This is a genomic window from Geodermatophilus sp. SYSU D01186, from assembly GCF_054050215.1.
The window spans coordinates 55,216-112,399 of the sequence record NZ_JBJGYW010000015.1; the positions used below are offsets into that span (position 1 = coordinate 55,216).

The 57,184-nt window shown below is 74.5% G+C and carries 55 protein-coding genes and 1 tRNA gene (2 of these 56 running past the window's edge); 41 read left to right on the top strand and 15 right to left on the bottom strand.

Features of this window, described 5'->3' with window-relative positions; genetic code table 11:
* The 7 genes from ssd to ACI784_RS12865 all read left to right on the top strand — a co-directional run.
* Positions 1 to 416, top strand: partial view of a septum site-determining protein Ssd gene (gene ssd, locus ACI784_RS12835; protein ID WP_456921464.1) — the end only. 682 nt of this gene lie to the left of the window's left edge; only the last 416 of its 1,098 coding nucleotides appear in the window; its start codon lies beyond the left edge, outside the window; it ends in the stop codon at positions 414 to 416.
* Positions 413 to 1,564: a TadA family conjugal transfer-associated ATPase gene (locus ACI784_RS12840; RefSeq protein WP_457013743.1), complete on the top strand. Its 1,152-nt coding sequence runs from the start codon at positions 413 to 415 to the stop codon at positions 1,562 to 1,564. The genes ssd and ACI784_RS12840 overlap by 4 nt, the downstream gene beginning before the upstream one ends.
* The gene (locus ACI784_RS12845) at positions 1,561 to 2,355 is read left to right on the top strand and encodes a type II secretion system F family protein (RefSeq protein WP_457013744.1); all 795 of its coding nucleotides are present in this window, start codon (positions 1,561 to 1,563) and stop codon (positions 2,353 to 2,355) included. The genes ACI784_RS12840 and ACI784_RS12845 overlap by 4 nt, the downstream gene beginning before the upstream one ends.
* Positions 2,352 to 3,068 carry a type II secretion system F family protein gene (locus tag ACI784_RS12850; RefSeq protein ID WP_457013745.1) on the top strand — a complete coding sequence of 239 codons (717 nt, stop codon included), beginning with the start codon at positions 2,352 to 2,354 and terminating at the stop codon, positions 3,066 to 3,068. Before ACI784_RS12845 ends, ACI784_RS12850 begins: the two co-directional genes overlap by 4 nt.
* 131 nt (positions 3,069 to 3,199) lie before the next feature.
* Positions 3,200 to 3,475 carry a DUF4244 domain-containing protein gene (locus ACI784_RS12855; protein WP_457013746.1) on the top strand — a complete coding sequence of 92 codons (276 nt, stop codon included), beginning with the start codon at positions 3,200 to 3,202 and terminating at the stop codon, positions 3,473 to 3,475.
* Between the two features lie 14 nt (positions 3,476 to 3,489).
* Entirely contained in the window at positions 3,490 to 3,906 is a 417-nt protein-coding gene (locus ACI784_RS12860; RefSeq protein ID WP_457013747.1) for a TadE family type IV pilus minor pilin, read from the top strand.
* Positions 3,903 to 4,286 (top strand): Rv3654c family TadE-like protein, encoded by a 384-nt coding sequence (locus ACI784_RS12865; RefSeq protein ID WP_457013748.1) that lies wholly within the window; start codon positions 3,903 to 3,905, stop codon positions 4,284 to 4,286. The genes ACI784_RS12860 and ACI784_RS12865 overlap by 4 nt, the downstream gene beginning before the upstream one ends.
* A 59-nt stretch (positions 4,287 to 4,345) precedes the next feature.
* On the opposite strand, the gene ACI784_RS12870 is transcribed toward ACI784_RS12865, so the two are convergent.
* Positions 4,346 to 6,901: a DEAD/DEAH box helicase gene (locus ACI784_RS12870; RefSeq protein WP_457013749.1), complete on the bottom strand. Its 2,556-nt coding sequence runs from the start codon at positions 6,899 to 6,901 to the stop codon at positions 4,346 to 4,348.
* 427 nt (positions 6,902 to 7,328) lie between these two features.
* Here ACI784_RS12870 and ACI784_RS12875 point away from each other — a divergent pair, with 427 nt between their 5' ends.
* The 5 genes from ACI784_RS12875 to ACI784_RS12895 all read left to right on the top strand — a co-directional run bounded on the left by ACI784_RS12875 (position 7,329) and on the right by ACI784_RS12895 (position 15,448).
* A complete protein-coding gene (locus tag ACI784_RS12875) occupies positions 7,329 to 9,590 on the top strand; it encodes a sodium-translocating pyrophosphatase (protein WP_456921472.1) in 2,262 nt (753 codons plus the stop codon).
* A 167-nt stretch (positions 9,591 to 9,757) separates the two neighbouring features.
* On the top strand, positions 9,758 to 10,075 hold the full coding sequence (locus ACI784_RS12880; RefSeq protein ID WP_457013750.1) for a hypothetical protein: 318 nt from the start codon (positions 9,758 to 9,760) through the stop codon (positions 10,073 to 10,075).
* The gene (locus tag ACI784_RS12885) at positions 10,072 to 11,583 is read left to right on the top strand and encodes an alpha/beta hydrolase (protein ID WP_456921475.1); all 1,512 of its coding nucleotides are present in this window, start codon (positions 10,072 to 10,074) and stop codon (positions 11,581 to 11,583) included. The genes ACI784_RS12880 and ACI784_RS12885 overlap by 4 nt, the downstream gene beginning before the upstream one ends.
* A gap of 194 nt (positions 11,584 to 11,777) precedes the next feature.
* Complete coding sequence (topA, locus tag ACI784_RS12890) at positions 11,778 to 14,675, top strand: type I DNA topoisomerase (protein ID WP_456921476.1); 2,898 nt, start codon at positions 11,778 to 11,780, stop codon at positions 14,673 to 14,675.
* 8 nt (positions 14,676 to 14,683) lie between these two features.
* A complete protein-coding gene (locus ACI784_RS12895; RefSeq protein WP_456921477.1) occupies positions 14,684 to 15,448 on the top strand; it encodes a class I SAM-dependent methyltransferase in 765 nt (254 codons plus the stop codon).
* On the opposite strand, the gene ACI784_RS12900 is transcribed toward ACI784_RS12895, so the two are convergent.
* The 3 genes from ACI784_RS12900 to ACI784_RS12910 form a co-directional block, all read right to left on the bottom strand.
* Positions 15,427 to 15,795: a winged helix-turn-helix domain-containing protein gene (locus tag ACI784_RS12900; protein WP_457013751.1), complete on the bottom strand. Its 369-nt coding sequence runs from the start codon at positions 15,793 to 15,795 to the stop codon at positions 15,427 to 15,429. The two genes, ACI784_RS12895 and ACI784_RS12900, sit on opposite strands and share 22 nt — an antisense overlap.
* Positions 15,792 to 16,220: a hypothetical protein gene (locus ACI784_RS12905; RefSeq protein ID WP_457013752.1), complete on the bottom strand. Its 429-nt coding sequence runs from the start codon at positions 16,218 to 16,220 to the stop codon at positions 15,792 to 15,794. Before ACI784_RS12905 ends, ACI784_RS12900 begins: the two co-directional genes overlap by 4 nt.
* Before the next feature lie 81 nt (positions 16,221 to 16,301).
* Positions 16,302 to 17,093, bottom strand: a complete 792-nt coding sequence (locus ACI784_RS12910) for a trans-aconitate 2-methyltransferase (protein ID WP_457013753.1) — start codon at positions 17,091 to 17,093, stop codon at positions 16,302 to 16,304.
* Positions 17,094 to 17,196: 103 nt separating this feature from the next.
* Here ACI784_RS12910 and tmk point away from each other — a divergent pair, with 103 nt between their 5' ends.
* The 3 genes from tmk (at position 17,197) to ACI784_RS12925 (ending at position 19,168) form a co-directional block, all read left to right on the top strand.
* Positions 17,197 to 17,877: a dTMP kinase gene (gene tmk, locus ACI784_RS12915; protein WP_456921481.1), complete on the top strand. Its 681-nt coding sequence runs from the start codon at positions 17,197 to 17,199 to the stop codon at positions 17,875 to 17,877.
* The gene (locus ACI784_RS12920; protein WP_456921482.1) at positions 17,874 to 19,034 is read left to right on the top strand and encodes a DNA polymerase III subunit delta'; all 1,161 of its coding nucleotides are present in this window, start codon (positions 17,874 to 17,876) and stop codon (positions 19,032 to 19,034) included. Before tmk ends, ACI784_RS12920 begins: the two co-directional genes overlap by 4 nt.
* Before the next feature lie 58 nt (positions 19,035 to 19,092).
* Positions 19,093 to 19,168, top strand: a tRNA-Thr gene (locus ACI784_RS12925).
* Positions 19,169 to 19,234: 66 nt separating this feature from the next.
* On the opposite strand, the gene ACI784_RS12930 is transcribed toward ACI784_RS12925, so the two are convergent.
* The 8 genes from ACI784_RS12930 to ACI784_RS12965 all read right to left on the bottom strand — a co-directional run bounded on the left by ACI784_RS12930 (position 19,235) and on the right by ACI784_RS12965 (position 28,412).
* On the bottom strand, positions 19,235 to 19,927 hold the full coding sequence (locus ACI784_RS12930; RefSeq protein WP_457013754.1) for a S1 family peptidase: 693 nt from the start codon (positions 19,925 to 19,927) through the stop codon (positions 19,235 to 19,237).
* On the bottom strand, positions 19,917 to 20,942 hold the full coding sequence (locus tag ACI784_RS12935) for an ATP-binding cassette domain-containing protein (protein ID WP_457013755.1): 1,026 nt from the start codon (positions 20,940 to 20,942) through the stop codon (positions 19,917 to 19,919). Before ACI784_RS12935 ends, ACI784_RS12930 begins: the two co-directional genes overlap by 11 nt.
* Before the next feature lie 16 nt (positions 20,943 to 20,958).
* The gene (locus ACI784_RS12940; protein WP_457013756.1) at positions 20,959 to 21,999 is read right to left on the bottom strand and encodes a hypothetical protein; all 1,041 of its coding nucleotides are present in this window, start codon (positions 21,997 to 21,999) and stop codon (positions 20,959 to 20,961) included.
* Entirely contained in the window at positions 21,989 to 23,023 is a 1,035-nt protein-coding gene (locus ACI784_RS12945) for an MvdC/MvdD family ATP grasp protein (RefSeq protein ID WP_457013757.1), read from the bottom strand. The genes ACI784_RS12940 and ACI784_RS12945 overlap by 11 nt, the downstream gene beginning before the upstream one ends.
* Positions 23,024 to 23,241: 218 nt before the next feature.
* A complete protein-coding gene (locus ACI784_RS12950) occupies positions 23,242 to 23,418 on the bottom strand; it encodes a hypothetical protein (RefSeq protein ID WP_457013758.1) in 177 nt (58 codons plus the stop codon).
* Positions 23,419 to 23,514: 96 nt separating this feature from the next.
* A complete protein-coding gene (locus ACI784_RS12955; RefSeq protein ID WP_457013759.1) occupies positions 23,515 to 23,691 on the bottom strand; it encodes a hypothetical protein in 177 nt (58 codons plus the stop codon).
* Between the two features lie 348 nt (positions 23,692 to 24,039).
* The gene (locus ACI784_RS12960; RefSeq protein ID WP_457013760.1) at positions 24,040 to 27,033 is read right to left on the bottom strand and encodes a tetratricopeptide repeat protein; all 2,994 of its coding nucleotides are present in this window, start codon (positions 27,031 to 27,033) and stop codon (positions 24,040 to 24,042) included.
* 887 nt (positions 27,034 to 27,920) lie between these two features.
* A complete protein-coding gene (locus ACI784_RS12965; protein WP_456921483.1) occupies positions 27,921 to 28,412 on the bottom strand; it encodes an inorganic diphosphatase in 492 nt (163 codons plus the stop codon).
* Positions 28,413 to 28,467: 55 nt separating this feature from the next.
* Here ACI784_RS12965 and dacB point away from each other — a divergent pair, with 55 nt between their 5' ends.
* From dacB to ACI784_RS13015, 10 genes are all read left to right on the top strand, one after another.
* Positions 28,468 to 29,892, top strand: coding sequence for a D-alanyl-D-alanine carboxypeptidase/D-alanyl-D-alanine endopeptidase (dacB, locus tag ACI784_RS12970; RefSeq protein ID WP_457013761.1), 1,425 nt, complete (start codon positions 28,468 to 28,470; stop codon positions 29,890 to 29,892).
* A 107-nt stretch (positions 29,893 to 29,999) separates the two neighbouring features.
* A complete protein-coding gene (locus ACI784_RS12975) occupies positions 30,000 to 31,094 on the top strand; it encodes a zinc-dependent metalloprotease (protein ID WP_457013762.1) in 1,095 nt (364 codons plus the stop codon).
* Positions 31,095 to 31,113: 19 nt separating this feature from the next.
* The gene (gene tilS / locus ACI784_RS12980; protein WP_457013763.1) at positions 31,114 to 32,100 is read left to right on the top strand and encodes a tRNA lysidine(34) synthetase TilS; all 987 of its coding nucleotides are present in this window, start codon (positions 31,114 to 31,116) and stop codon (positions 32,098 to 32,100) included.
* 26 nt (positions 32,101 to 32,126) lie between these two features.
* The gene (hpt, locus tag ACI784_RS12985; RefSeq protein WP_457013764.1) at positions 32,127 to 32,711 is read left to right on the top strand and encodes a hypoxanthine phosphoribosyltransferase; all 585 of its coding nucleotides are present in this window, start codon (positions 32,127 to 32,129) and stop codon (positions 32,709 to 32,711) included.
* A 392-nt stretch (positions 32,712 to 33,103) separates the two neighbouring features.
* Positions 33,104 to 35,095, top strand: coding sequence for an ATP-dependent zinc metalloprotease FtsH (gene ftsH, locus ACI784_RS12990; protein ID WP_456921488.1), 1,992 nt, complete (start codon positions 33,104 to 33,106; stop codon positions 35,093 to 35,095).
* Positions 35,096 to 35,147: 52 nt separating this feature from the next.
* A complete protein-coding gene (folE, locus tag ACI784_RS12995; RefSeq protein WP_456921489.1) occupies positions 35,148 to 35,771 on the top strand; it encodes a GTP cyclohydrolase I FolE in 624 nt (207 codons plus the stop codon).
* Entirely contained in the window at positions 35,768 to 36,631 is an 864-nt protein-coding gene (gene folP, locus ACI784_RS13000; protein ID WP_456921490.1) for a dihydropteroate synthase, read from the top strand. Before folE ends, folP begins: the two co-directional genes overlap by 4 nt.
* Complete coding sequence (gene folB / locus ACI784_RS13005; RefSeq protein ID WP_456921491.1) at positions 36,621 to 37,010, top strand: dihydroneopterin aldolase; 390 nt, start codon at positions 36,621 to 36,623, stop codon at positions 37,008 to 37,010. Before folP ends, folB begins: the two co-directional genes overlap by 11 nt.
* Complete coding sequence (gene folK, locus ACI784_RS13010) at positions 37,007 to 37,513, top strand: 2-amino-4-hydroxy-6-hydroxymethyldihydropteridine diphosphokinase (RefSeq protein WP_457013765.1); 507 nt, start codon at positions 37,007 to 37,009, stop codon at positions 37,511 to 37,513. Before folB ends, folK begins: the two co-directional genes overlap by 4 nt.
* A 5-nt stretch (positions 37,514 to 37,518) precedes the next feature.
* Positions 37,519 to 38,019 (top strand): DUF3180 domain-containing protein, encoded by a 501-nt coding sequence (locus tag ACI784_RS13015; RefSeq protein WP_456921493.1) that lies wholly within the window; start codon positions 37,519 to 37,521, stop codon positions 38,017 to 38,019.
* Positions 38,020 to 38,029: 10 nt separating this feature from the next.
* Here the strand turns inward: ACI784_RS13015 and ACI784_RS13020 are convergent, their stop codons facing one another.
* Positions 38,030 to 39,208, bottom strand: a complete 1,179-nt coding sequence (locus ACI784_RS13020) for an ABC transporter ATP-binding protein (protein WP_457013766.1) — start codon at positions 39,206 to 39,208, stop codon at positions 38,030 to 38,032.
* A gap of 3 nt (positions 39,209 to 39,211) precedes the next feature.
* Here ACI784_RS13020 and ACI784_RS13025 point away from each other — a divergent pair, with 3 nt between their 5' ends.
* The 4 genes from ACI784_RS13025 to ACI784_RS13040 all read left to right on the top strand — a co-directional run bounded on the left by ACI784_RS13025 (position 39,212) and on the right by ACI784_RS13040 (position 43,188).
* Positions 39,212 to 39,943 carry an ABC transporter permease gene (locus tag ACI784_RS13025; protein WP_457013767.1) on the top strand — a complete coding sequence of 244 codons (732 nt, stop codon included), beginning with the start codon at positions 39,212 to 39,214 and terminating at the stop codon, positions 39,941 to 39,943.
* Positions 39,940 to 40,671 (top strand): ABC transporter permease, encoded by a 732-nt coding sequence (locus tag ACI784_RS13030; RefSeq protein WP_456921496.1) that lies wholly within the window; start codon positions 39,940 to 39,942, stop codon positions 40,669 to 40,671. The genes ACI784_RS13025 and ACI784_RS13030 overlap by 4 nt, the downstream gene beginning before the upstream one ends.
* Before the next feature lie 156 nt (positions 40,672 to 40,827).
* Positions 40,828 to 41,841 (top strand): glycine betaine ABC transporter substrate-binding protein, encoded by a 1,014-nt coding sequence (locus tag ACI784_RS13035; protein ID WP_457013768.1) that lies wholly within the window; start codon positions 40,828 to 40,830, stop codon positions 41,839 to 41,841.
* 114 nt (positions 41,842 to 41,955) lie between these two features.
* The gene (locus ACI784_RS13040) at positions 41,956 to 43,188 is read left to right on the top strand and encodes a DUF6779 domain-containing protein (RefSeq protein WP_457013769.1); all 1,233 of its coding nucleotides are present in this window, start codon (positions 41,956 to 41,958) and stop codon (positions 43,186 to 43,188) included.
* Positions 43,189 to 43,276: 88 nt separating this feature from the next.
* Here the strand turns inward: ACI784_RS13040 and ACI784_RS13045 are convergent, their stop codons facing one another.
* A complete protein-coding gene (locus tag ACI784_RS13045; RefSeq protein WP_456921499.1) occupies positions 43,277 to 44,029 on the bottom strand; it encodes an SDR family oxidoreductase in 753 nt (250 codons plus the stop codon).
* A gap of 247 nt (positions 44,030 to 44,276) precedes the next feature.
* On the opposite strand from ACI784_RS13045, the gene ACI784_RS13050 reads away from it, so the two are divergent.
* From ACI784_RS13050 to ACI784_RS13100, 11 genes are all read left to right on the top strand, one after another.
* A complete protein-coding gene (locus ACI784_RS13050; protein WP_456921500.1) occupies positions 44,277 to 45,221 on the top strand; it encodes a Rossmann-like and DUF2520 domain-containing protein in 945 nt (314 codons plus the stop codon).
* A complete protein-coding gene (gene panC, locus ACI784_RS13055; RefSeq protein WP_457013770.1) occupies positions 45,218 to 46,063 on the top strand; it encodes a pantoate--beta-alanine ligase in 846 nt (281 codons plus the stop codon). The genes ACI784_RS13050 and panC overlap by 4 nt, the downstream gene beginning before the upstream one ends.
* An 8-nt stretch (positions 46,064 to 46,071) precedes the next feature.
* Complete coding sequence (gene panD / locus ACI784_RS13060; RefSeq protein ID WP_457013771.1) at positions 46,072 to 46,485, top strand: aspartate 1-decarboxylase; 414 nt, start codon at positions 46,072 to 46,074, stop codon at positions 46,483 to 46,485.
* Positions 46,482 to 48,155: an L-aspartate oxidase gene (locus tag ACI784_RS13065; RefSeq protein WP_457013772.1), complete on the top strand. Its 1,674-nt coding sequence runs from the start codon at positions 46,482 to 46,484 to the stop codon at positions 48,153 to 48,155. Before panD ends, ACI784_RS13065 begins: the two co-directional genes overlap by 4 nt.
* A complete protein-coding gene (gene nadC / locus ACI784_RS13070) occupies positions 48,152 to 49,054 on the top strand; it encodes a carboxylating nicotinate-nucleotide diphosphorylase (protein WP_457013773.1) in 903 nt (300 codons plus the stop codon). The genes ACI784_RS13065 and nadC overlap by 4 nt, the downstream gene beginning before the upstream one ends.
* A 3-nt stretch (positions 49,055 to 49,057) precedes the next feature.
* Positions 49,058 to 49,864, top strand: a complete 807-nt coding sequence (locus tag ACI784_RS13075; RefSeq protein ID WP_456921506.1) for a type III pantothenate kinase — start codon at positions 49,058 to 49,060, stop codon at positions 49,862 to 49,864.
* An 11-nt stretch (positions 49,865 to 49,875) separates the two neighbouring features.
* On the top strand, positions 49,876 to 51,384 hold the full coding sequence (gene lysS, locus ACI784_RS13080; protein WP_457013774.1) for a lysine--tRNA ligase: 1,509 nt from the start codon (positions 49,876 to 49,878) through the stop codon (positions 51,382 to 51,384).
* Between the two features lie 147 nt (positions 51,385 to 51,531).
* A complete protein-coding gene (locus ACI784_RS13085) occupies positions 51,532 to 51,885 on the top strand; it encodes a histone-like nucleoid-structuring protein Lsr2 (RefSeq protein WP_456921509.1) in 354 nt (117 codons plus the stop codon).
* A gap of 197 nt (positions 51,886 to 52,082) precedes the next feature.
* The gene (locus tag ACI784_RS13090) at positions 52,083 to 52,409 is read left to right on the top strand and encodes a hypothetical protein (RefSeq protein WP_457013775.1); all 327 of its coding nucleotides are present in this window, start codon (positions 52,083 to 52,085) and stop codon (positions 52,407 to 52,409) included.
* A 251-nt stretch (positions 52,410 to 52,660) separates the two neighbouring features.
* Positions 52,661 to 55,189 (top strand): ATP-dependent Clp protease ATP-binding subunit, encoded by a 2,529-nt coding sequence (locus tag ACI784_RS13095; RefSeq protein WP_456921511.1) that lies wholly within the window; start codon positions 52,661 to 52,663, stop codon positions 55,187 to 55,189.
* A 134-nt stretch (positions 55,190 to 55,323) separates the two neighbouring features.
* Positions 55,324 to 55,479 carry a hypothetical protein gene (locus ACI784_RS13100; RefSeq protein WP_457013776.1) on the top strand — a complete coding sequence of 52 codons (156 nt, stop codon included), beginning with the start codon at positions 55,324 to 55,326 and terminating at the stop codon, positions 55,477 to 55,479.
* 144 nt (positions 55,480 to 55,623) lie between these two features.
* Here the strand turns inward: ACI784_RS13100 and ACI784_RS13105 are convergent, their stop codons facing one another.
* On the bottom strand, positions 55,624 to 56,523 hold the full coding sequence (locus ACI784_RS13105; protein WP_457013777.1) for an A/G-specific adenine glycosylase: 900 nt from the start codon (positions 56,521 to 56,523) through the stop codon (positions 55,624 to 55,626).
* A gap of 77 nt (positions 56,524 to 56,600) precedes the next feature.
* Here ACI784_RS13105 and ACI784_RS13110 point away from each other — a divergent pair, with 77 nt between their 5' ends.
* Positions 56,601 to 57,184: the 5' portion of a MucR family transcriptional regulator gene (locus ACI784_RS13110; protein ID WP_457013778.1), read on the top strand. It continues 121 nt past the right edge of the window; the window shows 584 of its 705 coding nt (coding positions 1-584); its start codon is at positions 56,601 to 56,603; its stop codon lies beyond the right edge, outside the window.

The following is a 57,184-nucleotide window of genomic DNA, read 5'->3' on the forward strand; positions in this document are numbered from 1 at the left end:
TCGTCGAGGGCGTCCGCGCCGGCGGGTGGCCGGTGGTGGTCGACCTCGCGCGGGGGGTGCGGCCGGAGACGGCCGAGACGGTGCTCGCCGAGGCCGATCTGGCGGTGCTGCTGGTGCCGGCCCGGCTGCGGGCGGCCTCGGCGGCGCGCCTGCTGGTCGAGCACGGTCCCGGCGGACGGCCGTCCCCCTGGTCGGCGGTACGCCTGGTGGTGCGCCGGGTGACCGGCGGCCTGTCGGCCGGCGAGGTCGCAGACGTCGTGGGGCGGCCCGTCCTGGCCGAGCTCGCCGCCGACCGCGGCGCCGTTCCGCGCGGGGAGCGGGGCGAGCCGCCCCTGGTGACGGCGCGCTCACCGCTGGGTGCTCTCGCCCGCCGGGTGCTGGCCGAGCTGCCGCGGCAGGCGGGGGTGGCGGCGTGAGCGGGGGAGCGCTGGTCGACCGCGTCCGGGCCCGGCTGGCGCTGGAACCGGGGGCCCCCACGCGCGCGACGGTCGCGGCTCTGGTGCGGGAGGAGTCCGGCGGCCTGCTCGGTGACGACGACGTGCTGCGCGCGGTCCGCGAGGCGGTGGACGAGCTCGCCGGCGCGGGGCCGCTCGAGCCGCTGCTGCGGGCGCCCGGGGTCACCGACGTGCTGGTCAACGGCCCCGGCGAGGTGTGGGTGGACCGTGGCGGCGGGCTCGAGCGGTCCGACGTGCGGTTCCCCGACGAGGACGCCGTCCGCCGGCTGGCCGTCCGGCTCGCCGCCGCCGCGGGCCGCCGGCTGGACGACGCCGCCCCCTGGGTGGACGTCGGCCTGCCCGACGGCACCCGGCTGCACGCGGTCCTGCCGCCGGTGTCCGGCAGCGGGACCTGCCTGTCGCTGCGGGTCCTGCGGCGGGCGTCGCTGACCTTCACCGACCTCGCCGCCCGCGGGACGTTCCCCGGGCGGTCCGCCGGCCTGCTGCGCGCGCTGGTCGCCGGGCGGCTGGCCTTCCTGGTCACCGGCGGCACCGGGTCGGGGAAGACCACCCTGCTGTCGGGGCTGCTCGGCCTCGTCCCGACGGCCGAGCGCCTCGTGCTCTGCGAGGACGCTCCTGAGCTCCGGCCGGCCCACCCGCACGTCGTCCGGCTGGCCACGCGGCCGCCCAACGTCGAGGCGGTCGGAGAGGTCACGCTGCGCGACCTCGTCCGGCAGGCGCTGCGGATGCGCCCGGACCGGCTGGTCGTCGGCGAGGTGCGCGGCGCCGAGGTCACCGACCTGCTGGCCGCGCTCAACACCGGTCACGAGGGCAGTTCCGGGACCCTGCACGCCAACCGCCCGGCCGAGGTGCCGGCCCGGCTGGAGGCGCTCGGCGTCGCCGCGGGCCTGGACCGGCTGGCGGTGCACAGCCAGACCGCCGCTGCGCTCGCCGCCGTGGTCCACCTGCGCCGCACGTCGTCGGGCCGGCACGTGGCGGAGATCGGCGTGGTCCGCCGGGCCGGCGACCTCGTCGTCGTCGAGGCCGGCTGGCGTGCCGACGGCGGGCCGTGCCCGGGCGCCGAGCGGCTGGAGGAGCTCCTGGGGCGGGCGGGCGGGCTCCCGCGGTGACCGGCTCGGTGCTCCTGCTCGGGGCCGCACTGCTCCTGTGGCCGGGGAGCGCCGCGGTGCGGCGGGCGAGGCGGGTCGCCGCCACCGGTCCGCGGGCGCGCCTCCCGACCACGGGGGCGTCGCTGCCCCGGCCGGCGCTGTGGGGTGCCACGGCCGCCGCCGGGGCGGCCCTGCTGAGCACCCCGCTGGTGGCCGTCCTGGCCGGGGCGGTTGCGACGCTGGGTGCCCGGGCCGTCGACCGCCGCCGCGCGGGCGTCCAGGAGGAGCTGCGGCTGACCGCGCTCGCCGAGGCGCTGGCCGCCCTGGCGGCCGAGCTGCGCAGCGGGCGGTCCCTGACGGAGGCCACGACGGCGGCCGTGGCCGCCTGCGCGGACGAGGAGAGCGGGCAGGCGCTGGCGCGGGCGGTCGTGGGGGCGGATGCTGCCGGTCGGCAGGAGCCGGCCGGCACGGAGGTCGGGCACGCGCTGCACCGCGTGTCGGCGGCTGCCGCCCTGAGCCGGCGTACGGGGTGCTCGCTGGCGGCGGTGCTCGGCGCGGTCGAGGACGACCTGCGCGCCCGCTCCCGCCAGCGGCGGGACCTCCGTTCGGCCACCGCCGGGCCCCGGGCCAGCGCCGCCCTCCTGGCCGGGCTGCCCCTGCTCGCCCTGGCCATGGGCAGCGGCATCGGCGCCGACCCCTGGCGGGTGCTGACGACCACTCCCACCGGGCAGCTGCTGCTCGTCCTCGGGGTGGTCCTCGAGGGGGCCGGTCTGGCGTGGTCGGCCCGCCTGGTGCGGCGGGCGGTCCGGTGAGCGCGCTCGTCGCGGCCCTGCTCGCGGCTGCGCTGCTGGTCGGGTCGCCCCGACGGCCCGGTGCGGCGGCCCGGGTGCGGGCGCTGTCCACCGACCGGGCCCGGCCGTCACGCCGCGGCGGTGCCGGTGCCCGGCGCTCCTGGCTGCTGGCCGGCGGAGCGGGAACGGCGGCCGGCCTGCTCGTGGGCGGCCTGCCCGGCGTCGCCGTGGCCGTGGCCGTCGCGGTGCTGGCCGAGCATCTCCTGCGCCGCGCTGCCGGGCGGTTCGAACGGGCGGGACCGGCCCTCGCCGGCGATCTCCCGGTCGCCTGCGACCTCCTCGCCGTCTGCCTGGCGGCCGGACTGCCCCTGGCCGGTGCCCTCGCGGCGGTGGCCTCGACGCTGCCTGCGCCGCTCGGGCCCGCGCTGCACGAGGTGGCCGCGCTGCACCGGCTGGGCGCGTCACCACAGCGGGCCTGGGCCGACGCCCCCGCAGAGCTGGCGGCCCTGGGCCGGGTGCTGGTCAGGGCGGGGGAGTCGGGCTCGGCGGTGGTGCCCGCCCTGCGAACGCTCGCCTCCGACACCCGCGCGGAGGCACGCAGCCGCGCCGACACGGCCGTGCGCCAGGCCGGGGTGTGGGTGCTCGCGCCGCTGGGCGCCTGCTTCCTGCCGGCCTTCGTCTGCCTCGGAGTGACGCCCCTCGTGCTCGGCATCGCCGCGGACGTCTTCGGGTGAGCCGGGTCCGCCGTCGTCCACAGCCGGCACCGCGGTCCACAGATCGCCGCCGTCGCTGGGAGGGGCCCGCGTGCGCTGCGAGCGTCGACGCAGCGGTCCGGACGGCGGACCGCACGACGGAGGAGGTCCTCGTGAGCGAGAGTCCGGCAGCACGTCCCGTCCCGGCGGAGCAGGGTGGGGAGGAGGCGGAGCGCCCCGCCGAGGGCACGCCCCTCAGGCGTGGGTTGAGGGCGCGCTGGAGCCGCGTCCGCGCGACCGGGGACGCCGGCATGAGCACCGCCGAGTACGCCGTCGGCACCGTCGCGGCCTGCGCCTTCGCCGCCGTTCTGTACCGGGTGGTGACCGGCGGCTCGGTCGTCGACGCGCTCGGGGAGCTGGTCTCCTCGGCGCTGGCCACGCTGTCCTGACCGTGCCCGCCCCGGTGAGTTACCGGCGCCGCGCGGCCAGGCTGCGCTCGGTGGGGCGCCGCGAGGCGGGCATGGTCACCGCCGAGACCGCCGTCGTCCTGCCCGTGCTGCTGTTCGTCCTCGCCGGGGCGGTGGCGGCTGTGACGGTCGTGGGAGCCCAGCTGCGGTGCGTCGACGCCGCCCGCGAGGGAGCCCGTGCCGCGGCCCGGGGCGAGGACGCCGCGGTGGTGGTCGCCCTGGCCGCCCGCGCTGCTCCCACCGGCGCCCGGACCACCATCGCCTCCGACGGGCCCGCGGTGGCGGTCACCGTGGCGGCGGAAGTGGCACCGCTCGGGCCCGTTCCGTTCCGGGTGCGGGTCTCGGCCACGGCCGTGGCCCAGCGCGAGCCGGACGGCGAGGGAACGACGGCGGCCTCCGGCGGGAGCGGGTGAGCGCCGGCACCCGGCCGGCCGGGGAACGCGGCTCGGCGACCGTGTGGGTGGTCGCGCTCGCGGGGGTCCTCGCCGCCGTCGGGGTCGCGGCCGTCCTGGTGGGCACGGCCGTGGTGGGCCGGCACCGCGCGACGGGGGCGGCGGACCTGGCCGCTCTGGCCGCGGCCGAGCAGGCCGTCCGTGGCCGGTCCGACGCCTGCGCGGTGGCCGCCCGGGTGGCGGAGGCCAACGCGGCGCGGCTGACCGGTTGTGCGGTGGACGGCGCCGCCGTGGTCGACGTCTCCGTCACCGCCCCGGTGCGCCTGGGCCCGATCGGGGTCCGGGAGGCCACCGCCCGCGCGCGGGCCGGGCCGGTCTCGTCCGTCCCAGCGCCGCCGTGAGGAGGGTCGCAGGCAGGGGCGCCGCGCTCCCAGGCTGCCGCCGGAGGACGGCCGTCGGGTCAGAAGACCAGGTCGTCCCCACCGGCGGCCGGGGGCGCCTCATGCGTCGCGTGCGGCGTGGCAGCGGCCGGTTCCGGGGCGTCCGGTTCGGCCGGAGCCGAGGGCGACGGGAGTCCCCGCTCCTCCTCGGCCAGCGGTCTCGCGGCGTGCGTCTGGACCTCGGCGGCCACGGGGTGCTCACCCCTGTCCTCGGCGGCGGCCAGCTCGTCGAGGACGACGTCGAGCACGCGCACCGCGCCGTCCTTGTCCAGCGGGTCGTTGCCGTTGCCGCACTTGGGCGACTGGACGCAGGAGGGGCAACCGCTCTCGCACTCGCAGCTGGCGACGGTGGCGCGGGTGGCCTGCAGCCACCGCCGCAGCGTGGCGAAGCCGCGCTCGGCGAAGCCGGCACCGCCGGGGTGGCCGTCGTAGACGACGATCGTGGCCGCGCCGGTGTCGGGGTGCAGCGCGGTGGAGACGCCGCCGAGGTCCCAGCGGTCGCAGGTGGCGAGGAGCGGGAGGATCCCGATCGCGGCGTGCTCCGCGGCGTGCAGGGACCCGGGCAGGCCGACCTCGTCCACCTCGGCGCGCGCCACGGCCTGCTCGTCGAGGGTCAGCCACACCGCCCGCGTGCGCAGCTGGCGGGCGGGCAGGTCGAGGGGGAACTCCGCCAGCACCTCGCCGGTCCCGAGCCGGCGGCGCTGGTAGGCCACCACCTGGTTGGTCACGTCCACGACCCCGGTGTGCGCGGTCACCGCCCCCAGGTGCCACGAGCGGTCGGTGGACACCACCGCCAGGTCGGTGACGTCGCGGGCGACGGTGGTCCACTCGGGGCTCTCGGCGTGCACCACCGCGGTGGCGTCCTCGACGGAGAACTCGTCCACGACGTAGGTCTCGCCCCGGTGCACGTACAGGGCGCCGGCGTGCACCGTCGCGTGCGCCGCGTCCCCGTCGACGGTGCCGAGCAACCGGCCGGTCGCGCCCTCGATGATCGTGACGGGTTCCAGGCCGCTGCCCCTGATGTCGACGTCGGGCCGGCCGCGGCCGGCCCAGTACCAGCCGGTCGGGCGCCGCCGGAGCAGGCCCTCGGCGACCAGCTCCTCGACTCGTGCCTCGGCGGCCGGCCCGCCGAAGTCCGCGAGGTCGGCGGGGACGAGCGGCAGCTCCGCGGCGGCGCAGCACAGCTGGGGTCCGAGCACGTAGGGGTTGGTCGGGTCGGTGACCGTGGCCTCCACCGGCCGGCCGAACACCGCCCGCGGGTGGTGGGCCAGGTAGTGGTCCAGCGGGTCGTCGCGGGCGACGAAGACCACCAGAGACTCCCGCTGCGCCCGCCCCGCGCGGCCGGCCTGCTGCCACAGCGAGGCCAGGGTGCCCGGGTAACCGGCCAGGACGACGGCGTCGAGCCCGGCGATGTCGATGCCCAGCTCCAGGGCATTGGTCGTGGCCACGCCCAGCAGTTCCCCGCTGGACAGCGCGCGCTCCAGCTCCCGCCGCTCTTCCGGCAGGTAGCCGCCCCGGTAGGAGTCGACGCGGCGGGCGAGGTCGCCGCGACCGCGGTCCCGCAGGATGTGGCGGGCCTGGTCGGCGACGGACTCGGCGCTGCGGCGGGACCGCACGAAGGCCAGGGTGCGCGCATCCCGCGCCACCAGGTCGGCCAGCAGGGTCGCGGCGTCGGCCGCCGCCGATCGGCGCAGCGGGGCGCCGTGCTCGCCGGTGCGCTCGGTCAGCGGGGGTTCCCACAGCGCGAAGGTGGCGCCCGGCCGGGGCGAGCCGTCCTCGGTCACCGCGGTCACCGGGGCGCCGACCAGCCGGCCGGCGGCAGCGGCCGGCTCCGCGACGGTCGCCGAGGCCAGCACGAACACCGGCTCCGCGCCGTAGCGCCGGCAGATCCTCCGCAGGCGCCGGAGGACGTGACCGACGTGCGAGCCGAAGACCCCGCGGTAGGAGTGGCACTCGTCGACGACCACGTAGGCCAGCCGGCGCAGGGTGCTCGACCACTTCTGGTGGGCCGGCAGCACGCCGCGGTGGAGCATGTCCGGGTTGGTGACGATCCAGCGCGAGTGCCGCCGGACCCACTCCCGCTCCTCCATGGGGGTGTCCCCGTCGTAGGCGGCCGGCCGCACGGAGGGGTCGGCCAGCGCGGCGACGGAGGAGAGCTGGTCACGGGCCAGCGCCTTGGTGGGCGCGAGGTACAGGACGCAGGCGCGGGGGTCCTCGGCCAGCCGGGTCAGCGCCGCCAGCTGGTAGGCCAGCGACTTCCCGGAGGCGGTGCCGGTGGCCACCACCACGTGCCGGCCGTCGTGGGCGAGCTGCGCGGCCTCCACCTGGTGCCGGTAGGGAGCGCTCACCCCCTGCGCCTCCAGGCGCTCCCGGAGCTGCGACCCCACCCACTCCGGCCACGGCCGGGTGTCGCTCTCCCGCACCGGCATCCGGTGGACGTGGGTGACCGGCTGTTCCTCCTCCGGCGTCCCGGCGAGGAGCGCGGCCAGCAGGTCCGCGCCGGGCAGGACCCCACCCCCTGGACCGGGGTCCGTGCCGGGAGGGGGAGCCGACCGGACCGGGTGGAGCGTGGTCACGCGTTCTCCTCGCTGGCGCTCGTCGTCCGCGCGCCCAACGGTGCTCTGCCTCTGGGCGACCTCGCGAGCTCGGTCACCGGTTCTCCTCGCTGGCGCTCGTCGTCCGCGCGCCCAACGGTGCTCTGCCTCTGGGTGACCTCGCGAGCTCGGTCACCGGTTCTCCTCGCTGGCGCTCGTCGTCCGCGCGCCCAACGGTGCTGTTCCTCTGGGTGACCTCGCGAGCTCGGTCACCCCTCCACTGTCACACCTGCGGGCAACCCCGTCCCGTCCGCGGCAGCGGATCGTCGAGCCACCGATACGGCTTGTGATCTCCCTTACACTCACGCGGCGCCCAGGACGTGCGGAGCCCCCGCCCGTACTGGACGGGACCTCCGCCGACCGGAGCGCAGGTGAGCCCCGGGGGCAGCCGACCGCTTGGAGGAAACACATGCCGGACAGCGCACTCTCCGGCGGGGACGTCGTCCTGGTGACGATCGTCCTCGCCATCTCGATCGCCGCCCTCGCCTTCGCCGCCTACCTCGTCCGCGCCGTCATGGCGGCCGACCAGGGCACGGTGACGATGCGCGACATCGCGAAGGCGGTGCAGGAGGGTGCGGCGGCGTACCTGCGCAGACAGTTCCGCACCCTCGCGGTCTTCGCCGTCATCGTCTTCCTGGTCCTTCTCGTGCTGCCCGTCCACGAGGGCGGGTGGGGCACCCGGCTCGGGCGCGCACTGTTCTTCCTCGTCGGTGCCCTGTTCTCCGCCATGGTCGGGTTCATCGGCATGACCCTGGCCACCCGCGGGAACGTCCGCGTCGCGGCGGCCGCGCGCACGGGCGGCTACCGGCCGGCCTTCCGCATCGCGTACCGGACCGGGGGCGTCTGCGGGATGATCACCGTCGGTCTCGGCCTCTTCGGCGCGGCCCTCGCGCTGTTGCTGTTCGACGAGACCGCCCCGGTGGTCCTCGAGGGCTTCGGCTTCGGCGGCGCGCTGCTGGCGATGTTCATGCGTGTCGGTGGCGGCATCTTCACCAAGGCCGCTGACGTGGGCGCCGACCTCGTGGGCAAGGTCGAGGCCGGCATCCCCGAGGACGACCCCCGCAACGCCGCGACCATCGCCGACAACGTGGGCGACAACGTCGGCGACTGCGCCGGCATGGCCGCCGACCTCTTCGAGTCCTACGCGGTCACCCTGGTCGCGGCGCTGATCCTCGGTCAGGTCTTCTTCGGCGCCGTCGGCATGGTCTTCCCGCTGACCGTCGCCGCCATCGGGGTCATCGCCTCGGTCGTCGGCATCCTGGCCAGCAACCCCGGCAAGGGCGACGCGAACGGCCTGGCCCCGATCAACCGCGGCTTCTTCACCTCCGCCGTCGTCTCGCTCGTGCTGGTCGCCGCCGCCTCCTTCACCGTGCTGCCCAGCGTCGCGGACGTGCCCGACAGCGTGATCAGCCCGCAGGTCCTGGGCTTCGTGTCGGTGCTGATCGGCATCGTCCTCGCCGGCGCCATCCAGCTGCTGACCGGCTACTTCACCGAGACCAGCCGCAAGCCGGTCAAGGACGTCGGGCGCAGCTCGTTGACCGGCCCGGCGACGGTCATCCTCTCCGGCATCTCCCTGGGCCTGGAGTCGGCCGTCTACGCCGCGCTGCTGATCGGCGGCGCCGTCTACGGCGCGTTCCTCGTCGGTGGCGGCGCTGCCCTCTACGCCGTCGCGCTGGCCGGCTGCGGGCTGCTGACCACGGCCGGCGTGATCGTCTCGATGGACACCTTCGGCCCGGTCAGCGACAACGCGCAGGGCATCGCCGAGATGTCCGGCGACATCGACGAGGAGGGGGCCCGGGTGCTCACCGACCTCGACGCGGTCGGGAACACCACCAAGGCCATCACCAAGGGCATCGCGATCGCCACCGCGGTACTCGCCGCCACGGCGCTGTTCGGCTCCTACAACGCGCAGATCGGCGTGGCGCTGGAGGAGGCCGGCGACACCCTCGGGAGCGCCTTCAGCCTGGTGAACCCGAACAACATCGTCGGCGCCCTCCTCGGTGCGGCAGTCGTCTTCTTCTTCTCCGGGCTGGCGATCAGTGCCGTGTCCCGTGCCGCTGGGCGCGTGGTGTTCGAGGTGCGCGAGCAGTTCCGCACCCGCCCCGGGATCATGGACTTCACCGAGCGGCCCGACTACAGCCGCGTCGTCGACATCTGCACCAAGGACAGCCTCCGCGAGCTGGCGACCCCCGGGCTGCTCGCCGTGCTGGCGCCCGTGGCGGTGGGCTTCGGGCTCGGGTTCGGGCCGCTGGCGGCCTACCTGGTGGGCGCGATCGCCGCGGGCACGCTGATGGCGGTGTTCCTCGCCAACTCCGGCGGCGCCTGGGACAACGCGAAGAAGATGGTGGAGGACGGCGCCTACGGCGGGAAGGGCAGCGAGGCCCACGCCGCGACGGTCATCGGCGACACCGTCGGCGACCCGTTCAAGGACACCGCCGGGCCGGCGATCAACCCGCTGATCAAGGTCATGAACCTGGTGGCGCTGCTCATCGCCCCGGCCGTCGTCGGCATGTCGGTGGGGGAGGACCAGAACACGACGCTCCGGCTGGTCATCGCCCTCGTCGCCGCGGCGATCATCGTCGGCGCGGTCGTGGTGTCCAAGCGCCGGTCGGTCGTCGTCGGCGGGGCGGCCAACGCCTCCGCCAACTCGCTCACCGTCTCCGCTCCCTGACCGCACGCCGGGATCCTCCGGTCCGGCGCCTGCCGGCCGGAGGGTCCCGGAGCGGTCTGTGGACACCGGCGGTCGTTGTGGACGGGGCGCCCCGGTCAGCCGGATGTCGGGCCTAGCGTCGGCCGCGCCGATCCCACCGCGGGACGGCTCGACCGCCCGGAGGCCCCGTGTCCGTGACCATCGCCGCCCAGTTCGACGCCATCGACGCCCTGGCCGCGGAGCTGACTGCGCTCGCCGCCGAGCTCGGGGACGACGCCCGGCTGTGCCGCTCGACCGCCGTCTCCCTGAGAGCCGCGGTCAGCGGTGAGACGGCGGCGCGAGCGGAGGCCGCGGGCTCGGGCTGGGCGGGTCTGCTCGAGCTGCTCGCGGAGCAGACCGGGGCGCTGGCCACCACGCTGTCCGCGGCGGTGGACTCCTATCGGCTGACCGACACGGTCCTCGCCGACCGGGTGCTCGTGCTCCGCCCGGGCGCGGCCTCGCGGTGAGCACGCCCGCACTGACCGAGGTCGCCGGCTGGGACGTGCCGCTGCTGCGGGGTGCCGTCTGGACGTTCGACTCGGTGGCCGAGCGGCTCCCGGCCTGGCGGGCCCGGATGGAGGCCGTCGGGCGGTCGCTCACCGGGACCGGGTGCTGGTACGGGCCGGCGGCGCACGCAGCCGGTGCCGCCCTCATCGAGGTGTCCACGGTCGCGACCGCGACCGCCGCGGCGCTCACCGAGTCGCTCGGACACGCCCAGCGGCTGCTCGCCGACGCTGCGACCGCCCAGGAGCTGGCCGAGGAGGCGCTGGCTGCGGCCTCGGCCGTTCCGGTGGTCTTGGACGGCGCCGGGCGGCTGGCCGGCCCGCTGCCGGTGGACGCCCTTCCCGGCGGGGACACCGGACAGACGGCCGCGGCGCTGCGGGCCGAGGCACTGGGGGTCGACGCCGTGGAGGCGGCGCGACGGGCGGATCTCGCCGCAGCGGAGGCCGCGGAGGCACTCGGCCGGCTGGGCGTCGGTGGCCCCCTGGCGCCGGGGACCTTCGACGACCTTGCGTGGCTGGTCGCCGCCGGCACGTCATCCGCACCGGTCCCGCTGCCGCCGCGCGCCGCCGCCCCCGCGGCGGTCGCCGGCTGGTGGGCGGCCCTCTCCGTGGCGGCGCGGACCAGCGCGATCCACGGTCACCCCGAGCGGATCGGGAACCTGGAGGGGCTGCCGGCCTGGGCCCGCGACCGCGCCAACCGGCTCGTCCTCGGCCGGGTCGCGGCCGACCCGTCGGCACCGGGCCACGCCGTCGCCGCATCGGTGGGCCTGGAGCTCTCCGCCAGGGAAGCGGCGGGCGAGACCGTGCAGCTCCTGCAGTTCCTCCCGCAGGAGGAGCTGGTGGCCCTAGCCGCGGGCGACGTGGACACCGCCGACTCCGTCGTCGTCACCATCCCCGGGATGCGCAACAGCGTGGAGCACGACCTCGACGAGCTGACCGCCGGTGCCGACGCGCTCGCCGGCGCAGCCCTCGCCGCCGCACCGGGACTCGCGGTCGCATCGGTGGCCTGGTTCGGCTACCGGCCGCCGATGGCCACCGGGGCCCTCGGCACCGCGGCCGGCCGGGAGGGCGGTCGCTCCCTCGACAGGTTCCTCGACGGCGTCGCGGCGTCACGGGGCGCCGACCCGGCGCGGGTGGTCATCAGTGCGCACAGCTACGGGACGACGGTGGTGGACGCCGCCGCCGAGGAACCGGGCGCCCTGGCCGCAGACGCGGTCGTGCTGAACGGGAGCCCCGGCATGGACAACGACGCCGAGGGGCTGGAGGTCGACGAGGTGTACGAGGCCTCGTCGCCCGCCGACCCGATCACCTGGCGTGACTGGCACGGGTCGCACCAGACCTGGCGGGACGCCTTCGGGGCCGTCGAGCTGCCGACCGGCCCGGTGATGATGCACACCGAGTACTACTCCGAGCACTTCCCGACCCTGGCCGCGATCGGCGAGGTCGTCGCGGCGGTGCCGGAGCCGCGATGACCCGCTGGGCGGCGGGAACACGTGGCGACCATCGGCCCTTGGAGCGGGTGACGGCACGCCCACGGCGGGCTGCCCGGCACCCTCTCGTCGGGGTCGTGGCCTACCGTGGCGTCGCCGAGGGCGTACGCGCAGCAACCGCGTGGCCCGGCGCCGGACGGACGGCGCCTGCACCGAGCAGCACCGACAGGAGCACCGTGGCCCCCACGAAGACCGCGAACAACGGCACCGAGACCGCCGGCCGGACCGCCGGTGGCACCAGCACCCCTGCCCGCCGCCGCACCGCGGCCGCCGGCGGTGGGCGGCCGTTGGTCATCGTGGAGTCCCCGACCAAGGCCGGGAAGATCGCCGGCTACCTGGGCAACGGCTACGTCGTCGAGGCGAGCGTCGGGCACATCCGGGACCTGCCCCGCAACGCCGCCGACGTGCCCGCCGAGCACAAGGGCGCCTCGTGGGCCCGGCTCGGGGTGGACGTCGACAACGGGTTCGAGCCCCTCTACGTGGTCAGCCCGGACCGCAAGCAGCAGGTCGGCCGGCTCAAGCAGCTGGTCAAGGACGCCAGCGAGGTCTACCTCGCCACCGATGAGGACCGCGAGGGCGAGGCCATCGCCTGGCACCTGGTCGACACCCTCAAGCCGCGCGTGCCGGTGCGCCGCATGGTGTTCCACGAGATCACCCCCGAGGCGATCGCCCGCGCCGTGGCCAACCCGCGCGAGCTGGACACCGCGCTGGTCGACGCCCAGGAGACCCGCCGCATCCTCGACCGGCTCTACGGCTACGAGGTCAGCCCCGTGCTGTGGAAGAAGGTGCTGCCCAAGCTCTCGGCCGGCCGGGTGCAGTCCGTGGCCACCCGGATCGTGGTCGAGCGGGAGCGGGAGCGGATGGCCTTCCACGCCGCCGACTACTGGTCGCTCGAGGGCACCTTCGCGGTCACCGGCCAGCGGGCCGCCGCCGACGAGGGCGAGCCGACGACCCTGCGGGCCAAGCTCGTCAGCGTCGACGACAGCCGCGTGGCCACCGGCCGCGACTTCGACCCCGCCACCGGCCGGGTCACCGGCGACGTCGTGCACCTCGACGAGGCCGGCGCCCGCGGGCTGGCCGCCCGCCTCGAGGGCCGCCAGGTCACCGTCAGCCGGGTCGACGAGAAGCCCTACCGGCGCCGTCCCTACGCCCCGTTCACCACCTCGACCCTGCAGATGGAGGCCGGGCGCAAGCTCGGCTGGTCCTCCGCCCAGGTCATGCGGGTCGCCCAGCGGCTGTACGAGAACGGCCACATCACCTACATGCGGACCGACTCGACCAACCTCTCCAACGAGGCGATCAACGCCGCCCGCACCCAGGCGCGGCAGCTCTACGGAGACGCCTTCGTCCCCGCGGAGGCACGTCGGTACGCGAAGAAGGCCAAGGGCGCCCAGGAGGCGCACGAGGCCATCCGCCCCGCCGGAGACAACTTCCGCACCCCCGGGCAGCTCGCCGGTCAGCTGGCCCGCGACGAGTTCCGCCTCTACGAGCTGATCTGGCAGCGCACGATCGCCTCCCAGATGGCCGACGCGGTCGGGCAGACGGTGAGCATCCGGCTGGCCGGGCGCAGCAGCACCGACGAGGCGGTCGAGTTCACCGCCAGCGGTCGCACCATCACCTTCCCCGGGTTCCTCCGGGCCTACGTCGAGTCGCGAGACGAGGGCAGCGCGGGCGACGACGACCAGGGCAGCGACGACGCCGAACGCCGGCTGCCGCGGCTGGAGCGTGGCCAGCAGCTGGACACGCGGGCGCTGGAGGCCAAGGGGCACACGACCACGCCGCCGTCCCGCTACACCGAGCCGAGCCTCACCGCCCGGCTGGAGGAACTCGGGATCGGCCGGCCGTCGACCTACGTCTCGATCCTGCAGACCATCCAGGACCGCGGGTACGTCTGGAAGAAGGGCGCCGCGCTGGTGCCCACCTTCGTGGCCTTCGCCGTGGTGAACCTGCTCGAGCAGCACTTCGCCCAGCTGGTGGACTACGACTTCACCGCGAGCCTGGAGGAGGAGCTCGACGAGATCGCCGCGGGGGACCTGCGCCGCGTGGACTGGCTGACCGAGTTCTACTTCGGCGGTGAGGGCCGGCACGCCGGTGCGATCGCGCAGGCCGGCGGCCTCAAGCAGGTCATCGGCCAGCGGCTGGAGGAGATCGACGCCCGCGGGATCAACTCGATCCCGCTGCGGGCCACCGGCCCCGGCGGTGAGCCGGTCGTCGTCCGGGTCGGCCGCTACGGCCCGTACCTGCAGGTCGGCGGCGAGGAGGGGCCGCGGGTCAGCCTACCGGAGGACCTCGCGCCCGACGAGCTGACCCAGGAGAAGGTCGAGGAGCTGCTCGCCGCGCCGTCCGGCGACCGCGAGCTGGGCACCGACCCGGAGTCGGGACTGCCGGTCGTGGTGAAGGCCGGCCGGTACGGCCCCTACGTCACGACGGTGGTCCCCGAGGGCAGCAAGGACGCCCCGCGGACGGCGAGCCTGTTCTCGTCGATGTCCCCGGAGACGGTCACCCTCGACGACGCGCTCAAGCTGCTCACCCTGCCCCGCACGGTCGGTGTCGCGCCGGACGGCGAGGAGATCCAGGCACTCAACGGCCGCTACGGGCCGTACCTGAAGAAGGGCAGTGACAGCCGCTCGCTGGAGAACGAGGGCCGGCTGTTCACCGTCACCCTCGACGAGGCCCTGGCGATCTTCGCCCAGCCCAAGCAGCGCGGACGCCGGGCCGCCGCCGCCCCGCTGAAGGAACTCGGCAACGACCCGGTGAGCGAGGGCGCGATCACCGTCCGCGAGGGCCGGTTCGGTCCGTACGTCACCGACGGCGAGACCAACGCCAGCCTGCGCAAGGGCGACGACGTCGAGACGATCACCCTCGAGCGTGCCGCGGAGCTGCTCGCCGACCGGCGGGCGCGGCCGACGACGAAGAAGGCCACCAAGAAGAAGGCCGCCGCGAAGAAGACCCCCGCCACCAAGACGGCCGCCGCGAAGACGACGGCCAAGAAGGCGACGGCCAAGAAGGCGACGGTGAAGAAGGCCGCGACGACGACGGCGGCCGCCGGCACCGACGCCGTCCCCGCCGGCTGAGGCCCGGGGTGCCGACCGGGGACCTCGACCCGACGGTCTGGCAGGAGCGGCGCCAGTCGTTCGGCTCCGTCGCCGCCGGGTACGCGGAGCTGCGGCCGAGCTACCCGGCCGACGCCGTGGCCTTCCTCCTGGGGGAGCAGCCCCGGCGCGTGCTCGACCTGGGCGCCGGCACCGGGCTGCTCACCGGCGTCCTCCTGGCCGCCGGCCACGAGGTGGTCGCCGTCGACCCCGCCGAGGGGATGCTGGCCGAGCTGCGCACCCGCCACCCGGGTGTCGTGGCTGTCGCCGGCGGTGCCGAGGCCGTCCCCCTGCCGGACGCCGCCGTGGACGCGGTCGTCGCCGGGCAGGCCGCGCACTGGTTCCAGCCGATCCCGGCGGCCGCGGAGATGCGCCGGCTGCTGCGCCCGGGCGGCGTGGTGGGGTTGGTCTGGAACACCCGCGACGAGCAGGTGCCGTGGGTCGGCGCGCTCGGCCGGGCACTGGCCGCGGAGTCCCGCGACCACGAGGCCGACCAGCGCGTCGTCGACGACTTCGCCCGGGAGTTGGGGGCGCGGGTCGAGCGCTTCCGGTCGGGCGTCGTCCAGCGGATCACCCCGGAGCAGGTGGTCGGCGGCATCGCCACCCGCAGCTACGTCGCCACCATGGACGACGCACGGCGCGAGGCGTTCCTCGCCGAGGTCCGCGACGTGCTCGCCACCCACCCCGACACCCGGGGCCGCGAGCTGGTCGACCTGCCCTACCGGACCGACGCCTACCGGCTCGTGCCGGGCTGAACCGGTTGACCCGGTGGGATCGGCTGACCCGGCGGGACCGGCGGGGCGGCGCCGTCGGCGATGGCCCGCAGCGCGGCGACGTGGGCGCCGAAGGCCTCCCGGCCGCGCCGGCTCAGCCGCAGCCAGGTGCGCGGCCGCTTGCCCACGTAGCCCTTGCGCACCTCGACGTAGCCGGCCTTCTCCAGAGCGCTCACCGTCTTCGACAGCAACGAGTCGCTGACCTGGACACCGTCGCGGACGAACCCGAACTCCGCCTCCTGGGCCGAGGCCAGCGTCGCCATCACCGAGAAGCGCACCGGCGCGTGGATGACCTCGTCGAGGAGGTGCCGCGGGTGCTCGGTGCTCACCGCGGCAGCTCGCGCCAGGCGCCGACGAGACACGGCACCGCGACGAGGACCGCCAGCGGCGCCCAGAAGCTCCAGCTGCGGGCCAGGCCGGACTCCAGCCCCACCGCCAGCCCGACGGCGAACACCACCGCCCAGCCGCCCATCGCCAGGCCGAACCGGCGGGCGAACCCATGCCGGGTGGAGCGCCGGCCGGCGAGCAGCGCCAGCACCGCGCCGAGCACGGCCAGCACGAAGACGACCCCGGCGGCCAGCACGCCCCGGTCGCCGTCCGCGACCGGCTGGGCGAGGAAGAACCCGGCACTCGCGCACCCCAGCGTGGCGAGGAACCCCGACGACGCGGGGCTGGCCTCCCGGCGCACCCGGGCGTCGGCCGCGGCGGCCTCGGCGAGCAGCGCGGCGGCGGACTGGGGCGTGGGGGCGGTCATCGGCTTCCCTCTCCGGCGGCGGGTGGCGACACCCTGGCAACTACTTTCCCGCTCGTCAAGTAGTTGCCACCGCATCGGCGGTCAGCCCGGCCGGAAGCCGACGGAGAACACACGCCGGAAGGGCAGCAGCGTCGTGCCGTCGTCCCGAGGCGGGTAGGCCGCCCGCAGCGCGGCCGCGTACTCCGTCTCGAACTCGGCGGCGTCGTCCTCCTCGAGCAGGGCGAGCACCGGGCGCAGCACCGTGCTGCGCACCCAGCCGAGCACCGGGTCCTGCCCAGTGAGGACGTGCAGGTAGGTGGTCTCCCAGGCGTCCACGGCCAGTCCGGCCCCGGTGAGGACGTCGTGGTAGCCGGCGGGGTCCAGCACCGTGTCGGGCGCCGGAGCGGCGGTCGCGAGCGTCGCCGTCCAGCGGGGCGAGCGGCACAGGTCGGCCAGCAGCGCGTGCGTCGGTGCCCGCCAGTTGCCCGGCACCTGCATGGCCAGCCACCCGCCGGGTGCCAGCTGCCCCGCCCAGCGGCGCAGCAGCTCCGCGTGCCCGGGCACCCAGTGCAGGACGGCGTTGGTCACGAGGACGTCGACCGGCTCCGCGGGGCACCAGGTCCGCACGTCGCCCAGGCGGAAGGCCAGCCGCTCGGGGGCGGCGTGGGCCCTCGCCACGGCCAGCATCTCCGTGGAGGAGTCCACCCCGGTCACCCGCGCGCCGGGCCACCGCGCGGCCAGCGACGCGGTCAGGGCGCCCTCCCCGCAGCCCAGGTCGACGACGACCCGCGGATCGCGGGCGCCGATCCGGCCGACCAGGTCGGCGAACGGCCGCGCCCGCTCGTCGGCGAAGCGCAGGTAGCCGGCCGGGTCCCACGCACCGGTGCTCGTCACGGTCCGACCCTAGGGCCGCGGCGGCACGGGACGGTCGGTGCCGGCCGGTACCGTGGCGCCCGGTCCACCCGCCCCACCCCACCTCCGGGAGCCCGCGATCCCCGTGTCCGACGACGGCCCGCTCTCCCTGCCCGTCGCGGCCGACGGCGCCGCGGCGCCCGGCCTGTTCGTCGCCTTCGAGGGCGGCGAGGGAGCGGGCAAGTCCACCCAGGTGCGGCTGCTGTGCGAGTGGCTGACGGCCGCGGGGCGCCACTCGAGGTCGACCTTCGAGCCGGGCGGGACGCCGGCCGGCGCGGCGATCCGCGCGATCGTGCTCGACCGCGCCCACACCGGCCTCTCGCCGCGTGCCGAGGCCCTGCTGTACGCCGCCGACCGCGCCCAGCACGCCTCCGCCGTCCTGCGCCCCGCCCTCGAGGCCGGCGAGGTCGTCGTCACCGACCGGTTCATCGACAGCTCGCTGGCCTACCAGGGCGCCGGGCGCACCATCCCGCTCGAGGACGTCGCGGCCATCTCGCGCTGGGCCACCGGCGGGCTGCGCCCCCACCTCACCGTGCTGCTGGACCTGTCGCCGGAGGTGGGGCTGGCCCGGGCCCGGGGGCGGGCAGCCGCCGACCGGCTCGAGTCGGAGTCGCTGGACTTCCACGAGCGTGTGCGGGCGACGTTCCTGGCACTCGCCGCGGCCGACCCCGGCCGCTACCTCGTCCTCGACGCCACCCGCGGCGTCGAGGAGCTGGCCGCCGACGTCCGGGCCCGGGTGGGCGCGCTGCTGGGGGAGCGGGCGTGACGGTCTGGGACGACGTGATCGGCCAGCCCACGGTCGTCGAGGAGCTGCGCGCCGCGGTCGCCGACCCGGCCGCGATGACCCACGCCTGGCTGTTCACCGGCCCACCCGGCTCCGGCCGGTCGGTGGCCGCGCGCGCCTTCGCCGCCGCGCTGCAGTGCGCGAACGGAGGGGACGGCACCTGCCACGACTGCCGCACGGTGGTCGCCGGCACGCACGCCGACGTGAACCTCATCGTCCCCGACGGGCTGTCGATCGGCGTCACCGAGGCCCGCGAGCTGGTCCGGGTGGCCGGCCGGGCACCGTCCCAGGGTCGCTGGCAGGTGATCATCGTCGAGGACGCCGACCGGATGAGCGAGGCCGCGGCCAACGCGGTGCTGAAGATGATCGAGGAGCCGCCGCCGCGGACGGTGGTGATGCTCTGCGCCCCCAGCCTGCACCCGGACGACGTGTCGGTGACCATCCGCTCGCGGTGCCGGGTCGTGAGCCTCCGCACGCCGTCGGTGGACGCCATCGCCGACGTGCTCGTCCGCCGCGACGGCGTGGACCCCGCGCTCGCGGCGTGGTCGGCGGCCGCGGCGGGAGGCCACGTCGGCCGCGCCCGGCGGCTCGCCCGGGATGAGGACGCGCGGCTGGCCCGCAAGGCGGTGCTCGACATCCCGCTGTCGCTGGTGTCGCTCGCCGCCTGCCTCAACGCCGCGGACGACCTCGTCGGCGCGGCCCAGGAGGAGACCGACGCGGCGACCGAGGCCCTCAACGGCGCCGAGACCGAGGCGCTCAAGGCCAGCCTGGGCGTCGGCGCGCGAGGGCCTGGCGTGGTCGCGGCCAGCCGGGGCAGCGCCGGCCAGCTCAAGGAGCTCGAGAAGAGGCAGAAGTCCCGCGCCACCCGCATCGGCCGCGACTCGCTCGACCGGGCCCTGGTCGACCTGGCCGGGCTCTACCGCGACGCGCTGGTGCTCGACGCCGCGACGGCCGAGCCGTTGCCCCTGAACCACCCCGACCGCCGGGCCGACGCCGAGGAGCTGGCGCGGCGGATCGGCGCCGAGGGGGCGCTGCGGCGCATCGACGCCGTCCTGGCCTGCCGGGTCGCGCTGGAGCAGAACGTGAAGCCGCAGATCGCGGTTGAGGCGCTCACCGTGGCGCTGCGGCTGCCGGCATGACACACCCGCCCCTGCGCGGGGACGGCGCGGCCGTCACGTAAGCTGTTCGAGCACGCCCGCCGCCTTAGCTCAGTCGGTAGAGCATCTCACTCGTAATGAGAAGGTCGTCGGTTCGATTCCGACAGGCGGCTCCATGTGATGTCGCGGGACGTCGGCTTGGCACTCCACGGCGATCCACTCTCCGAGGCGTTCGGCCTTCCTCAGTCAACAGTCCCAGCAGTGGGCCGGTTCTGTTCGATGAACGCCCGGATGTGCTCGCGGTCGAGGACGATGCCGTTCTTGACGACCGTTGGATCGCCCTCGAGCCCGGGCTCGGTGCGAGTGACCGTCGCGGCGGCCATGCCGCGCACCTTTCCTTCCACGTCGAATACCGGTCCCCCGCTCATCCCCGAGAAGCACGGGTGGCCCACGATGTAGCCGTCGTAGACCCTGTGCCCCACGACGGCCTGCGTCGCATCGACGACGAAGGTCGGCTGCCAGTAGCGCCGGACGTCGGCGACGAAGCCGCCTTCCGCGCCGACGGAGACCTCGGCCATGGGGTAGCCCGAGAGACAGACGGAGTCTCCGGGCCGTACCGCTTCCCCGGAGAACTCCACCGCCCGCAGGTGGTTCCGCCTGACCCTCCCGAGGAAGAGGTCGCGGCCGGGATCGCTGGCGACCCGCTCGATCTCCAGCGGGGGTTGGATGACCTCGTCCGGGAGGTTCCCGAAGTAGTAGTACTCCGCGCCGGCGGGCGCGCAGGTCATGATGTGATCGCCTGTGACGAAGAGCCCCTGGTCGTCGACGAAGAACCCGGTCCCGCTGACCGAGATGATCGGCCCATCGTCGTTCTCGTAGGCGTAGAAGATCGGGAAGATCGACGCTGTGAGCGTCGCGACCGCGTCAGCGAACATCAGGCGTCCCCCATGTCCCCCTGCGTGCAGTCCCGTTCAGCGGCATCCCCTGGGCTCGAGCTGGAGTGGTCCCCGCACCCACAGGGCACCCCTCGCTCCGACCGCGGGCTGCCACCGAACGTGGCGGGGATGCGGCTGTGGGCGGCACGGCAGTCTCCCGGGACTGCCCGTGGTTCGTTCCCGGTCGGGCACCGTCGGGCTGGCTCCGCCGGCCCGTGGAACCGCGCGCGTTCGAGCTCCCCGACGTGTAGAGCGACCAGTAGTCCCGCTGTCGCCGTAGCAGTTCCTCGTGCGTCCCGGCTTCGCTGATGCGGCCGTCCACGAGGACGACGATCGGCGTCTCCGGTGGGATCGAGTCGTACCGGTGCGTGGTGAAGATGATGATCCTGTGCTGGAGTTCGGCGAAGAGTTCGAAGACGGCGCGCTCGCCCTCGGGGTCGAGGCTCGCGACCGGCTCGTCCAGGATCATGATCGGGGCATCCTGGTAGATGAGCCGCGCCAACGCCAGTCGCTGCCACTGCCCGCCGGAGAGGTCGACACGGCCCCCGAATCCCGCACCGATCAGCGTGTCGAGCCCCTCGGGCAAGCCCGCCACCACCTTGCCGAGGCCCGCCAGTTCCAGGGCGTGGTGGATGCGCGCGTCCTCGTCGGGTGTCCGCTCGTAGCGCATCGTGACGTTCTGGCGCACCGTCAGGTACAGGTGGGAAGGCTCCTGGAAGAGGACCGCCTTGGGCAACTGCTCAGCAGGGACGCAGGTCCCGTCCGCCAGCCGGGCACGGATCGCGCCGACCGTCGGCGCAAGGAGGCCCGTCACCAGCTTGACGAGAGTGCTCTTGCCGGCCCCGTTCGGTCCGACGATGGCCGTCGTCCCGGTGCGGAAGGAGTAGGAGATCTCGTCCAGGGCGACCTTCTGGCTGTGCGGGTAGTGGTAGCTCACGCCCTGCACGAGGAGCGCTGTCGCGTCCAGGGACGGGTCCGACGCAGGCGCCGCATGCTCCGGAGTTGCGAAGTCCATCCTCTGTCACTCCTCCCTACGCCACCGTGAGCGCGGCAGCGCCCCGGCTCGTCGGCTCGTGTGCTGCTGCCGACTCCTCGAAGGAGTGGTTCAAGAAGTCGAAGAGCTGCGTGAGATAGCCGAGGCACTCGGTGATGCCTCCCCAACCGGTGGCGAACGAGCGGCCCTGACCCAGCCCCATCACCAGTGCCGGTAGCAGGATGGCGACCTCGGCTGCGCCGCTCCCACTCCGGCCGACGGTCCAGAACACGGCGCCCACAGCGAGCGTCATGACGGCAGCGACACCCAGGCCGACGGCCGTGCGGATGAGCTGATAGCGGCGCAACAGGGCCCGCAGATCGCTCAGGTAGCGGTTCGCCAGGAAGCGGTACTCCTCGTCGAGGATCGTGGAGCGGTGGACGCGGATGTCCCGTTGCCAGGTGGCGTCGATGCTCCTCTGGGCCAGGTACATCATCCGGAACAAGGCGGGGGACGACGTGGTCTGCAACTCCACCATCCGGCGGTGATAGCGCGCCTCCGCGGCGGTCAGCGGAAACAGGACCAGCAGGAAGAGGACCAGTATCGGCGCGAACGCGAACAGCGTCGCCGCGATGGCGAGCGAGGCGATCAGCGCGCTCAGACTCCCGATGAACGCTTGCACGAGTTGGCCGGGCCGCTGGCTGGCCTGAGCGATGAGCAGCCCGTACCGCGCCTGGAAATCGTTGTCCTCGAAGAGGTGGTAGGGCACCTCCGCCATCTTGTTGATGATCCGCCCGTTGACGTGCTGGGCAGACTCGGCTTCCAGGAGACTCGTCGCCGCATCGGTCACCATCCGCAGCACCGTCTCGAGCGCCAGCAGGCCGAACAGGACGCCGAGCAGCACCAGCCCGCGGGAGACGAGGTCCTCAGATTGGGCCCCGGCGAGGATCAGGTCCAGCCCCTGCCACACCACGAGCAGCATGAGCGGGAACGCCACGGCCTCGATCACGCTGGCGGTGGTGCCGATGACGAAGGCGGACCTATCCACCTGGTACAGCAGCTTCAGCGTGCTGCCCAGGTGCCGCAGTTCACCCCTCATGGGCTGGCGCCAAACGGGGCAGGACGAACGCGGGATCCGCCTCCGTCGCAGGGGAGTACTCGCTCGTCAGGAGGTCCGCCATGCCGGCGACCAGCGGCAACCCGAGCTCTTCTTCCAGCCAGAGCCACTGCCCGTTCGGATTGAGATCGAGGAACACGAACTCGCCTGCGGGAGTCACGATCATGTCGATCGAGGCGAAGTTGATGTCGAAGCTGCGCATCAGGCGGTGGAGCCCCGCCTGTACGCGCTCGGGGAGGTCGAAGACCTCGTAGTCAGGCTCTTCCTCCTCGAGAGCGCCGGCGCGCCAGTCCATACGCGTGCTCTCGCAGCCCTGCGAGTCGAGCTTGGCGGTGAAGATCTTCTCTCCCATGACGACGCAGCGCAGCTCGTAGGCCTTCTCGATGTACGGCTGGAAGACGCTGGGCGACAGGGCTACGGAGTCCAGCGCGTGGCCGCGCGGCAGGATGGTCGTGAGCGGGAGCCGAGCCCCTTCTTCGCCATCGACACGGGTCGCGATCAGCGGCTTGAGGGCGCAGTCCACGCCCCCCAGCGCCTCGATGAACGCCGTCGCCCGCTCCGGGTCGTTGGAGATCAGCGTCTGCGGTGTCGTCAGCCCGGCCTTGCCGGCCTCGGCCAGTTGCACGGCCTTCACCTCAGCCTGGCGCAGCTTGGAGGGCTGCCCGACCCACAGCGTCTGCAGGCCGGCGTAGAGCCCGGAGAGGGTCGCACTGGACTGCACCCTGACGAAGTTCTCGACATCGCCATACAGGACGTTCAAGCTCGGGAGCGGCGCGAAGAGAGCCCGCGACCGCCGATACCAGGCGGCGCAGATGTCGTGGAACGCCACCCGTTGGCGGGCATTGCGGATCTCGCCGTCGATGCGCCCGTTGCAGATCTCCATCGAGATGCTGGCGGCGTCCGTGAACTCCTCTGGGTGGAACCGGAAGACCGGGACTGCGCGCCTGTCGAGCTCCTCGATGACCGCATCAGCGTGCTCATCGTGGTCGTTGGTTATGACCAGCACCGTGGAAGAAATGACCGGACCTCCACATCTTCGGTGTCACATCAACATGTGACGGACCTGCACACCAATATTGACGGAACATGCGTTGCGCACATTCCGGGAGAGTGCTAGCATTGCTGCGCGGCGGATTGCTCGTAGGCTGTTACGGTCAGCCTACGAGCAATCCTTGTGCAGCCAGACGATCAAGCCTGGTATTAGCAGGCGATCACGTCGTGTTGTCAGGCGATCACGTCGTCGACCGCTACGTCCGCCGTGACGTCCTGCACGACGCCGAGCAGGCCGTACGACTTGGTCTGCTGCGTGGTGCTGGTCTTGCTGGACAGCTGGATGTCCAGGTCACCGGCGATCATCTTGGCCTCGGCCAGTTCGAGGACGAGAGGCAGTTCGGTCTTCATGGTGTCTCCCTTCTCGGGTCTTGCTCGGGTGTTGCCTTACACGCAGAAGCTCCGGAATCGGGCTCTCGCGGGATTGCAGGGTCCGCTGAGTCGTGATCAGGCGATCACGTCGTCGACCGCAACGTCCGCCGTGATGTCCTGCACGACGCCGAGCAGGCCGAACGACTTGGTCTGCTGCCTGGTGCTGGTCTTGCTGGACAGCTGGATGTCCACGTCACCGGCGATCATCTTGGCCTCGGCCAGTTCGAGGACGAGAGGCAGTTCGGTCTTCATGGGGGTCTCCCTTCTCGGATCTTGCTCGGGTGTTGCCTTACATGTGGAAGCTTAGGAATCGGGTGCTCGCGGGAACTTAGGGTTCGATTAAAGGCCGCTTATGGGTCGTGCCCACGGTCGACATTCGCACTGGTGGAGGGCCTGTACGAGAATCTGAAAAAAAATGTGGAGGTCGGCGACCGTGGCGGGCGCCTCTGTGCGTTCCCTGTCGGGTGTGGGCGTGCCGCAGTCGTCCGCGGGTCGGGCAGAGCCGGGGCCGCGCGCGGTGGGAGGGACTGGAACGGGTGCCGCCGCGCGACGGGTCCTCGGCAGGATGGCGAGGCGCGGGGTGTCCGATGAGCGGGGCGGCTAGAGACGCCGTGGGCGGGGCATGGGGCGGGGCTCGATGTCGATCTCCCGCATCCGCGCGGCGTAGATGTCGTGGTGGCGTCGGGCCTCGCCCAGCCGGCCGGCCTCCAGCAGCGCCGCCACCAGGTCGAGGCGCACCTCTTCGTCGTAGGGGTCCTCCTCGAGCAGCCGTAGGCCTGCCTCGATGACCCGGTCGACGTCTCCGGAGGCCCGGAAGCACGAGACGAGCGCGCGCAGCACCGCGATCCGCTTGGCGCGGATCTCCTCGGCCAGCAACCCCGCCCACTCCTGGTAGGGGTCGTCCTCGAACAGTTGACCGCCGTGGGCGGCCACCGCGCCCATGAGCAACTCAGGGGCGTCGGGTTCGCCGCTGCGGTGGGCGTTGAGTGCCGCAGCGGCTCGCTCCATGAACTCCTCGACGTCGATCCGGACACGAGAGCTGTCAAGCCAGACGACGGAGCCGTCGGACATCAACGGGCTCGGCTCACCGGGACGGGGCTCGAGGATGTCGCGGACCGTCGAGAGCAGCACCGAGAGCCGGTTGGCCGACTTGCCCGGGTCACTGTCCGGCCACAGCAGTTCCGCCAGCCGGTCCCGCGGTGTGGGCCGCCGGTGGGCGACGAGGATCTTGATCAGGTCCCGCGCCTTCTTCGACTGCCATTCACCCTTGGGGACCGGCACCCCGTCACGGATCACCTGGAAGACGCCGAGGGCCTGGATGGACACCCGGGGAGTGGAGTGGAGCAGGACCGCGAGCGGCCCGGCAGCCCGCCGCGACTCGATGTCGACGCCGCTCGCGCGCAGCGTCTGGACGGCTCGACCGGCCTCGAGCCGCGCCGACGGACCCCCGAAGCTGCCTGCGGCCATCCGGGCCACGGCCTCGTCCAGGATGCAGCCGGTCTCCTGCCAGATCTGGATCGCCTCGGCCAGCAGCTCGACGTCCGTGCTCGGGTTCTCGGAGGCCTGCACGCTCAGCAGGATCGCCTCGGCCAGACCGAGGTCATCGCGTCGCCTGCGGGCGACCGCCCCTGCACGGGCGGCGTCCATGACGGCGGCCGTCCGGTCGCCGCCCAGCAGAGCGACCCAACCACGCGTCAGCAGTGCCGCCACCTGGTGGAGCGGTTCCGACATCGCCACCGCCCGTTCGGCCAGCCTGCGGGCCAGGCGGAGGTCGTCGGCGGCTCGGACGCGGGCCAGCCCCATCAGGGCGTGCGAGGACCCGATCGAGTCGGGGCCGCCCGCGGCCGTCGTCAGGGCTTCCTCGTACGCCGCACGGGCACGCTCCAGCTGGCCCCGGATGCGGTACAGGTCGCCCAGACCCGACAGCGGCCAGGCGAGGAACCGCGAGCCGAGACGCTGGAACAGCTCGATGGCGGCAGTCAGCTCCTCCGCCGCCGTGTCGAGTGCCCCGAGGCGGATGCTCGCCTGGGCGAAGGTCGTACGCGCATGTGCCTCGAGGAAGGGGACTCCGCACTTCTGACCGAGAGCCCGCAGGGGTCCCGCCTCGGCCGCCGCGTCGCGCGGCGATCCCATCTCGAGCACGTGCACGGCGCGGCTGACACGGACCCACAACTGTTGCACAAGGTCGTTCTCGTTCTCCGCGAACCCCAGCGCATTGGCGAAGTGGGCGTCCACGTTGCGGCGGTCGCCATCGGCGGCGGCGAGCATGGCGAGCACGTTGTGAACCGGGCCGTATGCACTCGGGAGGCCGCAGCGCCTCGCCCGTCCCAGCGCCTGGTGGGCGACCCTCCTGGCGTCGTGGAGGTCGCCGACCATGCGATGGGCAGTCGCCACCTGCGCCAGCAACCACGCCTCGTCGAGGGCGTCCTCCCGCTCGAGTGCGAAGTTCTCGAGCAGTGAGGGGATCTTGCCGAACTCGCCCTGCATCGTGAGCATCCAGATGATCCGCCACCCGAGCTCCGGCCGGAGCTGCTCGTCGTTCCCGGCGGCGCGCTGGTAGGAGTCGAAGGCGGCGAGCCAGAGTCCCCGCACCTGGCGTGCCCGGTCGAGTGTCTGCTGGAGCCGCACGTCGTCCGCCGGCTGCGTCGCGAGCTCGGCCGCCTGGAGGACGGCGTCGGTGTCGGTGTCGCCGGATGGCAGCGGGGCGGCGCCGTGGTCGATCAGCAGGGAGGCCGTCCTCTCGTGGTCCCCCGCGGCGACGAGGTGCCGCAGCGCCTGGCCGTACGCTCCCCTCGCCATGCACTCGCCGGCTGCGGCCGCGAGCAGCCCTGCCCGCTCGGCCCGTGGCGTGACGGCCTCGTGCCGGAAGTAGTCGGCCAGTGCGGGCGGCAACGTCCAACCGGAGACGTCGCCGGGTGTGCGTCGCAGGAGACCCCGGCGGGTCAGGTCTGCCAGCACCGCCGCCGGGTCCTGCGCCTCGCCGCCGATGGTGGCCGGGCTCGTGACCCCACCGAACACGGCGATCCGCCGCAGGAGGTCCTGTACCCAACGCGGCTCGGTGCCGACGACCTCCTCGGTCAGGTAGGCGTGGAACCGCTCGCCAGGATGCACCAGGTTCTCCAGGGCCTCGGCGTACTCGCTGGGTCCCAATCGAGGCAGCGCCTCGGCCGCCGCCTGGACGGCCGTCGGCCACCCGCCGGTCCACTCCCACACCTGCTCGGCGAGGGCGTCGTGAGGAACGTCCGTCCGACGCAGGATCTCGGCGACCTCGGAGCGGGTGAACGCCAGGTCGGATGCGTCGATGTCGCTCACCAACCCCTGGCCGCGCAGTCGGGCGAGGGAGAAGGGCACCTCTCGACGCGAGACGAGGACGATGCGGAACAGGTCTGGGGCGTACCAGCACAGTCCCTCGAGCAGTCGCACGGCGCCCGACCGGGGCGGCAGCCGCTGGACGTCGTCCACGACGAGGACGAGTTCTCGGGTGAGGGCTCTGCTGAGCCACTCGCCCGCTTCCGCGGCCTTCGCACCGAGGTGATCCGCGTCGCCGGTGCCCGTCGGGACGTCGGTGACCAGGTCCGGCCCGTCCGGTCCCACTGCTCCCCGGAGCGCCTCCAGGACACACGCGGCGTCCTGCCGGCACTCCGACCCCAGCCAGACGGAGCGGCGACGGCTCGCCCAGGACGCGACGGCGGTCGTCTTCCCCCATCCCGCCGCGCCGAGGACCACGCAGACCCGACTTCGTCCGAGGTTGGCGAGCTCGCGGTGGAGCGAGCCTGCCGGGCGCCGTCCTTCCGGACGCGCGCCGAGTTCCATCGTCATGCTGTTCCCCCTGCGTCGAGCCGATACCGGAGCGGACGGTCGCCGCTCCGTCACCGGTCATGGACGTCAGCACTCCTGGTCACCGTGTCCGGCACGGGTCCGCAGCCCTGGGTCGACGAGGCCGTGGATCGCGGTCGAGCCGCGGCACGCGGGTCCGCCCCTCGCGATGGGGCGGTCCGTCGTCCGGCAGTGGCCGGCTGCTTCCCCGCGGCTCGAGCGTCGAGGTCCACGGGGGACCCGGCGACCACCATCGGACGAAGTCGATCCAGCGTGAGCGGACGGCGTAGAGGCAGCTAGCGAGCACCACCCCCGTACAGGCTCGTGAGCTACGGCGACGGAGCGCCGAGCACGTGGTCCGTCGGTCCTCGCACGGACCGCTCGTGGATTACGAAACGTCTACAAGCCATAACTGGGGGGGCAACAGGGGGTAGCGACTTGATTCCTCGGGGAGGCGGCTCTGTGACGCGCGCCTTGGCGGTCCGCGCACACAGACGTACGCCGCGTAGTCACACCCCTGAAAGAGACCGGGCAGGACCGCCATGGCCGCACATCGCGTGCGTCGGAGACGGCGACGGCGGTGCACCCGCTGAGGGGTGCACCGCCGTCGGCGTCCGTCGTGCGCTCGGCGGCCGCTCGGAGAGGGCCAGCGGCAGCGGGTGGGGTCAGTGGTGCCCGTTCTCCTGGGCCCGCGCGAGCGAGGCGTGGATCTCCGCCTCGGCCTCCGCGCGGCCGACCCACTCGGCGCCCTCGACCGACTTGCCGGGCTCGAGGTCCTTGTAGGTCTCGAAGAAGTGCTGGATCTCCAGCCGGTCGAACTCCGACACGTCGTGGATGTCGGTGAGGTGGGCCATGCGCGGGTCGGTGGCCGGCACGCAGAGGACCTTGTCGTCCCCGCCCTTCTCGTCGGTCATCCGGAACATGCCGATGGCCCGGCAGGTGATGAGACACCCGGGGAACGTCGGCTCGTCCAGCAGCACCAGGGCGTCGAGCGGGTCGTCGTCCATGCCCAGGGTGTTCTCGATGTAGCCGTAGTCCGCGGGATAGCGGGTGGAGGTGAAGAGCATCCGGTCCAAGCGGATGCGTCCGGTGGCGTGGTCCAGCTCGTACTTGTTCCGCTGGCCCTTCGGGATCTCGATCGTCACGTCGAACTGCACGGGTCGTAGTGTGGCTCACCGGACCCCGGGCGACCGCCGGAGGTCGTTCCAGGGGGTGGGCACCATCGCGTCGAGCGGGTCGGCGACCGTCACGCCGAAGTACTCACGGTTGCGTCGCCGGCTCCTCCTCGGCCTCGTCGTGGTGCTGCTCCTGGTCGCCGGCGGCGTGTGGCTCCTGGTCGCTCCCGGGTCCGGGGACGGCGGGACGGCGGACGAGCCGGGCGTCGCCGAGGCCCGGCTGCCCGACGTCGAGGCCGCCGCGCCGGTGCTGGCCGCGCTGGGATCGGAGGCGCCCGCGCCGGACGCCGACGTCCTGGCCGCCGACCTGGAGCCGCTGCTGGCCGCGCCCGCCCTCGGCGCCGGCGTCTCGGCGTCCGTCGTCGACGTCGCGACCGGCGAGCTGCTGCTGGACCGGGACGCCGACACCCCGGCGGTCCCGGCGTCGACGGCGAAGCTGCTCACCGCTGTCGCCGCGCTGACCACGCTGGGCCCGGAGACCACCTTCGAGACGACGGTCGTGGCGGGGGAGGCCCCGGGCGAGATCGTCCTCGTCGGCGGCGGCGACCCCACGCTGTCGACGACCGCGCCCTCCCTGAGCTACCCCGGCGCGCCGACCGTCGCCGACCTCGCCGCGCAGGTCCGAGCCGCCCTGCCGTCGGGTACCCAGGTCACCCGCGTCGTCGTCGACAGCTCGCTGTTCACCGGGCCGCTGACCGCCGCCGGCTGGGGTCCCGGCGACGCGCCCTCCAGCTACGCCGCCCCGGTCACCGCCACCGCGGTGGACGGCGCCCGCGTGCGCCCCGGGGAGCCCGCGCGCAGCGGCCAGCCGGGTCTGGACGCCGGCGCCGCGCTCGCCGACGCCCTCGGCGTGCCCGGCGCGGGCATCGCACTCGACGTCGCGCCGGAGGGCGCCGAGACGCTCGGCACGGTGCACTCCGCGCCGGTGGCCCGGCTGGTGGAACAGGCGCTGTCCCAGTCCGACAACCTGCTCGCCGAGACCCTGGCCCGCCACGTCGCCCTCGCCCGCGACCTGCCGGCCACCTTCGAGGGGTCCGCGGACGCGGTGACCTCGGCGCTGGCGGCGGCCGGCCTCGACGTCGCCGGGGTGACGCTGCTCGACGGCAGCGGCCTGTCCCAGGACGACCGGGTGCCCGTCGACCTGCTCACCGACCTGCTCACCGGCGCGGCCGACGGCACCCTCTCCGAGGCGACGGCGGTGCTATCCGGGCTGGCCGTCGCCGGTTACGACGGCACCCTCGCCGACCGCGGCGACGAGGACCCCCGGACCGCACCCGGCACGGTGCGCGCCAAGACCGGCACGCTGCTCGGCGTCCACGCCCTCGCCGGCACGGTGGTCACCGTGGACGGCCGGCTGCTGGCCTTCGCCGTCGTCGCGGACGGCGCGCCGGGCGACGGGCAGGCGGCCGAGGACGCCCTGGACGACGTCGCGACCGCGCTGGCCGGCTGCGGCTGCCGCTGAACGGCCTCGCCCCGGGACCGCCCTGAGCGTGCGAGGGGTGGGGAGGGCGAGGCCCTCCTACGAGGCGTGGGGGGAAGGGTGGTCCTCTTTCCGCGTACGGTGAGGCGATGAGCAGCGCCGCCTCGATGGTCGACTGGGAGCTCGCCGGACGCACCGCCCGCCGCCTGGTCGGCCCGGGCCCGGAGACGACGCGGGAGGAGGCCGCCGCCGTCGTCCGCGAGCTGCACGAGGCCGCCGCCACCGCCGTGGCCCACGTCGAGCGGCTGACCGGTCTGCAGGCGCTCCCGTCGGGCCCGGTGCCCGAGGTCGCCGTCGTCGACCGCCCCGGCTGGGTGGACGCGAACGCCGCGGGGATGGCCGCGCTGATGGATCCCCTGGTCGAGGCGCTCATGGCCCGGCAGGACTCCCGCCCCGGCCCGCTGGCCACCGCGATCGGCTCGCGGGCCACCGGCGTGCAGGCCGGCGGGATCCTCGCCTTCCTGTCCTCGCGCGTGCTGGGCCAGTACGAGGTGTTCGGCACCGGCGGCCGGCTGCTCCTGGTCGCGCCCAACATCGTCGACGCCGAGCGCCGCCTGGGCGTGGACCCGAGCGACTTCCGGCTGTGGGTGTGCCTGCACGAGGTCACCCACCAGCTGCAGTTCACCGTGTTCCCGTGGCTGCGCGACCACCTCGAGGCGCAGGTGGCGGAGTTCGTGGCGGCCACCGACCTCGACGCCGACGTCCTGCGCGACCGGCTGCGCGACGTCCTGCGCGGCATCGGCGACGCCGTCCGTGGGGGTGAGGGCAGCGACGACAGCGGCCTGATGGCGCTGGTCCAGGACCCCCGCCAGCGCGCCGTCCTGGACCGGGTCACCGCGGTGATGAGCCTGGTCGAGGGGCACGCGGAGTACGTCATGGACGGCGTGGGGCCCGACGTCGTCCCGTCGGTGAAGACGCTGCGCAAGCGCTTCGCGCAGCGGCGCAAGGGCCGTGGCCCGCTGGACCGCGTGCTGCGCCGGCTGCTCGGGCTGGAGCAGAAGATGAAGCAGTACGCCGACGGGCGGCACTTCGTCGGCGGCGTCGTCGACCTCGTCGGCATGGAGGGCTTCAACCGCGTCTGGTCGGGGCCGGAGACGCTGCCCCGCATCGAGGAGCTCACCGACCCGGCCCGCTGGGTGGAGCGGGTGCACGGCCGCCCGGCCATCGTCGCCGGGGGCTCGTGACCGCCGGCGAGGGGTAGCGGTGTCCGGCCCGCCGCCGGCGGTCGCCCGGATCCGCAGCGCGGTGCGTCCCGGCCTGACGTCGTCGACGGCCCCGGTGCTGGTCGCCGTCAGCGGGGGAGCGGACTCCCTCGCCCTGGCCGCGGCCGTGGCGTTCGAGGCCCCGCGCGCCGGCGTCCCCGCCGGGGCGGTGACCGTCGACCACGGGCTGCAGCCCGGGTCGGCCGCCCGCGCCGAGGCCACCGCCGGGCTGCTGCGCGGCCTGGGCCTGGACCCGGTCTCCGTCGTCCCGGTGCGCGTCGGTGCGGACGGCGGTCCCGAGGGCGCGGCCCGCGCCGCCCGGTACGCCGCGCTCGCCGAGGTCGCGGCGCGCGGCGGTGCCCGCGTGGCCCTCGGCCACACCCTCGACGACCAGGCCGAGACCGTGCTGCTCGGGCTGGGCCGCGGCTCGGGGCCGCGCAGCGTCGCGGGGATGGTCGAGCACCGCGGGCACTGGTGGCGGCCGCTGCTCGGCGTGCGCCGGGAGACCACCCGCGCCGCCTGCGCCGACCAGGGGCTGCCGGTGTGGGAGGACCCGTGGAACGCCGACCCGGCGTACACGCGCGTGCGGCTGCGCACCGAGGTGCTGCCGCTGCTGGAGGAGGTGCTCGGGGGCGGCGTCGCGCCCGCCCTCGCCCGCACCGCGGCGATGCTGCGGGAGGACCTCGACGCCCTCGACGACCTGGCCGCCGCCGAGCTGTCCCGGCTGGCCGGCGCCGAGTCACCCCCCGCCGACCCCGTTCCGGCCCGCGACCTCGCCGCTCTGCCCCCCGCCCTCCGGCGCCGCGTGCTCCGGGGCTGGCTGCGCGGCGCGGGCGTGCCGGACCTCCAGGCGGTGCACCTCGCCGCCGTCGACGCCCTGCTCACCCGGTGGCGCGGGCAGGGCCGGATCGACCTACCGGGCGGTGCGGGGGTGGTCCGGGCGTCTGGCAGGCTCGTGGTCCTGCCCCCGGATGCGCGGGGCTCCTGATCCGCACCACCTGAGGAGCGCGACACGTGAGTGAGCAGGCCAGCGGCACCGCAGAGCTGGGCAACCACCACGGCTACGGCCCCGACATCGACCACGTGCTCCTCAGCGAGGAGCAGATCCAGGCCAAGATCGCCGAGCTGGCCGCCCGGATCGCCGAGGACTACGCCGGCAAGGAGGTCCTGCTGGTCGGCGTCCTCAAGGGTGCGGTGCTCTTCATGAGCGACTTCGCGCGGGCGCTGCACCTGCCCACCCAGATGGAGTTCATGGCCGTGTCGTCCTACGGCTCGGCCACCAGCTCCTCCGGCGTCGTCCGCATCCTCAAGGACCTCGACCGGGACATCAGCGACAAGCACGTCCTGGTGATCGAGGACATCATCGACTCCGGGCTGACCCTCTCCTGGCTGCTCAAGAACCTCGGCAGCCGCCGGCCGGCGTCCCTCGAGGTGTGCGCCCTGCTGCGCAAGCCCGACGCGGTGAAGGTCGAGGTGCCGGTCCGCTACATCGGCTTCGACATCCCGAACGAGTTCGTCGTCGGCTACGGCCTGGACTACGCCGAGCGTTACCGCGACCTGCCCTACATCGCCACGCTGCGCCCCGAGGTGTACCAGTGACACCGCGGTCCTACCGGACCGCACCGCGGCCAGCGGCCGTCCCCGGCCGGCGCTGAGCCCCTGCCCGTGTCCCGGTCGGGGAACCCTCCGGGCCCCCGCGACCGGTCCACCCCGGCCCGGGTGCCGTCCCGGCACCCGTAGGGCCGTGGCCACGGCCGTCCCGGGCTGCGCTGAGCCGCTGCGGTGTCCGCTGACGGCGGCTTCCCCGACGGGGGGACGTGCAGGCGCTTCGCGGCTCGCGCACAGCTGTCGTCCAGGGTCCCCGGTGTACCGTCGATCGCAACGACGCTGCACGAGCGCCGGGGTGCCCGCCCGGGTCGCCGAAGCGTCCCCGCGGACGATCAGGAGGGTGGACGGGCCAGGCCGGACCCCCGGCCGCCCGGCATCGGTGTATGGAACGTAAGAAGATCTTCCGCTCCGTGTGGTTCTGGGTCGTCCTCGTCGTCCTCCTGGCGTTGGCGTTCTCCTCGCTGTTCCGCGGCAACGGTGGCTACCAGGAGGTCAGCACCGCGACCGCGCTGGAGCAGATCACCGGCGGCAACGTCGAGTCGGTCACGATCAACGACAAGGAACAGACGCTCGACCTCGACCTGACCAACGCGGTCGACGGCAGCGACAAGATCACCGCGTCCTACCCGATCGGCGCGTCGGACGACATCTTCGACCTGGTCTCCGGCCTGAACGGCGACGGGGGCGGCGTCGACTTCAACACCAACGTCACGCAGGACAACGTCCTGGTCAGCATCCTGATCAGCTTCCTGCCGTTCGTGATCCTCCTGCTGCTGCTGTTCTGGCTGTTCAACTCCATGCAGGGCGGCGGCCGCGGCGTCATGGCCTTCGGCAAGTCCAAGGCCAAGGTGGTCAGCAAGGACACCCCGAAGACGACCTTCGCCGACGTCGCCGGCGCCGACGAGGCGATCGAGGAACTGCACGAGATCAAGGACTTCCTCGCCAACCCGGTCAAGTTCCAGGCCGTGGGCGCCAAGATCCCCAAGGGCGTGCTGCTGTTCGGCCCGCCCGGCACCGGCAAGACGCTGCTCGCCCGCGCCGTCGCCGGTGAGGCCGGGGTGCCGTTCTTCTCGATCTCCGGCTCGGACTTCGTCGAGATGTTCGTCGGTGTGGGCGCCAGCCGCGTCCGCGACCTGTTCGAGCAGGCCAAGCAGAACGCGCCGGCGATCATCTTCGTCGACGAGATCGACGCCGTCGGCCGGCACCGGGGCGCCGGCATGGGCGGCGGCCACGACGAGCGCGAGCAGACGCTCAACCAGATGCTCGTCGAGATGGACGGCTTCGACGTCAAGGGCGGCGTCATCATGATCGCCGCCACCAACCGGCCCGACATCCTCGACCCCGCCCTGCTGCGCCCGGGCCGCTTCGACCGGCAGATCGCCGTCGACCGCCCCGACCTCGAGGGCCGCAAGGCGATCCTCTCCGTCCACGCCAAGGGCAAGCCGCTCGCGCCGGACGTCGACCTGGAGACCGTCGCCCGCCGCACCCCCGGCTTCACCGGCGCCGACCTCGCCAACGTGCTCAACGAGGGCGCGCTGCTCACCGCCCGCAACAACGGCACGGTCATCACCGACGCCACCCTCGAGGAGGCGATCGACCGCGTCATCGCCGGCCCCGAGCGCAAGACGCGGGCGATGAGCGAGAAGGAGAAGAAGGTCACCGCCTACCACGAGGGCGGGCACGCCCTCGTGGCGCACGCGCTGCCCAACCTGGACCCGGTGCACAAGGTGACGATCCTGCCGCGCGGCCGCTCGCTGGGGCACACGCTCGTGCTGCCGACCGAGGACAAGTACACGCAGACCCGGTCGGAGATGATCGACACCCTCGCCTACGCCCTGGGCGGGCGGGCCGCCGAGGAGCTGGTCTTCCACGAGCCGACCACCGGCGCGGGCAACGACATCGAGAAGGCCACCTCGCTGGCCCGCGCGATGGTCACCCAGTACGGCATGAGCGCCAAGCTGGGCGCGGTCAAGTACGGCAGCAACGAGTCCGAGCCGTTCCTCGGCCGGGACATGCACACCCGGCCGGACTACTCCGACGCCGTCGCCGCGGACATCGACGCCGAGATCCGCGCGCTCATCGAGGCCGCCCACGACGAGGCCTGGGAGATCCTGGTGGAGTACCGGGGGGTCCTCGACCAGCTCGTGCTGGAGCTGATGGAGAAGGAGACCCTCTCCAAGGAGGACATGGCCCGCATCTGCGAGCCGGTCACCAAGCGGCCCTCGCTGGCGCCGTACAACGGCTTCGGCAAGCGGACGCCCTCGGACCAGCCGCCGGTGCTGACCCCCGCCGAGCGGGCGGCGCAGAACGGCAGCGGCCGGATCGGCGGCGGCTCCACGGCGGTCGGTGACGTCGGCGCACCGGTGCAGCGGTGAGTGAGCTCGTGGCGCCACGGACGCGGTCGACGGGCGCCGGCGGGGTGGCGGCGTGAGCGAGGTCCCGGCGGAGCCGGACGATCTGCTCCTGCGGCGACCGCCGAACTCCGGCGTCGACCAGGAGCGGGCCGAGGCCGCCGTCCGTGAGCTGCTCATCGCCGTCGGGGAGGACCCGGACCGGCCCGGGCTGAAGGACACCCCGGGCCGGGTCGCCCGCGCCTACGCGGAGACCTTCGCCGGCCTGTGGCAGGACCCCGCCGACGTCCTCGCGACCACGTTCGACGAGGACCACGACGAGATGGTCCTGGTCAAGGACATCCCGATGTACTCGACCTGCGAGCACCACCTGGTGCCCTTCCACGGCGTCGCGCACATCGGCTACATCCCCGGCGACGACGGCCGGGTGACCGGCCTGTCGAAGCTGGCGCGGCTGGTGGAGGTCTACGCCCGCCGCCCGCAGGTGCAGGAGCGGATGACCAGCCAGATCGCCGACGCGCTGGCCGAGGTCCTCAAGCCGCGCGGGGTGCTGGTCGTCATCGAGGCCGAGCACCTGTGCATGGCGATGCGCGGTATCCGCAAGCCCGGCTCGACGACGGTCACCTCCGCCGTCCGCGGGATCTTCCGCGACAACCCGGCCACCCGCAGCGAGGCGATGAGCCTCGTGCTGGGGCGGTGACCGCCCTCGAGCTGCCCCGCCCCGGCCACTGCGTGGTCATGGGGGTCCTGAACGTCACGCCCGACTCGTTCTCCGACGGTGGCTGCTTCGCCGACGCACACTCGGCGGTCGCGCACGGACTGGCCATGCACGCCGCCGGTGCCGACTACGTCGACGTCGGCGGGGAGTCCACCCGCCCCGGCGCCGACCGGGTGGACACCGACGAGGAGTGCCGCCGGGTGCTGCCCGTCATCCGGGAGCTCGCCGACGCCGGGGTGCGGGTCAGCGTCGACACCACGCGCGCCGAGGTCGCGGAGGCCGCGCTGGGCGCCGGCGCCACCCTGGTCAACGACGTGAGCGGCGGGCTGGCCGACACCGGCATGGCCCGGCTGGTCGCCGACGCCGGCGTGCCCTGGGTGCTCATGCACTGGCGCGGGCACAGCCGGGAGATGTACGCCGCGGCCCGCTACGGGGACGTCGTCACCGAGGTCTGCGCGGAGCTCACCGCCCGCGTGGAGGACGTCGTCGCCGCAGGCGTGGCGCCCGAGCAGCTGGTCCTCGACCCCGGGCTGGGCTTCGCCAAGCGGGCCGAGCACAACTGGCGGCTGCTCGCCGGCCTCGACCGCATCGTCGGCCTCGGCCTCCCGGTGCTGGTCGGCGCCTCCCGCAAGACCTTCCTCGGCCGGCTGCTGGCCGACGCCGAGGGCACCGTGCGGCCCGCCGAGCAGCGGGACGCCGCCACCCTGGCCACCACCGTGCTCGCGGCCGAGGCCGGTGCCTGGGGGGTGCGGGTGCACGACGCGGCCGCCTCCGCCGACGCCGTCCGCACCGTCGCCGCCGTCCAGGCCGCCCGCCGTGAGGGGAGCACCCGTGGCCAGTGACCACCCGCCCCGCCGCCCCGACCGCATCGCCGTCCACGGCATCACCGCGCACGCCCACCACGGCGTCTACGACTGGGAACGGGAGAGGGGCCAGACCTTCCGCGTCGACGCCGTCCTCGAGCTCGACACCGCCCCCGCCGCGGCCGGTGACGACCTCGAGAAGACGGTCAACTACGCCGAGCTGGCCCAGCAGCTGCACGCCGTCCTCACCGGGGAGCCGGTGGACCTGCTGGAGACCCTCGCCCAGCGCCTGGCCGACGTCTGCCTCGCGTCCGCGCTCGTCGACGCCGTCGAGATCACCGTGCACAAGCCCGACGCCGACCTGGGCGTGCCCTTCGACGACGTCAGCGTGAGCATCCGCCGCGAGAAGCGGGCATGAGCCGCGCCGTCCTCTCCCTCGGCGCCAACCTCGGCGACCGCGCCGCCGCGCTGCGCGGCGCCATCACCGCGCTGGCGGACGACGGCGTGCTCGTCGCCCGCTCGACGCTGTACGAGACGCCGCCGTGGGGGCCGGTCGAGCAGCCCCCGTACCTCAACGCGGTCGTCGTGGTGCGCGGCGACCGGGACGCCGCCGGGTGGCTGGCCCGCGCCGCCGAGCTGGAGCAGGCCGCCGGGCGCACGCGGGAGGTGCGATGGGGCGCGCGCACCCTCGACGTCGACGTCGTCACGGTCACCGGGGACGACGGGCAGCCGGTGCTCTCGGACGACCCGGTGCTCACGCTGCCGCACCCGCGCGCGCACGAGCGGGCGTTCGTCCTCGTGCCGTGGCTGAGCCTGGACCCCGCGGCGGAGCTCCCCGGCCACGGGCGCGTCGCCGACCTGCTGGCCGCGCTGCCGCCCGAGGACGTCGCGGCCGTCGTCCGCTGGGACCACCTCCAGTGAGGCCGGTGTCCCGGCGGGACCTCGCCGTCCTGGCCGCCGGCCTGGCCGTCGCGACCTGGCTGGTGGTGCGGACGGCGTACGGGTCGCTGCCCGGGCTGAGCTGGTGGCTGCCGGTGCCGCTGGCCGTCCTGGCCGTGGCGGAGCTGCTCGGCGCCCGCACCCTGCGGGCCCGCCTGGCCGCCCAGCGCGACCGCCGTCCACCGGCCGAGCGGGGCACCGCACCCCCGGTGCGGCCCGTCGAGCCGATGCTGGTGGCCCGCGCCGCGGTGCTCGCCCAGGCCAGCGCCTACGTGGGCGCGGCGTTCGTCGGCATCTGGCTGGGCGTGCTCGCGCACGTGGCGCCGGCCGTGTCGCGGCTCGAGGCGGCGGCGGGGGACACCGTCGCCGCCGTGGTCGGCGTGGCCTGCGCGGCGGCCCTGCTCGGCGCGGCGCTGTGGCTGGAGTCGGTCTGCCGCATCCCGCCGTCGAGTCAGGACGACGAACCGCCCGCGGCGGCGCGCGGCTGAGACCCGCCGGTCAGGACGACGACGCGACCGACCGGCGCAGTGCCGCGTGCAGGGACCCGGGCGTGAGGACGCCCAGGTAGCGGTCGCCGTCGACGACCGCGACCCAGCCGGCGTCGGACTGCAGCATCGTGGCCAGCGCCGTCTTCAGCGGCGCGCCGACCGGCACCGTGTCCCCGCCCGGGGCCATCGCCGAGGCCACGGGCCCGGCCCCGGCCGCCCGCGAGGCGGGCAGCCACCCGGCCGGCCGCGCCCCGTCCAGGACCACCGCCCACGCGGCGCCGGCCCGGTCCAGCACCGCGCCGGCGTCGGCCAGCCCGTCGTCGGCCCGCAGCACCGGCGGCTGCTCCAGGTCGGCGGCGTCGACGGCGGTCACCGCCAGCCGCTTGAGCCCGCGGTCCGCGCCGACGAAGTCGGCCACCCGGTCGTTGGCGGGTCGCCCCAGCAGCTCGGCCGGCGGCGCGAACTGCTCGACCCGGCCGCCGCTGCTCATCACCGCGATGCGGTCGCCGAGCCGCACCGCCTCCTCGATGTCGTGGGTGACGAACACGATCGTCTTGCGCACCGTCTCCTGCAGCCGCAGGAACTCCGTCTGCAGCCGCTCGCGCACCACCGGGTCGACGGCGGAGAACGGCTCGTCCATCAGCAGGACGGCGGGGTCGGCGGCCAGGGCGCGGGCCACCCCGGCCCGCTGCCGCTGCCCGCCGGAGAGCTGGGCGGGGTAGCGGTCCCCGTGGACGGCGGGGTCGAGGCCGACCGTCGCCAGCAGTTCGTCCACCCGGTCGCGGGTGCGCCGCTTGTCCCACCCCAGCAGGCGCGGGACGGTGCCGACGTTGGTGCGCACCGTCTGGTGCGGGAACAGGCCCACGCTCTGGATGACGTAGCCGATGCGGCGGCGCAGCCGGTCGGCGTCGGCGCGGGTGACGTCCTCGCCGCCGATCAGGATGCGGCCGGTCGACGGCTCGATGATCCGGTTGATCATCTTCATGGTCGTCGTCTTGCCGCAGCCCGACGGCCCGACCAGCACCGACAGCTCCCCGGCGGCGAGGGTCAGGTCGAGCTCGGCGACGGCGACCGTGCCGTCCGGGTAGACCTTGCTGACCCCCTCCAGGCGGATCTCCTGGGCGACGCCGTCCCCGGTGGGCGCCGGGCGTGCCGTGGTGGGGACGGGCGGAGCGGCAGTAGCGTCCACGACGTGGCCTCCCTGGGTGCTCGTCCCCTGCTGGGCGCGGCGGGCGACCCGGGTTCGCAGGTGCTCGCGGCGGACGGGGCGCCGAACCCCTGGTTCGACCCGTCGTACGTGACCGACAACTGGTCCACCATTGTGGGCCACCTCGGCCAGCACGTCAGGCTGACGGTCGGCGCGGTGCTGCTGGGGGCGCTGCTCGCGCTGCCACTGGCGCTGCTGGCCCGGCGCACGCGCCTGCTGTCGGGGCCGGTGCTGGGGCTGTCGTCGGTGGTCTACACGATCCCGTCGCTGGCGATGTTCTCGTTCCTGGCGCCGGTGACCGGGCGGCTGTCGGCCACGACGGTGCTCATCGGCCTGACGCTCTACACGCTGGTCATCCTGGTGCGGAACTTCCTCGCCGGGCTGCAGGCGGTGCCGGACGACGTCCGGGAGGCGGCCCGGGGGATGGGGTACGGCCCGGCCCGGCTGTTCCTCCAGGTCGACCTGCCGCTGGCCCTGCCCGCGTTCATGGCCGGGCTGCGGATCGCCACGGTCTCCACCGTCGCGCTGGTCACCGTGGGTGTCATCACCGGCAACGGCGGTCTGGGGCAGCTGATCGTCGGTGGGTTCAACGCCAACTTCTACCGCGCCGAGATCGTGACCGGCGCGGTCGGCTGCGTGCTCCTGGCCCTGCTGGCCGACGTGCTCCTCGCCGGGGTGGAGCGAGCGCTGACGCCGTGGACGAGGGCGCGCGCATGAGCGCCTTCGGCGACGCCGTCGTCTACCTCAACGACCCGCTGAACTGGACACGCCGCGGCGGCATCCTCGACCTGCTCGTCCAGCACCTCGCCGTCTCGGCGGCCGCGGTGCTGGCCGCGGCCGTGGTCGCCCTCCCGGCCGGCGTCCTGCTGGGCCGCAGCGGGCGCGGTGCCGGCGGCATCGTCGTGCTCTCCAACGTCAGCCGGGCGGTGCCGACCCTCGCCCTGCTCACGGTCTTCGCGGTGACCCCGATCGGCTTCAGCGACGCCGCGACGATCGTGGCGCTCGCGGTGTTCGCCGTCCCGCCGATGCTCACCAACACCTTCGTCGGCTTCCGCGAGGTCGACCGGGACGTCCAGGAGGCGGCCCGTGCGATGGGCATGAGCGGCGGCCAGATGCTCCGCCGGGTGGAGTTCCCCCTCGCCCTGCCGTTGGTCATGACCGGCGTCCGGACGGCGGCGGTGCAGGTGGTCGCGACCGCGACCCTGGCCGCGCTGGTCGGCGGGGGAGGGCTGGGCCGGGTCATCAACCTGGGCTTCGGCCAGCAGGACCTCGGCCAGATCATCGCCGGGGCGGTGCTCGTGGCCGCGCTTGCCCTGCTCACCGAGCTCGTGCTGGTGGTGCTGTCCTGGGCGGTCACCCCCGGGCCGCGCCGGCTGCCGCTGCTCGGCGTCCGCCAGGGGCAGGCGGGGCAGCCGGAGCCGACGGCGTCCGGCGTCCCGCTGTGAGCGGCTGACCAGGACCGCTTCGTAACAACCGGGCAACAGCTGCCGCTGCGGGTTGGTCCCCGAGCGGGCGGCAGAGTTGCATGTCCGTCGCGGGGCTCCTCCCGCCAGACACGCGTCGCGGCCGGTCGGCCGCACGGGACACAGAAGGCGGGCGACATGCGCAGCCGTACCCGGATCCTCCCTCCCCTCACCCTCGCGGCGGTGCTCCTCACGGCCACCGCCTGCGGTGAGTCCGGCTCGTCGGGCACCAGCGGGGGCGGCGGCAGCGGGAGCGCCGCCTCGGGCGACGCCTGCGCCCCGGTCGCCGGCGACCAGCTCGTGGTGCTCGAGGACGACCGCGAGCTGCAGAACGCCGACAACGTCGTCCCCGCCGTCAACGCCGCGACGGCCCAGGCCAACCCGGCGCTGCTGGCGGCGCTGAACGCGGTTTCCGCGGCCATGAGCACCGAGGACCTCATCGAGCTCAACGCCGCGGTCGACGTCGACCGGCAGAGCGCCGAGGACGTCGCCGCGGGCTGGGTCGAGGACAGCGGCGTGACCGACGGCCTGGAGCAGGGCAGCGGCACGATCGCCGTCGGCGGCGCGAACTTCACCGAGTCCACCGTCCTGGCCAACGTCTACGCCGACGTGCTGGGCGCCGCGGGCTTCGACGCCTCCGTGCGCGAGGTCGGCAACCGCGAGCTGTACCTGCCCGCGCTGATCTCCGGCTCGGAGATCCAGGTCTTCCCCGAGTACCTGTCGACGGTCACCGAGTTCCTCAACCGCCAGGTCAACGGGGCCGACGCCGAGCCGGTGGCCAGCGGCGACGCCCAGGCGACGGTGACCGCGCTGCAGCCGCTGGCCGAGCAGGTCGGGCTGGTGTTCGGAGAGCCCTCGGAGGCCGCCGACCAGAACGCCTTCGCCGTCACCCAGGAGTTCGCCGACGGCCTCGGCGTCACCACGCTCTCGGAGCTGGCCGACGCCTGCGGCGACGGCTCGCTGGTCCTGGGCGGCCCGGCCGAGTGCCCCGAGCGGCCGTTCTGCCAGCCGGGCCTGGAGGAGACCTACGGCCTGCAGTTCGCCGAGTTCCGCGAGCTGGACGCCGGTGGCCCGCTGACCAAGGCCGCCATCCAGCAGGGCGAGGTCTCGATCGGCCTGGTCTTCAGCTCCGACGGGGCCCTGGCCCAGTAGGAGGACCCCGTCCCCCCACCCTCCGCACGCTCAGGGTGGCCCCTGAACGGGGCCACCCGTGCGGCGCCCTCTCATGATGTGATCAGGGGCCTGCGCACCGTTACCCTGGAGCCCATGCCGGCCGACCGGGACGACGCGCGCACCGGTCGCTCCCCCGGGGCGCCCCCGGGCCTGCGCGCGGCCGGCCTGGCCGCCGGGTTCCTGCTCGCCGTCGCCGCCACGGTGGTCGTCTTCGTCACCGACGACCCGCAGGTCCTGCGGCTGGCGGTCGTGGGTGCGGCCTGGGCGTTCGTGCTCGCCGCGCTGGCGGGCTCCCGCCGGACCGGCGGCGGCGAGCCGGCCGACCGGCCGGACCTGGCCGCGGTGGAGCGCGCGGCCGCCGAGCGCGAGGCGGAGCTGCGGCTGGCCTACGAGCTCGAACTGGAGCGCGAGGTCGCCGCGCGCCGGGAGGTCGAGCTGCGGGCCGAGAACGACGTGCGCCGCGGGACCGAGCAGGCGATCCGCACCGAGCTCGACGCGCTGCGACGGGACCTGGCCCAGGTCCCCGAGCTGCGCCGCGACGTCGCTGCACTCGGGGAGCTGCGTGCGGGGCTGTCCCAGCTCGGCGACCTCCGGGGCGACCTCGCGCAGCTGACCGAGCTGCGTGCGGACGTCGGCCGACTGCGCACCGAGCTCACCGAGCAGCTGTCCGGGGAGATGCTCGTCGAGCGGATCATGCTGCGCACCCAGTCCTCCCGCACCGTCCCCGGGACGACGGAGCCGCCGGCCACCCGCACGATCGACGCCGCGGGCTGGTCCGGGCCGGTGTCCGAGCTCACCGCGGCCCGTCCGGCCGTGCGGCTGGAGGACCTCCCCGGCGACGGCCGGACGCGGCGGACCGACGCCGTGCGTGCCGGGCAGCCGACTGCCGCCTCCGCCGCGACTCCGCCTCCGCCGCCGCTGGACTGGCTGGCGGAGCGGGCCCTCGTCGAGCCGGGGGAGGCCGACTCCGCCCGCCGGTCCCGGCACGTCGCGGTGGCCGGCCCGCCCCGGCCGCAGCCGACCCGCCCCCCGGTGGAGGCGCCGGAACCCGAGCGGCGTCGCCGTTCCACCGACGAGCCGCCCGGCCGGCCGCCGGTGCCCGCGGAGCGGCCGACCGAGCAGCGTCCGGCCCTGCGGCCGGACGGCTCGACGCCCGCGTGGTCCGCGGCGCCGGCCGCACCCGCGGAGCCGGAGACGGGGTCGTCGCGGCTGGCGGAGATCCTCGCCGAGAACGGCGCCCCGCCGTCCGGAGGCCGCCGCCGGCGCCGCTACCGCGAGGACGGCGACGGCGACGACGTCCTCTCCCGGGTCCTCGGCGGAAACTGACGCCGGCTCTGCCGGGCCCGCCCGTTCCGGGCCCCGCGCAGGGCCCCGCCGCGAGCGTGCGAGTGGTGGGGGGCGAGGGGGTCCTCTTTCAGGCCGGGCCGCGCGACAGCGCGCCGCCGTCGAGGACCAGCGTCTGGCCGGTGACCCAGCCGGCGCCGTCCCCCAGCAGGTAGGCCGCCGCCTCCCCGACGTCGGCCGGCTCGCCGAGCCGGCCGACCGGGTACTGCGCGCTCACCTCGGCCTCCCGGCCCTCGTACAGGGCGGTGGCGAAGCGCGTGCGCACCACCGCCGGCGCGACCGCGTTCACCCGCACCCGCGGGCCGAGCTCCACCGACAGCTGGGTGACCAGGTTGATCAGCGCGGCCTTGCTCACGCCGTACGCGCCGATCATCGGCGAGGCCTTGAGCCCGGCCACCGACGCCACGACGAGGACCGAGCCGCCGTGCTCGGCCATCCACGCCCGCCAGGCCTCCTGCACCAGGCCGAGGGTGGAGACGACGTTGGTGTCGAGGATCTTGCGGAACCCGTCGAGCGGCAGGTCGACCAGCGGGCCGTAGAGCGGGTTGATCCCGACGTTGCCGACCAGCATGTCCAGGCCGCCGAAGGTGTCGACGGCGGTGCGCACCGCCTCGGCCCGGTGCTCGGGGTCCGCGGCGTTGCCGGCGACGGCGACGGCCACGTCGGGGCCGCCGAGGTCGTGGACCGCCTCGGTGAGGGCGTCGGCCTTGCGGGCGGTCACCACCACGCGCGCGCCGCGGTCGACCAGGCTCCGGGCGATCGCCAGCCCGATGCCGCGGCTGGCGCCGGTGACCAGTGCGGTCCGTCCCTCGAGGGTGCCCACGCGTCTCCTCCTGCAGTCGTCCGGGGTGCCGGCGCACACCGTAGGTGACCCACCGCACAGGGCGCAGGCGTTGCACCGGCCGTCTCCCGGTCACACACTCGCCTTCGGCGTTCCACCCGCGTGACACACCCGGTCGCAGCGGGGCCGGCGCCGGCCCGCACCACCAGCACGACCCGAGGGCCTCCAACGGAGGGGGCCACGACCTGTAGTCCGGTACCCGCGAGGGACTGGAACGAGAGGTGCACCGATGCCTGCTGCCCGCAGGACCCCGCGTGCTGCCGGTCTCTTCCCGGCTGACACCGCTCCCGCCCGTCTCCGCGTCGGCGTCGTGGGCGCCGGACGCGTCGGCGCCGTCCTGGGCGCCGCTCTCGCCGCCGCCGGCCACGACGTGGTCGCCGCCGCCGGTCTCTCCGCCGCCTCCGCCGAGCGCGCCGCCCGGCTGCTGCCCGGCGTGCCGCTGCTGCCCACCGACGAGGTGGTCCGCGCCGCCGACCTCGTCGTCCTGGCCGTCCCCGACGACACCCTCGGCGGACTCGTCGCCGGCCTGGCCGAGACCGGCGTCTGGCGGGCCGGTCAGCTCGCGTTCCACACCTCCGGCGCGCACGGGCTGGCGGTCCTCGCCCCCGCGGCCCGGGCCGGCGTCCTGCCCCTGGCGCTGCACCCCGCGATGACCTTCACCGGCGCCGCCGAGGACGCCGACCGGCTCGCCGGCGCCCCGTTCGGCGTCACCAGCGCCCCCGAGCACCGCCCCGTGGCCGAGACGCTGGTGCTGGAGATGGGCGGCGAGCCGTTCTTCGTCGCCGAGGCCGACCGGCGGCTGTACCACGCCGCGCTGGTCACCGGCGCCAACCACCTGGTCACCCTCGTCGCCGAGGCCGCGGACCTGCTCCGCACCGCCGGCGTGACCGAGCCCGCCCGCGTGCTGGCCCCGCTGCTCACCGCGGCGCTCGACAACGGCCTGCGCCGCGGCGACCGCGGCCTGACCGGGCCGGTCAGCCGGGGGGACGTCGGCACCGTCAGCGACCACCTCGAGACGCTGACCGACCGGGCGCCGGAGACCGTGGCCGCCTACGTCGCCATGGCCCAGCGCACCACCGAGCGCGCCCTGGCCGCCGGGCGGCTCAAGCGCCACGAGGGCGCACCGCTGCTCGACCTGCTGTACGAGGCCGGCGACCCCATGAGCTCGCGGTGACCGTCCCGCACGTCGCCGAGACCACCGCCGAGCTGGCCCGCCTGCGCGCGCAGCTGCCTGGCCCGGTGGCGCTGGTCCCGACCATGGGCGCGCTGCACGAGGGCCACCGGACGCTGGTGCGCGCCGCCCGCGAGCGGGCCGGCAGCGTCGTCGTCTCCGTCTTCGTCAACCCGACCCAGTTCGGTCCGGGGGAGGACTTCGACCGCTATCCCCGCACGTGGGACGCCGACCTCGCCGCGCTGGCCGAGGAGGGCGCCGACGTCGTCTTCCACCCGCCGGTGGAGGAGGTCTACCCGCCCGCGGCGCTCGGTGTGACCGTCGACCCGGGCGCGCTCGGCGGCGTCCTCGAGGGCGCGGTCCGGCCCGGTCACTTCGCCGGCGTCCTGACCGTCGTCGCCAAGCTGTTCGGGCTGACCCGGCCGGACCTCGCGTTCTTCGGCGAGAAGGACTACCAGCAGCTGACGCTCATCCGCGCCATGGCCCGCGAGCTGGCCCTGGGCCCGGAGGTCGTCGGCGTCCCGACCGTCCGGGAGGACGACGGCATGGCGCTGTCCTCCCGCAACCGCTACCTCAGCCCGGAACAGCGGGCCACCGCCGCGTCGTTGTCCCGGGCGCTGCGTGCCGGTGCCGCGGCCGGGCCGCACGGTGCCGACGCCGTCCTCACCGCCGCCCGCGAGGTGCTGGCCACCGCCCCGGAGCTGGTGCCGGACTACCTCGAGCTCACCGACCCCGACCTCGGCCCGGCCCCCGCCGCCGGTCCGGCCCGCCTGCTGGTCGCTGCCCGCGCCGGCACCACACGACTCCTCGACAACACCGCTGTCCGACTGGGGGACCCGTCATGATGCGCACGATGCTCAAGTCCAAGATCCACCGGGCGACGGTCACCCAGGCCGACCTGCACTACGTGGGGTCGGTGACGATCGACGAGGACCTCCTCGACGCCGCCGACCTGCTGCCGGGTGAGCAGGTCGCCATCGTCGACATCACCAACGGCGCCCGCCTGGAGACCTACGTCATCCCCGGCGAGCGGGGCACCGGTGTGATCGGGATCAACGGCGCGGCCGCGCACCTGGTCCACCCCGGCGACCTCGTCATCATGATCAGCTATGGCCTGATGGACGAGACCGAGGCCAAGAGCCACATCCCGAAGGTCGTGCACGTCGACGGCGCCAACCGCATCGTCGAGCTCGGCGGCGACCCGTCGGCGCCGGTGCCGGGCGCGGCCGACCAGAAGCGCAGCGACCTCGGCGTGCCGGTTCGGTGACCGCGCTGGCGGCCGACTCGATCACCGGGCTCCCACTGCGGCTCGCCGCGCCGGCGCCCGGCTGGGAGCTCGCCGCCGACGTCTGCGTCGTCGGCTCCGGGATCGCCGGACTGTGCGTCGCGCTGCACGCCCGCGCCGCCGGGCTGTCGGTCGCCGTCGTCACCAAGGTCCGCGTGGACGCCGGCTCGACCCGCTGGGCGCAGGGCGGGATCGCCGCCGTCCTCGACCCCGCCGACACCCCCGAGGCGCACGCCCGGGACACCGAGGTCGCCGGCGTCGGCCTGTGCGAGCCGGACGCCGTCGACGCGCTCGTGCACGAGGGCCCGGACCGGCTGCGCCAGCTGATGGACTGGGGCGCGGCGTTCGACCGCGACCCCTCCGGGCGGCTGCTGCTGACCCGCGAGGGCGGGCACTCCGCCGACCGCATCGTGCACGCCGGCGGCGACGCGACCGGGTCGGAGGTGCAGCGCGCCCTGCAGGACGCCGTGCGCGCCGACCCGGGGGTCATCCTGGTCGAGCACGCGATGGTGCTGGACCTGCTGACCGACGCCGACGGCCGCGCCGCGGGGGTCACCCTGCACGTGCTGGGCGAGGGCAGCGCCGACGGCGTCGGTGCGGTGCGCGCCCGCGCGGTCGTGCTCGCCACCGGGGGCATGGGCCAGGTCTACGCCGCCACCACCAACCCGTCGGTCTCCACCGGCGACGGCGTCGCGCTCGGCCTGCGCGCCGGGGCGGTCGCCACCGACCTCGAGTTCGTCCAGTTCCACCCCACGTCGCTCTACCTCGGCCCGGGAGCGCGCGGCCAGCAGCCGCTGGTCAGCGAGGCGCTGCGCGGCGAGGGGGCGGTGCTCCGCGACGGCGCGGGGGAGCGGTTCATGGTCGGGGTCCACCCGCTGGCCGAGCTCGCGCCCCGGGACGTCGTGGCCAAGGCGATCACCGGTGTCCAGCTGCGCGACCGTGTTCCGAACGTGTGGCTCGACGCCCGCGCGGTGCCCGACGTCGCCCGCCGGTTCCCCACCATCACGGCGAGCTCCCGGGCCATCGGCCTCGACCCGGCCACCGACCTCATCCCGGTCACCCCGGCGGCGCACTACGCCTCCGGCGGGCTGGTCACCGACCTGGCCGGGCGGACGACGGTGCCCGGCCTCTACGCCTGCGGGGAGGTGGCCTGCACCGGCGTCCACGGGGCGAACCGGCTGGCGTCGAACTCGCTGCTGGAGGGGCTGGTGTTCGCCGCCCGGATCGGTGCCGAGCTGGCCGCCCGGCTGCCCGAGCCGGCGGCGGTGCGGTTCCCCGCGGCCGCGCCGTCCGGCCTGCTGGACCCCGCGGGACGCCGGCAGGTCAGCGACACGATGTCGGCCCGGGTCGGGGCGCTGCGCAGCGGCACCGGCCTGGCCGAGGCGACCGACCGGCTGGCCGCGCTGGCCGCCGGGCTGAGCGGGGTGGCACCGGGCGTGGACAGCTGGGAGGCCACCGACCTGCTCACCGTCGCCAGCGCCGTCACCGCCGCGGCGGCCACCCGCGAGGAGACCCGCGGGTGCCACTGGCGGGAGGACCACCCTGAGACCGAGGAGGCCTGGCGGGTGCACCTGGACATCCGGCTCGATCCGCACGGACACCTGTCGGTGACCCGACGCCCCGTCGGCGCCCCGGTGGTGCAGCCGTGGTGAGCGACGCCCGGGACCTGAGCGGCACCGGGCTGACCGAGGCGTGGGTCGCCGAGCTGGTCGAGCGCACCCTCGCCGAGGACCTCACCGGCGGCGCCCCGCTGCCCAGCGAACCCGACCTCGCCGTCGCCCACGACGTCACCAGCGCCGCGACCGTGCCCGCCACCCAGTTCGGCACGGCCGACCTGGTCGCCCGCGCCGACGGCGTGGTCGCGGGCCTGCCGGTCGCCGCCCGGGTCTTCACCCGGCTGGCCCCCGGCGCGACGCTCACCGCGGTGGCCTCCGACGGCGACCGGGTGGCGCGCGGCGACGTCCTGCTGACCGTCCGCGGGCCGGTGCGCGCGTTGCTGGCCGCCGAGCGCAGCGCGCTCAACATCGCCAGCCGGGCCAGCGGCATCGCCACGCTCACCCGCCGCTGGGTGGACGCTGTCGAGGGCACCGGCGCAGTCGTCCTCGACACCCGCAAGACCACGCCCGGGCTGCGGGCGCTGGAGAAGTACGCCGTCCGCTGCGGCGGCGGCGCCAACAAGCGGATGGGCCTCTACGACGTGGCGATGGTGAAGGACAACCACGTCGCCGCCGCCGGGTCGGTGGCCGCCGCCGTCGCCGCCGTCCGCGAGCGCGCGCCCGGGGTGACCGTGCAGGTGGAGGTGGACGTGTCCGCGCAGGCGGTGGAGGCGGTCGAGGCCGGCGCGGACTTCCTGCTCTGCGACAACATGCCGCCCGCGGCCCTGCGCGAGGTCGTGGCCCTGGTGGCCGGACGGGCGGAGCTGGAGGCCACCGGCGGGCTGACGCTGGAAGTGGCCCGCGAGGTGGCGGAGACCGGCGTCGACTACCTGTCGGTGGGGGCGCTCACGCACTCGGCGCCGATCCTCGACCTGGCGCTGGACCTGCGGGCCTGAGCCGTGCTGCTCACCGTCGACGTCGGCAACAGCCAGACCGTCCTCGCCACCTTCGACGGCGACCGGCGGGTGGGCTGCTGGCGGGTCACCACCGCACCGCGGGCCACGTCCGACGAGCTCGGCATGCTCTGGAGGGGCCTGCTGCGCGACACCGTCGTCACCGGCGTCGCCGCCTGCTCCACGGTCCCCGCGCTGCTGCCGGCGCTGCGCCAGCTCCTGGACTCCCTCGACGTGCCGGTGGTCCTCATCGGCCCCGGCGTCCGGACCGGCGTCCCGCTGCACGTGGACAACCCGCGCGAGGTCGGCGCCGACCGGGTGGTGACCGCGCTGGCCGCGCACGAGCTGTTCGGCCGCGGCGCCGACGGGGGCTCCCGGCCGGTCGTGGTGGTCGACTTCGGCACGTCCACCAACGTCGACGCCGTCGGCCCCGACGGGCAGTTCCTCGGCGGCGCGCTCGCGCCCGGCGTCGAGGTCAGCCTCGAGGCGCTGGCCACCCGGGCGGCCCAGCTGCGGTCGGTCGAGCTCACCGTGCCGCCGCACGCCATCGGCAAGAACACCGTGGCCGCGCTGCAGTCCGGGCTGGTCCTCGGGTTCGCCGGCCTGGTCGACGGGCTCGTGTCCCGGATCGCCGCGGAGCTGGTCGCGCAGTTCGGGTCCGCCCCGGTCGTCGTCGCCACCGGCGGGCTGGCCCCGCTCGTCGCCGACAGCTGCAGCTCCATCGGCGAGCGCGAGCCCGACCTCACCGTCCACGGGCTGCGGCTGGCCTTCGAGCGGCAGCAGGGGGCAGGACGGCGTCCGGCGTCCCCGTAGGCTGGTCTCCCGTGAGTGAGGCAGCGCCCGTGGCCGACGACGTCGACGAACTCCCCGAGCAGCTCCGGGTCCGCCGGGCCAAGCTCGACCGGCTGCGGGACGGCGGTGTCGACCCCTACCCCGTGGCCGTCGCCCGGACCACCACGCTGGCCGACGTCCGCACCGCTCACCCCGACCTCCCGCCGGACACGATGACGGGTGTGACCGTCGGCGTCACCGGGCGGGTCATCTTCTCCCGCAACACCGGCAAGCTCTGCTTCGCGACGCTGCGCGAGGGGGACGCCGAGCTGCAGGTCATGCTCTCCCGCGACCGGGTGGGCGAGGAGTCCCTCGCCGCGTGGAAGTCCGACATCGACCTCGGTGACCACGTGCTGGTCTCCGGTGAGGTCGGGACGTCGCGGCGCGGCGAGCTCTCGGTGTTCGCCGACTCCTGGCAGCTGACCTCGAAGGCGCTGCGCCCGCTGCCGGTGGCGCACAAGCCGATGAGCGAGGAGCTGCGGGTCCGCCGCCGCTACGTCGACCTCATCGTCCGCGACGAGGCCCGGCGCACCGTGCGCCAGCGAGCCACGGTGATGTCGACGCTGCGCACCGGACTGGTCTCCCGCGGCTACCTCGAGGTCGAGACGCCGATGCTGCAGACCGTGCACGGCGGCGCCGCGGCCCGGCCGTTCCGGACGCACATGAACGCCTTCGACCTCGACCTGTACATGCGCATCGCGCCCGAGCTGTTCCTCAAGCGCTGCATCGTCGGCGGCCTGGACCGGGTGTTCGAGATCAACCGCAACTTCCGCAACGAGGGCGCCGACAGCACCCACTCGCCGGAGTTCGCGATGCTCGAGGCCTATCAGGCGTATGCCGACTACCAGGTGATGGCGACGCTGACCCGCGAGCTCACCCAGGAATGCTGCGCTGCCTTGTTCGGGGACCACGTGGCGCGGCACAACGACGGCACCGAGATCGACCTGTCGGGCGAGTGGCCGCAGATCCCGCTCTACACCGCGGTGTCCGAGGCCGTCGGCGAGGAGGTCACCCCGGAGACGCCGGTCGAGCGGCTGCGGGCGATCGCCGAGCGGCACGACGTCGGCGTCGACCCGGCGTGGGTGCCCGGCAAGGTGGTCGAGGAGCTCTTCGAGGCGCTGGTGCAGGACACCCTGCGGTCGCCGACCTTCGTCATCGACTACCCGCTGGACACCTCACCGCTGACCCGGGCGCACCGGTCGCAACCGGGCCTGGCCGAGAAGTGGGACCTCTACATCGCCGGCGTCGAGCGGGCCACCGCCTACTCCGAGCTGGTCGACCCGGTCGCGCAGCGGGATCGCTTCACCGCCCAGGCCGCGCTGGCGGCGGCCGGCGACCCCGAGGCGATGGCCCTGGACGAGGACTTCCTCGAGGCCCTCGAGTACGGCATGCCGCCCACGGGGGGCATGGGCATGGGCATGGACCGGCTGATGATGACGCTCACCGGTCTGGGAATCCGCGAGACCATCCTCTTCCCACTCGTGCGGCCGATTTCGACCTGAACCTCTGTGTCCCGTTTCACCCCATTGTGTGCGGTGTGCCGGAAAGTGTGCTGAATGCACTATGGTGCGGAGTGTCGATCGCGATCGCCTCTCAAGGGCGGTAAACCGCACCGGGAATGCCCGGGCACAGGGGAATGGGGAACAGGAATGGCTCGTAAGGTCCAGGTCATCCTCAGTGACGACCTCGACGAGAACCTGCCGGCCGACGAGACCGTGAGTTTCTCCCTCGACGGCACGAACTACGAGATCGACCTGTCGGAGAAGAACGCCGAGGAGATGCGCGAGGCGTTCTCCCGCTACGTGCAGGCCGCCCGCAAGGTGGGTCGCGGCAGCGGTCGCGCCTCCGGCGGCGGGCGCTCGCGGGCGACCGGTGGCGGCGGCCGGATGGACCGCGAGCAGGCCGGCGCCATCCGCGACTGGGCCCGCAAGAACGGCCACGCGGTCAGCGACCGCGGCCGCATCCCGGCCAGCGTCGTCGAGGCCTACGAGGCCGCGCACTGAGGGACGCCCCCTCGCCCCCGGCGCTCGCGCGTTCGTGCCGGGTCCGTGCGAGGGGGTCGCTCCAGCACGTCACCAGGCCCGGTCCCCGTTCGGGGGCCGGGCCGTCGTCGTCCCCGCGGCGGGGGCGGTGGCCTGACCTGCGCGACCAGGGACCAAGGGCCCTGGGGAACGAGGAACGGAACCGTCACGATCCGGATGTGAGCTCCGGTGTGGCGCACCCGACCGCCGCCGACGACGACAGCGAGCCGGGCGACCACTGGGCCGGTGCGGACGCCTCGCCGTGCGCACCGACCTTCACCGCCACCCTGGACCAGCGCCACGGCGTCATCCGGACCCGGGGCCACCTGGACGCGCTCGCCGCGGACCTCCTCCGCGGCAGCGTGGTCGCCCTGCAGCGCCAGGGGCACCGGCTGGTGACCGTCCGGATCGGCCCGTCGGCCACGATGGACGACGACGCGCGGACGGTGCTGGCCGACCTCGGCGCCCGGCTCGCCGCCGACGGCGTCCGGCTGGTGGTCGAGTGAGCCGCGGCGCGTGAGCTCGTCCCGGGCCGGCGGTCGTCCGCTCAGGGCGTAACGGGGCCGGAACACCGGCCGGGCACCATCGGTTGGACCGTGCAGTCCCTCTCCACCGCCCCGGCCGCGTGCCGACGGTGGAGCGGGGTCCGCGACTACAGTGGAAAGACCGGTGCCCCCGCGCGCCGACGGATGTCGGGTGCTCCTCTCCACCACGGGGAGGGCAGTGCCGGACCAGCCGGTCAGAGGAGAAGCAGCAGATGTTCGAACGGTTCACCGACCGAGCCCGCCGCGTGGTCGTCCTGGCCCAGGAAGAGGCCCGGATGCTCAACCACAACTACATCGGCACCGAGCACATCCTCCTGGGCCTGATCCACGAGGGTGAGGGCGTCGCTGCCAAGGCTCTCGAGTCCCTGGGCATCTCGCTGGAGGGTGTCCGCCAGCAGGTCGAGGAGATCATCGGGCAGGGCCAGCAGGCCCCGTCCGGTCACATCCCCTTCACCCCGCGGGCCAAGAAGGTGCTCGAGCTGTCCCTGCGCGAGGCGCTGCAACTCGGCCACAACTACATCGGCACCGAGCACATCCTGCTCGGCCTGATCCGCGAGGGTGAGGGCGTCGCCGCCCAGGTCCTCGTCAAGCTGGGCGCCGACCTCAACCGCGTCCGCCAGCAGGTCATCCAGCTGCTCTCCGGCTACCAGGGCAAGGAGCCGGCCGCGGCCGGCGGCCCGGCCGAGGGCACGCCGTCCACCTCGCTGGTGCTCGACCAGTTCGGCCGCAACCTGACCCAGGCCGCGCGCGACTCCAAGCTCGACCCGGTCATCGGGCGGGCCAAGGAGATCGAGCGGGTCATGCAGGTCCTCTCGCGGCGGACCAAGAACAACCCCGTCCTCATCGGTGAGCCCGGCGTCGGCAAGACCGCCGTCGTCGAGGGCCTGGCCCAGGCGATCGTCAAGGGCGAGGTGCCCGAGACGCTGAAGGACAAGCAGCTCTACACGCTCGACCTCGGCGCGCTCGTCGCCGGTTCCCGCTACCGCGGTGACTTCGAGGAGCGGCTGAAGAAGGTCCTCAAGGAGATCCGCACCCGCGGCGACATCATCCTGTTCATCGACGAGATCCACACCCTCGTCGGGGCCGGTGCCGCGGAGGGCGCGATCGACGCCGCCAGCATCCTCAAGCCGATGCTCGCCCGCGGTGAGCTGCAGACCATCGGCGCCACCACGCTCGACGAGTACCGCAAGCACCTGGAGAAGGACGCCGCCCTCGAGCGCCGCTTCCAGCCGATCCAGGTGGGCGAGCCGACGCTCACCCACACGATCGAGATCCTCAAGGGCCTGCGCGACCGCTACGAGGCGCACCACCGGATCAGCATCACCGACGGCGCCCTGGTCGCCGCCGCGACGCTGGCCGATCGGTACATCTCCGACCGCTTCCTGCCGGACAAGGCGATCGACCTGATCGACGAGGCCGGCGCCCGGATGCGGATCAAGCGGATGACCGCCCCGCCGGACCTGCGCGAGTTCGACGACCGGATCGCGGCCATCCGCCGCGAGAAGGAGTCGGCGATCGACGCCCAGGACTTCGAGAAGGCCGCGTCGCTGCGCGACAAGGAGAAGACCCTCCTGGCCGAGAAGGCCGAGCGCGAGAAGCAGTGGAAGGCCGGCGACATGGACGTCGTCGCCGAGGTCGACGACGAGCAGATCGCCGAGGTCCTCGCCAACTGGACCGGGATCCCCGTCTTCAAGCTCACGGAGGAGGAGACCACCCGACTCCTGCGCATGGAGGAGGAGCTCCACAAGCGGATCATCGGCCAGGAAGAGGCCATCAAGAGCGTCAGCCAGGCGATCCGGCGCACGCGGGCGGGCCTCAAGGACCCCCGCCGTCCCGGTGGCTCGTTCATCTTCGCCGGCCCCTCGGGTGTCGGTAAGACGGAGCTGGCGAAGGCGCTGGCGCAGTTCCTGTTCGGTGAGGACGACGCGCTCATCCAGATCGACATGGGTGAGTTCCACGACCGCTTCACCGTCTCGCGCCTGGTCGGTGCCCCTCCCGGCTACGTCGGCTACGACGAGGGTGGCCAGCTGACCGAGAAGGTGCGGCGCAAGCCGTTCTCGGTGGTCCTCTTCGACGAGATCGAGAAGGCGCACGCGGACGTGTTCAACACGCTCCTGCAGGTGCTGGAGGACGGCCGGCTCACCGACGGTCAGGGCCGGATCGTGGACTTCAAGAACACGATCCTGATCCTCACGACCAACCTCGGTACGCGGGACATCTCCAAGGCCGTGGGGCTGGGCTTCCAGGTCGGCAACGACACCCAGTCCAACTACGAGCGCATGAAGCTCAAGGTCAACGAGGAGCTCAAGCAGCACTTCCGGCCGGAGTTCCTCAACCGGATCGACGACATCGTCGTGTTCCACCAGCTGACCGAGGACGAGATCATCGAGATCGTCGACCTCATGGTCTCCCGCGTGGAGACCCAGCTGGCGAACAAGGACATGTCGCTCGAGATCACCCCGGCGGCCAAGAAGCTGCTCGCGCACCGTGGCTTCGACCCGGTGCTGGGTGCCCGGCCGCTGCGCCGGACCATCCAGCGCGAGATCGAGGACGCGCTGTCGGAGAAGATCCTCTACGGGGAGCTGACCGCCGGTCAGATCATCGTGGTGGATGTCGAGGGCGAGGGCGCCGACGCGAAGTTCACCTTCCGCGGCGAGACCAAGCCGATCGACCTCCCCGACACCCCGCCGGTCGCGCTGTCGGTCGGCGACGAGGAGCCGCCGGCCACCCAGGCCGAGTGACCTCGTAGGTCCGCACGACGGGGCCGTCTCCCATCCCGGGAGGCGGCCCCGTCGTCGTTCCACCCGGAGGACGACGGGGTGGTGCGCGAGGCGGGCACCCGCGGCGGACGCCGGTCTACGGCGGGCTGCTCATCGTGGCGGCGACGGCGGGCGCGACCCGTCGTGTGGGTCCAGGGCGCGGCCTGCCCGGCTGGCTGCGCGCCGTCCTCATGGTGGCCGCGCTCGTGGTGGCGCTCGCGGGCTGGCCGATGACCTTCCGCGACCTCAGCAACCCGAGCCGGCGCCGCTGAGCCGGCGACGCGCTGCGCCCGGCCGGCCACCACCGGTCGGCCGCCGCTTCGCCGTGTGCGCCGGCCGAGTGCGCAGTCGTGGTCGTCCGCGGCGGCGCGCCGTGTCGTGTCGGCGGCACCGACTGCACAGTCGGGGCAGGGCGCTCAGGCGGGGAGGTGGAACCGGCCGTCGACGATCTGCTCGACCAGGCCGTCGACGAGGAGCGAGTCCAGGCACCGGGCGCGCTGCACCGCGTCGGGCCAGGCCTCGTCGAGCAGAGCGGCCGTCACGGGGCCCTCAGCGGCCCGCAGGACGTCGAGCAGGCGGCCGCGCACCTGCCGGTCCGTCCCGGCGAACTTCTGCACCCTGCGGGCCGGACCGTCGTGTGCCGGGCAGCCCGCCCGGCGCCAGGCGCACTCGTTCCGCACCGGGCAGGCTCCGCACCGCGGCGTCCGGGCGACGCACACCAGCGCGCCGAGCTCCATGACCGCCACCGAGAAGCGCACCGCCCGCTCCGGATCCGCCGGCGCCAGCGCCGTGACGTCGGTGAGGTCCGAGGCCCGGGCGGTGCCCGCCTCGGCCCGCCCGTGCACCAGGCGCGCCACCACCCGGCGCACGTTGGTGTCGACCACCGGCTGGGGGTGGCCGTGCCCGAAACAGGCGACGGCGCGGGCGGTGTACGTGCCGATCCCCGGCAGGGCCTCCAGGGCCGCCACGTCGTGCGGGACGACGCCGCCGTGCCGCTCCACCAGGGCGACGGCCGCCTCCCGCAGCCGCAGCGCCCGCCGCGGGTAGCCGAGCTTGCCCCACGCGCGGATCACCTCGGCGGGGGAGACGGCGGCCAGTGCCGCAGGCGTCGGCCAGCGGGCCATCCACTCGCGCCAGACCGGCTCCACGCGGGCCACCGGGGTCTGCTGGAGCATCACCTCGCTGACGAGGACCGCCCACGGGTCGACGTCCGGACCGCGCCACGGCAGGTCGCGGGCAGCGGTGGCGAACCAGTCGACGAGGACCTCGCCGACGTGGTCCCCGCGCGTCGGTGAGGGGCTGGGCGAGCTGTCCACGGGGACCCAGTGTGCCGCCTGCCAGGGACGGCGTGCCGACACCGCCGGCTCCGGGCGGGCGCACTACGGTTCTCGGCGTGCTGCACCCGGTCGGACCCCTGCCCTCGGCGGTCTACTGGCGGCGCCGTCTCCTGCTCCTGCTCCTGGCCGTCGCCGTGCTCGGCGGCGGGGGCTGGCTGGTGGCGGCGACGGCGAGCGGGGGCCCGGGCGGTGCCACGGCGGCCGCGACACCGACCGGCACGACGCCGGCCGAGCCCACCGACCCGCCGGCCCTGGAACAGGTGGTGCCGTCCCTGGCCAGCGTGCGGACGCCGACGCCCCCGCCCGCGGTGCCCGAGGACCCCGCGCCGGTCGAGCCGGCTCCGGTCGAGACGCCGGCCGCACCCACCCCGGGCGGCCCCTGCAGCGACGACATGATCGCGCTGGAGGTGCGCAGCCCCGGCAGTGCCCCGGTGGGCGGACGGCCGACGTTCGAGCTGGCGGTCGCGAACGTCTCCGCCGTCCCGTGCGTGCGCGCGCTGGACAAGGAACTGCAGGAGATCGTGCTCTTCGACGGTGCCGGCACCCGGCTGTGGGGGAGCAACGACTGCTTCCCGGAGGTCAGCGACGACACCCGCACCCTGGCGCCGGGGGAGACGGTCTCGTTCCCGCTGGTCTGGGG

Excerpts from the sequence above, each read along its gene's own strand:
- ACI784_RS12875 (WP_456921472.1), top strand. The coding sequence starts at position 7,329 with ATGCCGGACAGCGCACTCTCCGGCGGGGACGTCGTCCTGGTGACGATC.
- ACI784_RS12905 (WP_457013752.1), bottom strand. The coding sequence starts at position 16,220 with ATGACCGCCCCCACGCCCCAGTCCGCCGCCGCGCTGCTCGCCGAGGCC.
- ACI784_RS12930 (WP_457013754.1), bottom strand. The coding sequence starts at position 19,927 with ATGTTCGCTGACGCGGTCGCGACGCTCACAGCGTCGATCTTCCCGATC.
- ACI784_RS12935 (WP_457013755.1), bottom strand. The coding sequence starts at position 20,942 with ATGGACTTCGCAACTCCGGAGCATGCGGCGCCTGCGTCGGACCCGTCC.
- ACI784_RS12940 (WP_457013756.1), bottom strand. The coding sequence starts at position 21,999 with ATGAGGGGTGAACTGCGGCACCTGGGCAGCACGCTGAAGCTGCTGTAC.
- ACI784_RS12950 (WP_457013758.1), bottom strand. The coding sequence starts at position 23,418 with ATGAAGACCGAACTGCCTCTCGTCCTCGAACTGGCCGAGGCCAAGATG.
- ACI784_RS12955 (WP_457013759.1), bottom strand. The coding sequence starts at position 23,691 with ATGAAGACCGAACTGCCTCTCGTCCTCGAACTGGCCGAGGCCAAGATG.
- ACI784_RS12975 (WP_457013762.1), top strand. The coding sequence starts at position 30,000 with ATGAGCAGCGCCGCCTCGATGGTCGACTGGGAGCTCGCCGGACGCACC.
- ftsH (WP_456921488.1), top strand. The coding sequence starts at position 33,104 with ATGGAACGTAAGAAGATCTTCCGCTCCGTGTGGTTCTGGGTCGTCCTC.
- folK (WP_457013765.1), top strand. The coding sequence starts at position 37,007 with ATGAGCCGCGCCGTCCTCTCCCTCGGCGCCAACCTCGGCGACCGCGCC.
- ACI784_RS13030 (WP_456921496.1), top strand. The coding sequence starts at position 39,940 with ATGAGCGCCTTCGGCGACGCCGTCGTCTACCTCAACGACCCGCTGAAC.
- ACI784_RS13035 (WP_457013768.1), top strand. The coding sequence starts at position 40,828 with ATGCGCAGCCGTACCCGGATCCTCCCTCCCCTCACCCTCGCGGCGGTG.
- ACI784_RS13040 (WP_457013769.1), top strand. The coding sequence starts at position 41,956 with ATGCCGGCCGACCGGGACGACGCGCGCACCGGTCGCTCCCCCGGGGCG.
- ACI784_RS13050 (WP_456921500.1), top strand. The coding sequence starts at position 44,277 with ATGCCTGCTGCCCGCAGGACCCCGCGTGCTGCCGGTCTCTTCCCGGCT.
- panD (WP_457013771.1), top strand. The coding sequence starts at position 46,072 with ATGCTCAAGTCCAAGATCCACCGGGCGACGGTCACCCAGGCCGACCTG.
- ACI784_RS13085 (WP_456921509.1), top strand. The coding sequence starts at position 51,532 with ATGGCTCGTAAGGTCCAGGTCATCCTCAGTGACGACCTCGACGAGAAC.
- ACI784_RS13095 (WP_456921511.1), top strand. The coding sequence starts at position 52,661 with ATGTTCGAACGGTTCACCGACCGAGCCCGCCGCGTGGTCGTCCTGGCC.